This window comes from Paenibacillus sp. FSL K6-1566 (assembly GCF_038050475.1).
Taxonomy (GTDB): domain Bacteria; phylum Bacillota; class Bacilli; order Paenibacillales; family Paenibacillaceae; genus Paenibacillus_AQ; species Paenibacillus_AQ lactis.
This window is the reverse complement of record NZ_JBBOSR010000002.1, coordinates 1-57671: the sequence shown is the minus strand read 5'-3', so window position 1 is coordinate 57671 and position 57671 is coordinate 1. Positions and strand designations below refer to the sequence as shown.

The following is a 57671-nucleotide window of genomic DNA, read 5'->3' as shown; positions in this document are numbered from 1 at the left end:
ATCAAAGACAATTCTAAGACATTTGATCCTGAGGAAGTGGGGAATCGCTTAAATGAAAAGGGGGAAGAGCTTTTTTCTGCCGTTCAATCAGGAAGTAACTTTTATGTATATCTTGCACTTGGCATTTTCCTAATCTTGCTTATCGGTGGTCTCTTCTATAGAAAGCTGCTTTCAGTTGCCTTTCTACTCTTGTTTTTATCCATTATTGGATATCTAATCATCAATTTCTGGCCGCAGATATTTGACGGAGTTATGTCTATTTTGAATTGGTTGTTTGAGGATAAGGGAGGAGCGAACAGTGAAACTTCACTTGGTGTTTGATTTGTCCATTCTAACGCCACTTGCTGAAGCTTTAGAAACACAAGGTTATTCTATTGCTGGTACGGATGTAACGCTTGAGCAGTTTGCAGTTGCTGCATCAGCAGGGCAGGTAGATGCGGAAATTGCAATTGTTGATGGAGGGCTAGGAGTAGTACATAGGCAGGATTGTGTGAACTTCTTGAAGGAAGTGCGCATGCGCGTACCAGATACAAGACTGATTGTTATCTTGCCAGAAGTAGATAGCGAGTGGCAAAGAAGTTTGGGGATGTACGGTATATATGATGTTTATGCCGCCGAACAATTCGGGATAGAGGATGTACAAAGATGGATTCAAACGAAAAAAACATTGGCTGATATTCCTGGCTTTAATCCTGAATTACCTTCTCAAAAGAAAGTTGAGAGGAAAGTTGGGTTCTCTTTAGAGAAGAATAAGGGAAAGGTCCAGACGCTGTTGTCTGACTGGACAAGGGGATTTAAACGGGCTGAAAAAAATACTGTACCGGTAAATGATGAAAGTAAAGAGAGAGAAGCCCGGGAGTTAACAGATCATGTAGAGAGTCCTGTGACTATAGAAGAAAAACAGGAATATGTAAACGTGGATAAGCAGAAGAAAACCGATTCTCAACCGGAGAAACTGCCGATCCATGTATCCCAGCCCTACATCGTTGCAGTTGGGGGACTGGCACGTAGGAGTGGGAATACACACACAGCCCTCCAGATTGCCTATGAGACAGCGAGTAAGGGATTGAAAACGGCTTTTGTTGAATATAGGAATAAGCCCAGACCATCAGACATCGTGAGTTTTGCTACAGATTTTGACGGTTTAAAGTTCAAGCGACACGGTATTGATTTCTTCCCTAATCGTTCACCATTTGATGTAGCTGAAGTTTATACGCTCGAGTATGACTCAGTTATTCTTGACCTTGGCGTATTGGTGGATGAGAACGAAGGAAGATTAAAAATGAATTCGGCTGCGCAAGAATTTTTGCGTTGCCCATATCAACTCATTACGCTCTCAGCTGCACCATGGGATTTGCACTATATCGTCCAACATCTGAACGAACTCTCTGTTCTCTTGAGAAAATCATCATTCATCATTAACTATGCCGATGAAGATATGATCAAGGAATTTAGAGAGATGTTCCCTGCTATAACCTCTATTATGAATCCTCTAAAGGCTAATCCATTTACGGATGCAGGGGAACTTGCTTATTGGCTGGAGCAGCCCAAAACAAAAAGAAAACGATGGTTTGTACAATAAAGTAAGCCTCTACTCTATTTTTGAGTGGAGGCTTTTTTTATTTAAGAATGAGGGGAACATCTAATCCCCGTGATTTTTATTCGGAAAGGAGACACGAAATGCTTAGATGGAAGAAAGAAAAAGAACCACCGCGCTCACCGACAGGCGTTATGGTTGCACTATGGAACCCAGCGGGTACAGATTCTTCACTTCTCTTAGAGAAGCTGTTGAATCTGGTAAAAAAACGGGAAGAAACGGCCGTGGTTGTTGAGTTTCCATGTTTGGGTTTGCCGCGCGTGGCTTACCGCATGGGGGTGTCGGAGCTGGAGCATGCACAGTCGGTAGATCAGTTGCTGATTGACTATGATAGGGGGATGTTACAGGGGATTCACCAGTATTTGCAGCATTTTGATGGGTTTGATGGATTACTGATTCAGCCCAAAAGCAAGCCTGACAGCCCTACGCTAATTAAGCTACAGCAAGAAAAGACGCTGAGTGAATTGCCCGCGTATTTGAAAGTCCATTTGTCTGGATATCACTACATCTTTACGGTCCTACAGGGGCAACTGATTCATCCAATGACCTTCTTCTCGCTAAGAGAAGCAGATCAAGTCGTGCTAAATATGAATGAGCCGGTTGAAATTATTCGTACTTATGCAGCCTACAAAACCCTAAGACAGGACTACGATATAGGGAATGTATGTCTGTTTAGTAGTGAATTTAAAAACGGTGATTTTAAGGAAGAACCTCTTCTGAGCCGTCCAGAACAATTATTTGCATTATGGGAGGGAGAAAAGGATGGCTATCGGATTGATCAATCCGGCAGAGTACGTACAGTACCGTCGGCCTGAAATTAAGGCGACCAATACCCGCAGTAAGACGGATGACGAAAACCTAAAGACTTTGCTGGAGCGGACGCAGCAATACCTTATCACAAACTACAATGATGAGTTTGTCCGGGCAATCATTGATGAGCAAGCACGGAACAGGGTCAAATACCATATCTCAGACTTTATCCGGGATCAGCGAGACTTGAAATTTAGCATGGATATTGGCGAAGTTATTGACTATATCCGTACTGAAATTACGGAGATGGGCGTGTTGCAGCCGGCACTGGATGATCCGGCAATTAGCAGTATTGAGATTAACGGTCCCGCGGAAGTGATCGTAGAGCGCAATGGGTTTCCTGTGCATATGACCGAAATCCGTTTTCGTGATAACGATCATATTTATCAGACCATTGATAAAATGCTTATGCCAATTGGTAAGACACTTACTGCAAATGAGCCTGTTATTGACGCGAATTATCGCGGGTTCCGTATCAATGTAATCATGGATGTGACTAGGGGAGGGGTCAGTACCCACAGCCCGATCATCTCCATTCGCAAATTTCCGCCGGATGTATTTTCGGATGAGGAATGTATTTCTTACGGCAACATTTCAAAGGAAATATCCGAATTTCTTAAGGATGTTCTTCCCTATGGGGTAAACTGCATCATCGCGGGCGGAACGAATAGCGGAAAAACCACGCAACTCATACGCTTTCCTCAGTACTACGATCCATTGACCCGATTTTTCTGTATTGAGGATTCCGAGGAAATGTTGCTCAAAGCTAAGCTTAGCTATCAGGATTATCCCAATATCGCTTCCGTAATTGTAAAGGAACATGAGGATGAGCGAAAAGCTTATCCAATTCCGAAACTTGTAAAAACGAGCCTTCGGCAAAATCCTGATGTCATTTTGATCGGTGAGGTACGGGATGAATTTGCTGCCAGCCAAGCCCTTGTGGCTGCGAACACAGGACATATTGTCCACCTGACGATACATGCCAACGGGACGGAGGAGGCTGCTGTGCGGTTTTTACAACTTTCAGGAAATAATCCTATGACTGCATCACAGATCGTCATGTCCTTTGACTTGATTTTGTTTCAGAAATATGAAGCGAGTACTGGGAAAAGGGTGGTCTTTGAAATTGGTGAATTGATTGGTTTTGAAGGTGATAAGCCGGTTATTCAACCCATATTTCAATATGATCCAGTTCGTCGTCGATTTAATCAGAAGGGAAAGCTGACAAAGCTAAAACGAAAACTGATTGCCGAAGGCGCTCCTGAAGAAACAATATCTCGTTGGTGTGAGGAGGAGTGAGTAATGTCGTTATGGGTCAGTTTCTTTTACTTTTTTGCTTTGTCTCTTGTAACATTGCTACTGGTCATTCCTAATGCCAATGCAGGTAAGGGATTCACACTCTCCAAGTTTCTTGGTTATGAGCAAGTGCGTAAGGAAGCGGAGATGGTTGGGTGGTCACTCACCTTTCGGGAGTTCGCTTTCCTGGTTATGTTTTCCGTTGGTTTGATCGGCTTGATTGCCTTGTTCACAGGAAACTACTTTTTTATTGCCTTGGGAGCCGTATTGTCTTTTACATTGCCAAGAACGATTGTCCTGAAAGTGAAACGAAAAATCAGACAAAACGTCCTGTTCGATCTTCCTTCAAACTTGCGTCTTTTTATCAGCAAGCTAACTGATTTTCCGAACGTCCAGAAAGCATTAGAAAATGCAGTGCTTGATATGGACGGTGTGACTAAGCCGATCTTCGAAAAAGCATCAAATCAATTACGCGTGGGGCTTCCGATTGATCGAGTTTTTGAAGAGATGTTAGTTGAACTGAAGATCAGAAAGATGGAAGACTTCTTGGATAAGCTCAGAATGGCTCAGATGGAAGGATTTCATCCTCAGTCATTGGATAGTTTGAAGGAAACCGTGGATGAGATTGGAGAGGATATCACTCAGATTCAGGAACTGGACATTGAAGCTAAAAGCAAACGAAAACAGCTCTTTACTGTCATCGGTATGGCGTGGATGATGCCAGTCATGATGTCCTTTATGAACAATGGCAATGCAAATGTCTTTTTAAATACTTTGCATGGTCAGATTTATATAGTTTCCTTTGCAGCCGCAACGCTGTTTTCTATAGGAAAAGGCGACGATTACCTGTCGCTTAATCTCGACAAAATTTAAAAGGGGGGATGTCCATTGATTGTATCTAATATCTTACTGTTTCTGTCTGTCATGATTATTAGTGGTCTGGCACTAAAAATTCTCCTGCCCAGCTTCGATATGGAAAAGCGCTATGCGAATCAGGCAGCCTTACTCCAGAAAAACCACAGAGAGTTACGGCAACTGAAAATGGACCCAATCACGGTTATGTTTGCAGAAAGGCTCATGCCGAAGTTACTCAATCTTCGGCTGCCAATTTTTAATGGGAAGCTTCGTCGGATGTACAATCTGCTTGGAAAAGAAAACACCTTTGAGGAAGAGCTTGCTGACAAAGCGGTTAAATCGCTTGCCGGGAGCCTTCCTTTTTTAGTGCTTCCTTTTCTGCTCGATCTTCCAGTTCTGTTTTTAGCCATACCGTTGGCAGTAGCTGTGTTCTTTTTTGCGCAACTTGGTGAAATAACCAAGGCCTATAAGCGCAGGCAGGAAGAGATCACAAGGGATTTGCCGCAGCTCATAAGCAAAATGATGATCGCTCTCGAAACAGGCAAGTCATTCTTGACGACAATTCAGAGGCTGGAGGAAACGAGTGGTCCCCGGATGAAGAAAATGCTGGCACGGCTCAATGCCAACATCCGCATTATGAAACTCACCGATGCCGTAGATTTGTTTGCGGCTGAAACCGATGTACCCGTCATGCGGGACTTTGCTGCTGCGGTAAAGATTGGGGTCAATAGCGGTTATGGAGAAGCCAAGAAGTACTTCGACAGCATTAAGGGAGATCTCCGGAAACTCCGGCTTGCTGCACTAAAGGAAGTCACCCGTAGCCAGCCAGAGAAGATTAAGATGCTATATATTCTGGTGGCTCTTCACGCTTTTGCAGCCGTCATTATTGCTTTTATTGATATTTTTTCACAAATTCAAAACTTATAAAATTCAGGAGGTAATTGGAATGAAAAGATTTTTGAACAAAGTGGTAACTTGGAAAAATGGTGTGGCTGAGAAGTTGGTAGTTCGTACTGAAACAGTTGTACTCAGACTGGCAAGACCTTTACAAAATCAACAGGGGGCTTCAATCGTAGAAATTTTGGGTTATGCCCTGTTAGCTGTACTTGCTATTGTGGTTGTATGGGGCTTGATCAAAGGCTGGCTCCCTACTTTCTGGCAATCCATCACAGGTAAACTTGACAACCTTTCTTAATGATTAATACCAAAAAAGCCACGGGAGGAGAGAGAAGTTCGGTGCTTAAAACATGGCTAGCTCCGCTCAGGAATAACCGTGGAGCTGTAGGTTCCATTCCACTCATGTTTTTCACGCTGGTCGCAGCCATTTTTCTCTATCTTGGTATCGACCTGTACGGTTACATCGTACAGCAGCAGAAATTGACTGTTGCTACAAATGAGTTGCTTGAAGTTATCAAGGCCGAGAATGGTTACGATAGTGCGAATCGCGAGCAGTTCAATAGGCTTATTCAAAAGACTGGTATTGATCCGGCTAGAGTAACTCTCACGGCTACTCCGAAACTTGTGGAAAGAGGAAATACCGTTGAGGTTGAGGCTAGTATGGAATATGAATGCATCGGCCTAAAACCGCTGGGAAAGACGGTAAAGCTCCCGATACGCGTAAAGCAAGATGGTTTAGCTCGTACATTCTTCCGATGACAGGGAAGTGATCTAATATGTTCCGAAATCTGGCGCTGATATTATTCGGCGCCTTTGCTTTGTTTTTTCTCACTGATTTTCTGGTAGTCTACAACGCCCATATCAAAATTGAGAAGGCTGTGGAACAAGCGCTTGATGGAGCGATTATTGCTGGTGTTCAGAAAGCAGAGAACCAGAGAGGACGCTTGGAATTAAGTGAACCTATAGCGAAGGACACGGTTTACAGCATTGTTAAATCAAATTTGAAACTAAATACAGACCTCACTAATGATTACTTTTCTAATAGTAATTTGAAGACGACGGTTTCTTATTTGAATACAACTTCAAAAGCGCCAAGAATTGAAGCTCAGTTTGATACTCGTGTGAAGCTCGTTGCAGGTAAGATTTTCGGATTGGAATCTTACCCATTGACAGTTAAGCGCCATACGCCATATCTTGGAGAATTTAAGTAACAGGGAGTGAAATGTATTTTGAAAAAATTATGGAATAAGGCCACACGACGATTGCTCATCGTATTTGTCGCCTTAATTTTGGCTGGAGTAGCCGTTGCTATTCAGAGCAGCATCGTCAATAAGCAGGTGACAACGGAATTGGTTTATGTGGCAGCAGATAATTTAACTCCGTATAGTCTGGTGGAAGGTAAGCTCGTACAACGCAAGGTTGTGAAGAGTGAAGTTCCAGATGATGCTATCCGGGATTTGAAGGAGTTGGAAGGCGAATCTTGGGTAACAACTGAGGTTGGGATTCCTAAAGGAATACCAGTTTCCAAGTCGATGCTTATCCCGGCTAAGGAAAGCAAATTTGGAGAAAGTCTTGAATTAAAAGACGGAGCGATGTTTGTTGGTGTCAAGACGGACCAGGTTAAGAGTGCCGGGGACATGATTAAGCCGGGAACCATTGTTGATGCTTATGTGTACATCAAGGGGCAAGACCGACAGCCACCCGAGTTGGTCACTCCTTCTGATGATCCTTTGCTTAAAGGTCTACTCATTAAAGATAGACAGAATCAGAACGGTTATGAACCTCAGAGGGAAGGATCGGGGAATCAGAATCCGATCCCAGCCATTGCGGTCGTAGAGACTACTAATCCAGATGTGGCAGCAGCACTGATTAAGTATCAACAAGAAGGAGAGGTTTACTTCACCCCGACTGGTGTGAACGTAGATGTGATTCCCTTAGAAAAAGAAGTAAATGCTGCTCAAAGCCCTGATGAAGTTTACTCATCCCCATCTGGTACGGAGTCCCCTGATCAGTGATTAGGGGACTTATTCTATAACAGGAGGTTAGAGAATGTTTAGAAAGTCACTTATATTTTTGATATCCGTAGCTATGTTTACATCTACACTGCTTGGACAAGGCCCACGTGCATTTGCTGATGATAAAGTTCAGATCAGCATTAAGGCTGATCCTAAGATTGACATTGCACTGGCAGCAGGAAGCACGAATTTAGAATTGTCCAATTTCGAGCAGGATTTAAAGGCTAAATTAGCTGCTAAAGGTGTAGATGCTAATCAGTTACAAGTACAAGCTTTAGAAATGAAGTCTATGACAGCAGAAGATACATTTGATTGGCAAATATATGACCATATTAATTATCCAGAACCGTATGGTAACTCACTTTATCGGCATATTATCGTGAGTAATAAGGATATAAGTTTCTATGGTTATACTGATAAAGCTCATAAAGATTTTATGTTTATGCCAGATTCCTCTGCGGAGAAAAAAACTTTCACGTTCGAGGTTTTAGAGCAAAAAATGGACTGGCATACACTCGAAGGGGCTGGATTCTTATTTAATGCAACCATTAACACTGGATACGTTTCAGGATATGTTATTTTATTCGGTCAAACGGAAATCAAATTATTTGAGCTAAATCAGGTAAATGTAGATCTGCTTCGAAATGGCACTTATAATTCATTAGCCAATGCAGGAAGGCTGGTTTCTACATTTCCAAGACTTGCGGTGACTTCGCATCAAGTCAAAATAGAGGTAACTCCAACTAGTATTAATATGTGGGATAACAATCAAGTGTTAATAAATAACTACACTTTAACAAGTAAGTATGGGAATGGGTTTGGTCCATTTGCAAGCTACACAAGCCATGGTTGCTCTTCTGTATCTTCCTTTACGTTTAAAAATATAAAAATGGAAACGAAAAAGCCAAAGCAATACAGAGAGGTATTATTGCAACCAATCTGGAGGGAAGGGTCAGATCGCTTTATTGTCAATGTTGATAATAATGTGATTTCCGATTTAAACAGTACAACGGCTTCTGGAGAAATTTTAACACGTATGATTAATAACGCTGTTGATTACGTAGCTATAGGCTCTTCAACTAACCAAGAACAGGCCAATGCCTTTATTACACGTAACAATGGTAACGGAGTATTTATTAATGGGAATAACTATGCAACTGCGATCGATCAGCTAGCAAACTATATCTTCACTAAAATCAGATCGAATGGCAGTTCACAATACATGATCCTTGATGAGGATAATCATCTTGAGGTTAATCCATCTTCATTCATGAATAATACCCAAACACCAGAATTTCCAAATGGCCGTTGGAAAATTGAACATGATAGTACGTATTATGAGAACAGTACTGGTCAAGCCCAATGGAGCGGAAGATGGCAAAAGGATTTGCCGCTGAAATTTGATAAACCAGGGCGCTATGAAATCTGGTTTGGCGAAGACCACCCTACACCACAATATCTCTATGTGCATCGTAGACCAGTAGCAGATTTTACACTAAAAGTTACGAAGGGGACTAACAATTACACGATTACCGTTAACAATCAGTCCTATGATCTCGACATGGAGTCCACACCAACAAAGGGGATTGCACAAACGGAGTGGAAATGGCGCGAGACAACAGCCACCATATGGACAGATGGCATGATTCCTGGCAACCTTCCTTTGGGTAAGGACTATTTAGTGCAACTTAGAGTATTGGATTATCAAGGAGCATGGAGCCAACCAATGGTACGTTATGTTTCTACCGGTTCCACTGCATTGAAGCCTATTGCAGATTTTCGAGTTCCAGATCAAGTGACCAAGTATAAAACGCTTGAAATACAAGATCATTCGTATGACCCGGCTGGCAGAAACATTACACAAAGGGTTTGGAGTATTAAGAGAGAGGGTACTGAAATATACTCTGGTTCAACCATGATAAGTAACTTTTTAGCTTACGGTGCAGGGGAGTATACAATCTCATTAAAAGTTTTAAATGATGCCAATTTGTGGTCGGATGTATTTCAGCGTCATATTACAGTGACGGAGGATTTATCGGCACCTAAAATCTCATTTAGTCCTTCTGATGCAACTTGGACAAGCGATCCTGTATCTGTCACTATTCATTATTTTGATGATAGTGGATTGAGCAATAAATACTACAAAGTGACTCAATCTAACCAAACTCCGTCTTCATGGGATACGGCAAAAGATATTGAAAATATTACACTTACCAATGAAGGTCAGTGGTATATTCACGCTAAAGCACAGGATATTGCAGGGAAAGAGACCACGATCTCAGCGGGGCCATACCAACTTCAACTGTCCCCGGATATTCCTGTTTTAAAACTCAATTCTATTGGTGAGAACTGGTCCGAGATCGGATGGTCACTGCCAAACCACTCTTTAGGGGATGGATATCAGTATAAAGTTGAGAATATTACAACAGGACGCTCATGGTTAGTGAACCATCCAACGGATCATATCAGGGAAGAAGGATTGGCTGCTGGATCGATTTATCAATACCGCATAAAGGCGGTGAATCACGTAGGAGAAAGTGAATGGAGTGAACAGTTTGAAGTGCTCACTCTTCCGGCTCCTGTTGATGGTTTGAAGGTATCATTTGTGCCAAATAACAGTGGGACGGTCAATGTCTCTTTTGATGCAGTAGACTCCGCCGAAAGCTATCTGCTCACTATTAAAGAGGGAATGAACCTTGTCTATGAAGAAAAACTTTCTGCCGCTGGAACACACCAAGTAACAGGGCTGGAGGGCGGTAAGCAGTATACGGTAAGTGTGACAGCTAAAAATGCAAGTGGTGCTGGTCAGAGCAGTGTACTTGGCTTTTTATCTCTTCCAGCGGCTCCGGGCGAATTCCAATCCGTTCAGATCAGAGAAACAGAAGTGGAGTTGTCATGGACGGCATCGCCAACCGCAACGCTGTATGAAGTGCTGCGTGATGCAGTAAGTCGATATAGCGGGTCTGAACTATCCTTTACTGACACCGGTCTGAAAAGCGGAACAGAGTATGATTACTCGATTTCAGCTAAGAATGAATCTGGGTTCGGTGATATCGCTTATCTTAATGGGGTTTTGACGCTTCCGGGCAAGACGAAGATTACTGTCGATGAGATTGGTAAAGATGTGGTCAACTTTTCAATTGATACGGTTCGTGGTGCTGAGAAATATGTGGTGCTGGTGAACGGAGTGAAGGAAAAGGAATTGGCTCCTGAAACAAAGCAATTTGAAATCGATTCTCTTAATTCAGGCACTGAATACACATTTGAAGTCTACGCTGAAAACCGGAGCGGTACTGGCGTAGCCAACAGAGTAACAGTCCGCACTTTGCCTGACAAACCGGGTGAATTATTGATTACAGACATTTCCGATACAACGGCGAAGCTTAGTTGGCAGCCAGTAACAGGAGCGGATAAATACAAAGTTACAGTAACGGATGACGTGTATTTTGAGACATCTGGGACTGACATTTCGCTCAGCGACTTACGGGCTGGGGAAACTTATCAGTTGAAAGTGCAGGCTGGAAATGCATCGGGATATGGTGAGGCTGCTGCTAAGACATTATTAACATTGCCAGCCAGCCCCGATGTGCGGATAGACAATGTTCAAGCCACTCAGTTTACCTTGGTTTGGGACGAGATTCTTAGCGCAACGAAGTATGTAGTTCGCAACGAGCAGGGTGAGATTATTGGAGAAACAAAAGAAACCAGTTACACTATCAAAAATCTGAAGCCTGGCTCCACTCATACTGTTTACGTATCCGCCGTGAATGAGACTGGCGAAGGTAAAAAATCCAGCTTCACTCAACGCACTCTTCCGGGTGAATGGGGCATCGATCCGAATGATCCTCAATCCAGTCAACCAATCACTGTTGGAGACCGAGACGAGCATTCTGTAGTGATCGTTATCGATCCGGTTGAGGGAGCGGATCAGTACAAGATTGTTGACGACGCTGGTAACGTCGTAGGCATCATTACTGCCCCTGAGACAGCCAAGGAGATCGGAGGACTGGAGAGTGCCAAAGAATATGACAATTGGTCGATCATCCCGATTAACGACGTCGGAGAAGGTCAAGCAACTCCTGTTCCGCCGTTTGTGACACTGCCGTCGTCAAACTTTGAGGTGTCTGTTGGCAATCCGACTACATCTTCGCTGACAGTCACAGTAGATAGTCAGTTAACGAATGAAATCTTTGTCTATGCAGTGAATGGGAAGGAAGTACATCGTGGTAAAGAGAAGTCATACACCGCGAGCAATTTGTCATCGGATAAGGGCTATACGTTTACTGTCTGGACAGAGAACAGCGCTGGAGATAAAACCAAACCAAAATCAGCAACTGGTAAGACGCTGTCACTTCCATCATATGGTGGAAGCAATTTGTTGCAACCGAAACCTCCTGTAGACGAGCAAGAAGCTGCGCATCCGCATACGGCTGAGCCTCAAACTCATACGGATCAGGCTGGGTTTGAGGACATTGACCGCAGCTTTGCTAAGGAAGAAATTCTTGCACTTTACGCCATGGGTATCGTCAAAGGCGTGTCTGATTCCAAATTTGAACCGGACCGCCAAGTGACTCGTGTGGAGTTTGCATCAATGCTCGTGCGGGCTATGGAGTTACAAGAAGCCTCTGATGCAGCCCTTACCTTTGAGGACGTACAACGGACGGCGTGGTATGTGCCAGAACTATCCGCCGCTGTGCTAAATGGCGTCGCCAAAGGGATCAGCGCGAAGGAGTTCCGACCACTAGATCCCATCACACGGGAGCAAGCGGCAAAGATGATCGCTAATGCGGCATATCAAGGTAATGTACCTGCAGCCCAAGCCAATTATAAAGACGCTGGTCTAATTGCTTGGTGGGCGAAACCGGAGGTAGCTGCTCTGACTACTGAGCGAGTTATCACCGGTTATCCAGATCAGACATTTAAGCCAAAACGTGACATGACACGGGCTGAGTGTGCTGCTTTAATTTATCGGTCCTTGGGACTTATCAACTAATAAAATTATGTAACAAGGCACTTATCAAATGATTCATATAGAATTTGATAAGTGCCTTTTTTTTGTTATGTATGCTTATTAAAGCCTAGGATTGTTGTTACGTGTACAATTTCATTCAATGGTATCCAAATCACCTTATTCGGCGATTTTATTTTTACCCTACTGCGATCCTCTCCCCAGCTTGGTAGTCCCGAAATTTTGGAATTGTCTTTGAGTGTAAGGATAACCTCTTTGTTATCCTTTATTGCCTTAGCTATGTAAGTCAACATTATCTCACCTCCCTGTAACTTAATTCCATACATTTACATAAAATCCTTCTTTTATGTACGCCTTATGGATTGTTTTCTCATTTCATTGAGATAGTCCTGAGGTTTGGAAATAGGTATATAGATTCATTAAAACAGCAGGAAAATGATTCCTTATGGCGAAAATACATACTGAGCGTCAGATAATGTTGATTTTATGGTAGGATATGGTTGCTTATGAGCATACATGAACCGGAGTAGATACTGAAATGAGTGATTTTATGGAAATGCGGAATGCAATGTGTGAAATTTGTTTTTTTCACATAGTTCATAATCGTCAGTATCACATATACTGTTTAATGAGCAACTCCCTTTAAATGTATAATACCATTGAACTTCAACGTAAATAATTTTCGAATAATTTGGAATTCTAATGTAAAATGAAGAAAAAAAGGTGCAGATCGGGGTGATAAAACCGTGCCAAAGCATGTGGTATTTTTATATCACGGCTCTCAAGAAAAAATCGGCCAGCTTTACAAAAGTGGAATTGATGGGTTAATAATGAGACCCGGAACATCTTTGGTTGGGGTTGATACAAATGTCATTACCAAAGCTGACCGAGATTGGCTAGTAAAGGAGTATGGTTTACGCGAATTTGAAGTAGATCAAGAAAAGTTTCATGTGATTATTGAAAAGCTTGGGAGGTTAGGAGCTAAGTTAACCGATTTAGAGTTCTTTGATTCATATTTGGATGAAGAAACTTGTAATGAATTCAAATACGCAATGGAGAACCAGGAATTTGGAGCCTTGTTAAAGATAATTAAAGAGCGTTGGGATGAAGGTAACGATCTTAAAGCGTTGGAATACTATCTGAATGGGTATCGAATTCGGTATACGTTTTTGGCCGAATTGGATGTCAGCGCTGCTAATCCTAACTTAGAGGAAGTTTTAAACATGTACCCTGTGGGGGTTTTATCTGGTGTAGTAAGGGAGGACAGGATTTAATTGTGGCGATCAATTCTTAATTCCTTATTAAATACTGTTCTCTTAATTTTGTTGTACTGGCATGAAAAATCTACGCCTTGGTTTGAAAATAAGTTGAAAGATGCGAGTATTATCTTACTAAGCATAATAATACCAGCAATTATTACTTGGTGTACTAGTCACTTTAAACGCCAACTAGCTCTTACTGTCCAACAAAAGAATAAAGCAACAGGAGAGGACAAGACTCAATATCATCAAGGTGTATCTGGCCAAAAGCAGAGAACTATTGAACTTGAAATTAAACTGAAGCGAACTAAAGGTATGAATTGGTTTATTAATCGGTATTTAAGAAACAAGAGGTTATTATTGAATATTGAGTGTAATCCCCCTGGACTTGAACTTCAGGCTAAGGATGAAGAACTATTAAGCGAGGTAATTCCTAAATCTGATAGGTCAGGATTTAGTATTGATATCACGGAGTACGTTAAATCTGTGGCTGCTTATAAAGCAGATGCTGAACCTTTTAAGGTATATTTCTTCTTTATCAAGGAGACGAAAGACTCTAAAGGCTATTTTAATTCAAATATGAGAATCTATATCAACCCGACGCTAACCATTGGTGAAGCTAAAAAAGCAGCCAAGTGGTTACTTTTTGCACTCTCATGGCAGCCAGATCAACACACAATAGATTACTATCATAACTCTGAAGAGGTTAAATGAGATAGGAGATAATTCGTGTGGATAATCGTAGAACAGGTTTAAGATCGAAGATATGGGCATTGGACCCTAAGTTAACTTTAGAAGGATTGAAGCAACTCTTTAGATTGAATTATACCGAACCGATTAAATACTTACAAAGTGATGATTACAGCAACTATCCGTCTAAAGATAAAACCTTATTTCATAGATGGGAATCGAACGGAGAAATACATACTTTTGACTTGAATGATGAGAAAAATAGCAAAATCAGGTATGTTTTAGCGACAGGGCACATGGAAAAAGCTTCCGAATCAAATGCATATTTTGATGAAGAAAGAAAAGTATTATTGCCTAGAGTTAAGAGAGTTTATCCCTACGAAGCTGGCGTAATTTTTCTTGAGATCGATTCTCGTCTTTATTCAATTGTCTATGGTAGTAACAATGCATTTGATGTTAAAAGTATCTTGATGGGGGCTGGGAATGGAGTTAGAAAAAAAAGTGAATGGGGAAAAATAGACATTAATCCTCAACAGTACAAGTTAGACAGCGATTTTTATTATTGGTTGTTTAATAAACATAAAACAAAGTCCATAATTAATACAGTTTACGGAGATTATGAGATTAGAGATGTGGAAGGCATAGGTAGATTCTCAGATCGACAGCAGCATAATACTAAGGGAAAAGGTCCTAAGAGTACAGATGAATTATCAAATAAGACTGCATTAGGAGTAAATCAATCTATTTATGAGTCTGATTTCAATATTTTTGGGCCAAATATTGATTTATGTGTTTCTTTGGGAGATCAGTGTATCACAGATGGTTCAAGAACAATTATTAGTAATGGAGTAGAAATATTAGATTTTAACTATTTTAAAACTGAATTCTTAATTAAACTGTATGCAGAAATAATTCCTGGTCTTTATCAAGCATATAACATTGAAAAAGCTCAAAAAAAATGGACAACCACTCGCTCAAATCAAGCTAAGAAAGATTGGGCGTTAGAAGTAATAGAAGATTTAGCAAAATATCATTCTATCGTGGCTTCGGAGATTCTGGCACTTTCGTGGTTTGCTCAAAATCCGTAGCTTTTCTTTAAAAAGGTTTTCTCAAATGATTATTTAATATGTTTTGAAGGGGCTGTCCAAAAAGTCAGTGTTGACTGACTACTGGACGCCCCGTTTTCATTGAATTTTAAAAAAATTAGGAACAAAAAATCGCCAAACTTGTAGAATGGAAGTTACCACAACACCAACTCAAGAAAGGGCGATTTTTTTTCGTAATCTAACGACTACTACAGAACAGTATACCATGCAACCCACACTTCCTCTAGGGGATATTGAAGAGAATGTGACGACAAAGCGAAATTTAGCCCCAACATTCAAACCTTACGACAATAAACAGTTCAGATGATTCTGGATCCGGATGGCGAGAAGACTGCGATCTATGCTCGACGTAAAGTCGAGGTAGAGAGCGTATTCGGTCACCTCAAGGGCAATCTGTCATTCCGTCGGTTCTCCTTACGGGGGCTAGACAAGGTTCACACGGAATTTGGGATTGTGGCTTTGGCCCACAATCTACTGAAGGTGGCAGGCATTCGCCTAGCTACCTTCCTGCAGAAACAAGAGACGAAAAAAGATTGGGCAGAAAAACAGGTACGTTGTTTTCCGCCCAACCTTCTTTATTTTAGGACTTATTGGACAGACCCTTATGTAAATCAAAATAATCATTTCATTATTAAACATTTATTATAGTAAACAATCCGCTTAATTCAGTCAGAAGGTCATCACTAATTGACGGAATATTTATAAATATGCGTTCTCTTGCCCTACTTAGAGCAACATAGCTAATTCTGTGTTCCTCATTATTTTTTAAATCCGGCTTTTTAAATACATCCAATTCAGCTGAAGACTTAAAAATAATAAGTACGTTATCGAATTCGTCCCCCTTCGATTTATGAATAGTCCGATGCTTACTATTATCATCGGTAATATTCACACAGAGTGCTAATTGATCATATGTGCAACTCTCGTAAAATGTTCTAGCTGCACCTTGTCCTAACTTTGATATTTCTAGTCTTACCTCATTTTTTATAAATGAATAGAATTCATAGAGAGACTTATGCTTATAATTATCATAATTTTTCAATAGTAAGAAGAGAGACTTTAATGCCTTCTTCCTTCCTTCATCTTTATCACGAATATCCTTAGCAAGACCTTCAAGTTCTTTAATAGCTTTTTTAATGTCTCCTTCTCGACCAAATTCAGCGGATTTTAAACAAGAAAATACCACCTTACTTCTATATTTGTTACTTTTAGATGATTTGTCTACTTCCATAAGTTCTTCAACTAACTTATTGTTCGATATTTCTCCGTATATATCTTTTTTCATTGCGTTGGAGGTTGAATTATCACGTGATAATGAATAGACCTCATCAGTGGCAAGTTCTCTTGCCTTTGTTAATGCGGCCATTCTTTCCCCAATTAAAAGACATGGTTTATCACCCTCAACATTTCTATACTTGTTTTGCTTTATATCTTTTCGAATTAAGTTCAATAGATCAACAATCGAGTTTGTACTTCTTCTATTATCTTTAATCACATATTCCTGTAATCCAGGTAACGAAAAGGAAGAAAATTGTCTAGGATCAGCACCTTGAAAGCCGTAGATAGACTGAGCTTCATCACCAATGATTCCAACTACTGTCTCTTTTGCACCAATTAACTTTAGAATCTCCACTTGGATTGGATTCGTATCTTGAAATTCATCTATAAATAAATAAGGAAATTTTGCTCGTAAAACGCTTATTATAAACGAATACTTTTTAAGAAGTTGATAGCTAAAAAAAAGAACATCATTATGATCGACAATACCTTTTGACCAGTAAAGCTTCTTGTACGATAGTAAATCCGTACCAAGAATTTCCAAACATCTTTTATTTAGATACTTTCTAACTTCCTGATCTCCATTTTTTTCAATTCTATATGCCTGTTTATTATCCCCAGTAATTGTAAGGTTTCCATTCAAATCAAATTGATAAGTTAAGTGTTGTAACCATCGAGTGAGAGAGATAGTATTATCTTTTAGCTTGATCAGTTGATTTACGGAATATGGGTGTTTTAATTGATTAACATTGGGATGATGTTCAATCCATTGTTTAACTTTTTTCCAATGAACTACTGTATCTTCATGCCCATCTATTTCTCTCACATTCAATTCATATTCTTCTTCGAGATATGAAGCGTAAGGTTTCACAACGTGTTTGTATAAAAAACTATGTAGAGTAGAAACTTCAACCTGATTAATACTAGTACCTAATCGATTTAAAATGGTGTCTACTGCAACGTTGGTATAAGTAATACAAGCAATTTTCCGCGTCCTTTTTAACCTTTGGGAATGATGCAAAACGTTCTTAATGTGCTGTACAAGCCAAAAAGTTTTTCCCGCACCAGGGCCTGCAGCTACGCGAAAATGATTCTCTATAGGTATCAAGGAATCGGAGTTTATTTCCATCATTGAATTATCCATGTAATAGCTTCCTCTATATAGGTCGGAACTACAAATTCTTGAAAATCATCTGTTCCTTTTTTACTTAAATTATCTGATAGTACATAAGCTAATTCCAAGGCATTTTCTCCTTTTCCAACAGAATTAAGATAACGAGAGGCAATAAGAGCTCTTGCCTTTTGATCTTTTACCCATATGGTATTTAAGGATATACTTTCCAAGATTCTTTTATTCTCTTCACTCTGTCTAAGTATAAGATCATATTCTGACAACTCCGCATCATTCTTGAATAATCTCATTAATTTCTTTATTTCCTCTTGATTGTGCATAGAACTAGTAACAAGCATTTCAAGTGATGGGTTATGTAGAACTAAATCATATTCAAATGTTTTCCCTTCATTATCATCCTGAGAAAAAATAGCTATATTAGAATGTCTGTCACGTGGGTACAAGTTAAATGAAGGATTTTGTTTATACTCATATACGTCTTTTTGGACACCATATTCATAAGGATAACACTTACTATAACTTGACCCCTTGGTTTTTTTCCTTCTCTCAGGATCTCTATCTGTTATACATGCAATTTTTTTATATATAGCGTAGGGATTGTCAAGATTAAATAAATAAAGAAAGTGTTCAAAATACCTTCCGCCAACATTAATTACTGAAATGTGATTTTCCTCCAATGAAACACCTAGATATCTTGCCAATATCGATATTAGTAGTTGTTCAGCTATTCCTTCTACTAAAATAACTTTCTGTGCAAAAAGCATATCTGATTTGGTTGCATCTAAAAAACGTTGAACATATTTCTTACTTTTTTCATTTTCCTGAAATACCTTTCCTGGATAACCTACACTAGTTTCCCCTACTTCATTATATAAACAGATCAATTCATCTAAAGAAACAGAAGATGTAATGTGAGTTGAGTGCGTGGTAACAAATATTTGTCTAACCTTACCCTCTTTCTTATTTTTCAGTAAAAAATCCAAGAATTGATATTGCATTGCTGGATGTAGGTGAGCCTCCGGTTCTTCAATTGCCAAAATTGGAAAAACCTTAGCATTACTTCCTAAATAATTTCCATCTGCATTCACCTGCATTTTAGATAGTAACAATGACATAAAGATTAAGTTATTGTAGCCTAGTCCATTATGAGTTGCAGGAATTTTGATGCCGGTTTCATACTCGACTATTAATTTCAGAGCTGAAAACAACTCAACATCAGATATGCTTCCTTCAAAATCAGGTTTAGCTTTACTAAATGATGCGCCTGTATCTTTTGCATAAGATAGTATCTGTTCTTTTCCGAGTTGCATTCTCTGTGAAAGATTTAAGAGTAATAACTCAGCGGTATCAGAAAAACTCTGCTTTTTAAGCTTGAGTTCATCTACTTTTTCCTTTTCCGTTCTCGTTAGATCTGATTTTATATCGTAATCCATAAAGAAATCTATTACATCTCTAAGTAGTGTGTTCCTACCTGAAAGCATATCTCTTTCTACATCTCTAATCGCATCTAGGAATTGGAAGTCAAATTTTTCTAATGATTCGCTATCGGCTACGTTTTGATTTAAGACATTTCCTCCCCATATCTTATAAATATAAAGCCTCATGAAGTCCTGTTGAATGATTCTCCAAGCTTTATCAATATTAACTACACTGGAAAGAGCCACTACATACTTTTCAGTTTCTTTCTCAGGAAGAAAGAATTCGTATGTCAATACTGATTCATATGGTTCCTCAAGCTTAGTTAACCAGTTTGCTACTGTCACCAGGTCATCGGAATTAAGATCTTCGTTTTCACTTTGTTTTATTGTTACGCTAATTCTAATTTTAGGAGGGCTAGATTTTAATTCTTCTAATGTTATACTCTTATTAAAATCGTGTATATCCATTCTCTTTTTTCCATTGGGATCTAAAACTATCGATAACGCTTTGATAAGGTTTGTCTTTCCTGCATTGTTATGTCCAATGATGACATTAATGCCATCGTTAAAAGTGATGGATTTGTTTTTAAAATTCCGGTAATTTTCTATATCAATTCTGGATATATACATATTCTCCCCCTCAATTTTACCCAACACAATTCCTATTTTTATGCTCGAGAATTTATAATAACGTGCCTTTATTACTGCAAATTTCCCTTTTACAGCTACCCCATTTTCGCCATTATCTAATTCAAGAAGATCAAAATCCCTTCAAGAGTAATCTGTCCCTTAGATTTTAAGGGATTTGCTAAAAATATTTCTATGAACATGTATGTATATAATTTTATCTTTAGACGATTCTAAAAAGTGAGTCAAAATAGTCATTCGCTTCAGGAGAGTACTCATATAAATGAAAATTTTTGTTGTATAGGTAATGCTTGCTTTATATGACTCATTCATTTGAATGTTCCCTATACACGACGTATTTTATCGTATTTCTCTCCAAATTCCATTATCAAAAACAATCCGCATCCTTCTTACGAGATCAGTTTTCTGTTCATTATCTTCAACAACATAATTATCCCCTTGATGCATTTTACAATGAGGACAGATATGCATGACATACATTGACTGTGTTACCTTACTGTAACGTTCCTCAAGATGAACTCCATATTCTTTTGCAAAAGGGATTAACGATTTGGGTTTATTATAAGCAAGATCGCTAATTATTGGATACCCAGATCTTAACTCATTCTCGATTTCAGGGTTAAACATCAGAAATATGTTCATTATGTTCTTACATTTCCAGCACTGATACTCACTACGGATATCGACCTCCCATTCGAATCGTTCAGGATGTTCATAAGGAATAGTTACTATAAACTCCTGATACTCAGGCTTATTTGACATACCATTATCTTTCATCCAAGAAAAATAACTAGGATTCCTTCGGTATACTTCCTTAATAGTCTTACCTTTATACTTACCAAATGTCATTTCCATTAGTTATCCTCACTTTTCTGACATTAACTAATGTATTATATTTCGACAAAGCAAGCTGGATTTTCCTGCAGTATTCTTATCCATACCATTATTGAATTATATCTGAGTAATTCAAACTATTGATTTAAAAGTTTCTAAGTATAGAATTTTAGTGTTTTTTAATCTATTGGCTGCGAACTAAATAAAAATATATCGACTGATTTGAAGAACGAGGTGTCTATTGACGAAAGACAAGGTTTGTCCTGATCATCAAATAGCTATTACTTAATGAAAAAAAGCGAACAAACGATCTTGCATTTTCTCCCCACAAGGTATACAATGGAATTAATTAAGTAGCGAAGCTGTAAATCAAAATATGGAATAAATTTACAATTCTAATATCCTCTTTTTAGAGGGTATTTTCTTTTAGTGACCAAATGATGATACAATGAGCGAGATGTTAAGTAATGAAAGGATAGGACTACGGTGGCTCGTAAAGAGGATTTGTACAAATTAATTGATCATCTGAATGAGTGAGATCAGAACACTGCATATGATTTCCTTCGATACCTAATTGACCGTTCTGGGAATAAAATGGGTTGGGATGAAATAGCAGATTGGAACCAGATGATGAACCGCTGAGTGACGAAGAACTGAGACAACTAAAAGCTCCGACTGAGTTTGTTTCAGGGGAGGCAGCTAAGCGTGAATTCGGGCTACAGGTTGACTTACCATAAAGAAGCAATCGTCGCACTCCTTGTGAGTGCGTGGATTGAAATGAAATAAATGAACAAGAGAAGATCATTTATATACGAGTAATAGGTTCACGCGGCGACATTTACAAATGACAAATCTTTAGGCTCCATTGGCTTAGGTCCGGTGGAGCTTTTCGCATTTTATAGAGGTGAAGTAAAGGGAGGGTAGAATCAATTGGAAGCAATTGAGTGAAAATGATGCTTGAATTATAATGGAACTTATGTTGTGAACCGGATTTCTAGTATACAAAAGGGGTATGCGTATGCCCCTAAATGTGAAAGGGAGATGATGATTTTGAAAAAGAGAGTATATTTAATATTGATGAGTGTACTTATGGTATTTAGTTTTGCTGTATCCTCTGTATCAGCAGCTAAAGTAAATGTAACCGTGCAGGTTGACGGGAAGACAGTAAAGTTTCCGGACGAAAAGCCTTATTTTGAAAACAATAGAGTGTTGATCCCAATCCGTTTTGTATCTGAGGCATTAGGTGCAAAAGTTGACTATAAAAAGGAGACAACAGGTAGTCGGGTAGAGCGAGTGGTTTACGTTGAACTAAACGGAAAGATGATTCGCATGCCGGTTAATTCCGATATCGTATTGGTTGGAGACACAATCGTTAAATTGGATGTACCAGCCCGGCTTCAAGGTTCCCGGGTGTTTGTACCGCTTCGCTTTGTCAGTGAAGCACTTGGCGCCACAGTTAATTGGAATCAAAGCAATAAGTTGGTTAGCATTAGTACAGGAAAAGAAGTGACCGATCCAGATCCGGTTCCGAGTGATGATAACATGTACAGCACGGACTTTAAGTGGAAGGCTGGATATACAGAGCTAGCAAAAGAGTTGTTTATTGATAATATGAAGGTCGAGAATGGAAAGCTGACTTTTACCCTTCCACAAGGAGCGCAAGGATATGCGGGGAATACTAAATTTGTTCCTGGGAAAACGTATTCCTTTGATATTGGAAAAGGGAAGGGATACATCATGCTTACAAAAATATATTCGGGCAGAGATGAAAAAGAAGGATATATGATAAGTTTAGATAGTAGTGGAAACGAAGATTTGGAGGCATTGTTCAGTAATGTCAACGATGCCATTGTAGTAAATACTGGTGATGGTTCTGCGGCGCCATTGACCGAAGTACAGAAGCTTGCACAGAAATTAGAATAAGCTAAACGATTCAATTTACATTTTGAGTCTGCGATTAAAAGTCGTAGGCTCTTTTTCTTTTCAGTTTTTGGTAGAGGAGAATGTGAATGAAGAAAAAAGTAAGCATTGTAATACTACTAATAAGTATGCTGATATCAACAATAGTCTACGCTGCTGGAATCCCAATGTTACAAAAGCATGTAAATGACGCCTTTGGATTATGGGAATACGGTAAAACCGGAGATAGTTTTGTGGGGTTTGTTCCGGCATTGGGTAGAGATGCAAAAGATAACCTCTGGAAACTTTATCAATGGCAAGCTGTTTTTAATTTTGCAAACGGTCAAAAGAAAACTATAGATAACTACGATGTATTCGCGGTAAAAGAAAAACCGGGAGATCCTGAGTTCTCGGATAAAAACGGCTTTGGCCTAACATACAAAAGTAAGGCTGCTGTAGGTGAACTATTCGATGCTGTATGGTCAGGTAACATGAATGTATCTAAGAAGCAACAACAGTACTTTCGAGATACTTTTACTGTACGCGGAACGGATTATGATTCTGATCATGATTACTACTATGTTTTGGAATGGAATTACAGGTTTCTGCGCACCTCTGGTATCGTCAGCCGAATGGGTGTCCAGTTTGACCGCACCCAAAAGGTTGATGGCAAAGGCCATGCCTATTTCAATGTTACTGCTTGGCCTATCTTGAAAGTCACGAAAGGCGAGGAACTAACAGTAAGCTTCACAACTGCTGGGGTTAATAACAGTCTGCGCCAAGTTGATGTATATGCGTTGCCCAAAGGTGCATTCCCTGACATGACTAAGCGTGTGAAGCTTACATCAATCACCACAACCGATACAGAGTACAGCAATACCGTTAAGATCGCCAGTAAAGAGCTGTCACGTGTACTTGGAAAAGAGGTAGACATTATCGTAGATGATGGCTACGGACGTACTCAGATTGAGAGTGTGACATTGGCAGACGATCTGAATATGGATTATGTTCCAACAAAATTGACGCTAACTGAAGGTGGTCAGCTTTGGGTGAAGTTCCGCTATGATGGTGATGAAGATATTATCTCCGATGACTATGCAAGTGAACGTGGAATGCCAATGACAGCGAAGGTAACGATAGGCGGTGCGGTTTCTACCAACTTTAACCTCTCGTCCATGTACAAGGATTTGCCAGAGCAATTCACTGTAGGGAAAGAGTACAGTTATATGCTTGGCAAGATCGAGATCAGCGATGATCCAGGCACATATTACATCAAAGCAGATGTCACGATAAACAATCCTAATCATCCAGATAGGGCGCTGGAATCACCGAATGAAGCATACTATAATAACGAGATCAAAGGTGGCTGGACAATCAAGCGTAAGGGGGCAGAGAACGATCTGATCGCCCAATCCATTACCGCCAGCCCATCGGCTCTAAGGGTAGGCCAATCATCTACGGTAACAGCAAAAGTGAAGAACGTTGGGGCTACGGATGCTTCCAATGTCCTGATACGCTTCATGGAAGATGGTAAGAAGATCATCTACGAAACCAGAAAGAACATGCCTGCTAATACGCCGATTACTGTAGGCGGCTTCAAGTGGACAGGAAATACGGGTATCCATACCTTAAGCGTTCATGTAGACCCCGAGAAGGAAAAACAAGATAAAGATCGTTCTAATAACGTAGCCGTTACTGGTTGCTCTGTAACCAAGAATGGCGGCGATGCTTATTGTGATACCACGAAGCCGGAGGCAACGTGGGATGTGACATATCCATTGATTACAGGCTATCCAACCAAGACCAGAACGGTGTCTTGGACGGACTCAGAAGGTAAACGACATACTTCTACGGAAAGCTACACGGATTACAGCGACCCGATTTGGGAGAATCGAAAAGTAACCTATAATGAAAAGCTTACCGTTTCGGCTGAACTGAATACAAAGCAGGGAATTCCTACAGCCCCGCCTTGGAAGCCGGAAGAAGAGAAGGAATCAGATCGTGAAAGCCGAGGTTCGTGGGAAATCATTCCTTGGGCTGAGGAAAATGGCTTGAATCCAAATGAGGTTACGCGTGCCGGTTATGGTGTAGAGATCAAAGCAACGACAAAATACACCACAGATTGGGAAACCAAAGTCCCTAAAGGCTTAGAAGGAACGGCTAAACCCATTGGGGGTGAGCTAAAAGGGCCTACTGAGGTTAGGGTCTATATTTGGGACACCAACGGTGATTATGTGACCAGCATTGGTCTAGTTAAGACAGGTGGAGATGATAAAACAGCAACATGGGAGCTTCCAGAAGAGCATTTCAAATCGAAGTTTCTTGACATCTATGAACGAAAATTTTATACGGATGTCAAAGCTCCCGATGGAGAGTATACGTTTAAAATTGTAGCCATGCACGCTGGACAGAATGACTTATCCTCTTGCATCATCAAGAAAATAACCATTTACGGTAGCATGTATGATGATTGGCAGACGAAGCGAGATACATCGGAGTGGTACAAATAAGGGCATTGCATGTATGTAATTTCAGATTTATAATAAAAATAAGAAAGGGACGGCGGTCACCGTCCCCTGCAACAGCCGCTTTTAAGGGCGGTTCGGCATTAAGAAAAGATAATGCTTATTAAGAAATAAGACCGAAACCTTTTCTCAGGAGGGGCGGTCTATTTCTTTTGGTTAAGGATCGCTAAAACAATTGTAACTACCAGCGTCAGTAGCGCGATAATTAGCGAACTGAAACCGATCATAATTGTTAAAGCGTCTTTAACTTCCATGGCATCACCTCCCTTCCGAGAGGTTAGCCGACCGCCCATATAGCCTTTCTGTTGCAGTTTTAATTATATCATAGACGACCTCAAGCAGTCTCTTCGGAGGCTGCTTTTTCTATTAGTAGAGAGTTAGGAGAAAGAACATGAACAATTTTCTGGAGTCGATTCCGCTGATAGCTTTGCTGGGAATGGCAACATACACTGACGTTAGATGGAGAGTCATTCCGGATTGGCTGAGCGGTATAGGGATTGGATATTTTCTTATATTTCGGCCATTCCATAGTGAACAACCTTTTTATTATTACTTGCTAGGTGTTTTGATTGGAGCTGGCTTGCTTTATGTATTTGCTGTCTTAAAACCTGATTCATTTGGCGGTGGAGATATTAAGCTAATGGCAGTGGTAGGTATGGCTCTTGGCTGGCAGCAAGCAATATTATTTTTGATTATCATGCTCACGTTTGCTTGGCTATTTGCTTTAGCTGTTAAGTGGGCTGGGGATATAACAGAAAAAATTCCACTAGCGCCGTTTTTTCTAATAACATATTTGACGCTGAAGATATTTTTATATTGGTGATTTGGATAGGATTAAGCCTCTGCCTTCGGGTAGGGGCTTTTTTTATTTTAATAATGAGTGAAGGGAGGTAGACAATCTTGATGAGCAGAGAAGCCATTTTGGATGCGCTACTATTGGCTACTGCTGAGAACGAAAATATGATGTGGATGTTGGCAGCACTTAGAATGGCAGAACGACCTGTACAGAAGGAGCAGCTAAGGGATGTAACCAACGCCTTGTACAAAAAGATACATCCTGATGTAGAGCAGGAGAAGTTGCCGATTAGATCAAGGCATTTGCTGGATGAAGCGGCAGCGATGTTAGAAGGAGCATCGCTGGTTCAGGTAGCTGAAGTAGCAAAATCCAAGCGATACACATTATCCCCATTAGGGGAAGAACTACTCAACTATAGGCAATATAAGCTGATGCAAGAACGAATCAAACGAAAGGGAGCGGAGCAATGAATATCAGTTTGAAGTATGGTTTTCTGGGGTTAGGGATGGGAGGAACTTCAATTGCTCATGCATGTGCTGGGATGCGGTTATCTGCCAAAAGTGAGCAGCGTCCTTATACGGCCTTATTGATTAACAGTAATGAGATGGATCTTCTCAAACTGCCAGATTATCCGAATATCAAGAAAGTGATCTTATCGGGATATGAGCGCGGTGTAGGGAGGGATATTCAGCTTGGGCAGGAAGCATTCAATGTTCACAAGGAAACTATTGCAGAGACACTGCAGAGCTTCTTTAATGACAGGGATTATATTTTTATTTGCTGTGGTTTAGGTGGCGGCACAGGAACGGGCTCGGTTATTGAAGCTATTCGTTTACTGCACGCAAAGGGCTTTGCAGGCAGATTTGGCCTGCTGCTAACGTTACCACGGCGTAACGAAGGCAGGAGGGTATTGGATAATGCCTTGCAGCGTCTGCAAGTGATTAAGAGAGCGATGCAAGGGTTGGGCGCTATCATTGTAGTGGATAACGAAAAGCTGTTTCAAACTGGCCTGAGTCAAAGTCAGAGTGTAGAGGACTTCATGAAATCGTGTAATCGGCATGTAGCACGTCTGCTTCATGATCTTAACACTGTTACTGCCAGCTACAAGCCATACGGCAGCTATCATTTCGACAGTTCCGAGTGGCTCAATATGCTGAGGACTGGTGGATGTTTGCATATCGCAAAATGCACATTGCCTGCTCAGACGGTTGATCTCGCTTCTCCGGTCACTTACATGGAAGCCCTGAAACAAAGTGTACTAAACGGGGAGCTGTCAGCCGGTTACGATCTACAGGATGCAACCAGTAGCGCGGTCAGTATTGTAGCAGATGGTTCTACGGCTAAACGCTTGTTTACTCATACATTTGTTGAGCAGATTCAATCGTTTCTGCATGACAGTACGCCCATTCTCGATGAGAATCCAGTAGCTACCTATGTAGGAGATCAGCTAGGGCAAGTAACCATCTATACGGTGTTTGCCGGACTCAATTTCCCCGACCGTGTGATGAAGCTGACGGAAGAACTGACCGAACTGGAGCGCAAAGCGGAAGAACGCACTCAAAAAACGGATGCCATTGCAGAAGCACTGGCAGGGATTAAACCTCAAGAGAAAAAGGCAACCGTTGATTTGGAGTCATTGCTTTCAGTGGCTGAGCCAGCTTCAGCCCCGGACCAAGAAGAGGGGGAATTTAATGACCCGTTTGATTTCTTAAACGACTTGAAGTGATACGCTTCAAATAAACTCTTGTGAAGCAGAAGAAGTGAGGTTTTTCTATTTTTTTACTGTTAAGTGATGCACATAAGAAAAGGAGAGTGAAGCAGATGTCATTTTGGGAAGATCAGGCCCAAAATAAAGTTGAAGAGATTGAGGAAATGTACCGCCAAACCGTGGGGCTGTCTTTTAAATTAGGAAAGTCACTGGCAGAATGGCGAACGATGCTACCTGAAAGTACATCTCCCGATCCCAAGGCTTATCCGCCTTGTATTTATAGCACCTTCACGTTAGACGAATATTCGGTATATCAGTTCTCGTATCAGGGGATGTTGCCACTTTACTCTAAGGACAAGCAATACAAAAATCAGGTTAAAAACTATTACACACAGGCAACAATGGAAGCAATAAAAGATTCAGAAATTCCAGTCTTGAAGTCGGCCTTTATTTATATCTGCCATTTTTTTGAGGATTTATTGATTCGTGACCTGGACAATCGTAACCGTAGCGCAATAATAAACGCGATTCGATATGTCGGTTTAATCAAAGATGATTCATGGAAGGAAATAGAAATTATGGAATCTGGATTCTTGGATATTAATCGTAAAAACCATGTTCAAGTCTTTGTTACACCTTCTCAAAATGCTTTGAAAATGATTGAAAATATTCGTAAAAAGTACCGGTCCAGACATGATTTTTCGGGTATGTTTGAACCCGATAAACACCCCCTATGAGTTGAACCCGATATTTTTGGAAAGAAGTTTTTGAAAATGCGTGCTGGACATTGGATTGTACCCGATACGAAATCAAGGCTGGAGCGGAAAGGTGGGAAGAGGCTACCGCGAAACGCAGTTGAGCGATAGACTCTGACCACCCCGTCCTACGCCCCCCGTCCATTAACCCATAAACCGTCCCTGACAAGACGATGTATCTTAGAATGCGGGGCAGTAAATTTCCAGCAGAAAGGAGGTAAACATGCCAAGACAACGTGAATGGACAGACCGAGACCTGAGTATATTGCAGGAACTGTATGAACTACGGGAAATGACGAAGAAGCAGATTTCAGTGAAGCATTTCGATAGTGAGAAGTATGCACATAAGCGGTTGTATGTTATGAAGAAGGAAGGGTTGATCACTACGAATGTGTACGGTAAGAGAACAGCAGGTCGGACAGTAACGGCGGCTTATGTTCGATTAACCGAAGCAGGGATGGACTTGTTAATTGAACGTGGCTTATTGGACGGCAAGAACTATCGAGCAAGGGATTTGGGGCTGTCAATTCAACAGCGGCAGTACATTACGGATGCGAACGAGCTATTCGTGCAGATCCCCGAAGTGCCGTATATGGACTCTCGCCAGATCAAACGCAAATACAATCTCAACCGTGGTAATCTAACGGTCGGTGGATTCAGAAGTGACAAAGGGGATTATATGATCTACATCCTGATGCCCGATGCCAGGGAACAAACGCTAGTCAAGATCATCAACGAGATCAAGAAGCACATGAAACTGCGAGGATTCCTGGTGTATTACAAGAGCGTATCCGTAAAACATGCTTTTGAAACCATGAGTGAGAAGCTAAATTTAGTTACAGGTGGCATTCCGGTTCACTTGCTGCCGTTCAATGAGTGGGGGATTCAAATCACAAGGGAATACATCCTGACAAACACGTTTTTAAGGCTACAGAAATTACTTGAACCGTATGGAGAACTGAAAGAAGTTGGCCATTCCAGCAAATACGGATTTGAATACGGGCTGGTGCAAAAAGAACGGATTGGTCCGTGGAAAGACCCCTATGTCATCGAACTCCTGACGATGAACATGATGACTTTGAAACGATGTTTAACCAACTACTCCATAGGTGTAAGCCAGACAGTAGGACGAAGAGTGTACCTCTGTCAATAGAGTAGACACAAAGAATCGAGAAAATTATGCGGCAGATCGGTACATACGTTCGCACTCATTGGGCGTAGAATACCCAATCGCGGAATGGATTCGTTTTCCATTGTAGAAGCAGGTAATATATTCAAAAATGCGTTTCTTGGCTTGCTTGCGTGTTTTGAACTTCTCCAAGTAGACAAGTTCTTTCTTAAGCACACTGTGGAACGATTCAATACACGCATTATCGTAGCAGTTCCCTTTGCGGCTCATACTGCCTTTCATCTTGTAGGTGCGCAGCCGCGCCTGGTAGTCATGAGAAGCGTACTGGCTGCCGCGATCCGAATGATGCAGAACCTCTTCGCACGGTCGCTGCTGGCTGTGGGCGCGGTCCAGCGCCGTTAACACGAGTTCTTTCGTCATTCGCTCATCCATGTGAAATCCAACGATTTTACGACTGTACAGGTCCATGATGCTTGCCAGGTATAGCCACCCCTCATCGGTCGGGATATACGTAATATCAGCCACCCAGGCCTTGTTTGGAGCGGACGGATTAAACTCGCGGTTCAACACGTTCTCTTGGACAGGCAGGTTGTGCTTCGAGTTGGTTGTGGCCTTGTATTTCTTCACCGTGCGAGAACGTAAACCCAGCTCCTTCATGATCCGAGCGACTGTTTTCTCGGACACTCGTATGCCCTGCTTGTGCAGTTCTTTTGCTACTTTGGGGCTTCCATATAATCGACGGGATTCTAGAAAGATACGACGGATCCGCCGCTCCAGCTTGCGACGTCGCTTTTCACGTTTGCTGGCTTTTCGCTGGGTCCATTTGTAATAGCCGCTTCGGGATACTTCAAAGGCTTCGCACATCTTCGAGACTCGGCACTTGAAGCGATGATCGTGGATGAAGGCATAGATCAGCGCCGGTCTTTGGCGAAGTAGTGCATCGCCTTTTTTAAGATGTCGTTCTCCTCTTCCAGATCACGAAGGCGTTTCTGAAGATCTCTCATTGCTTTATCGTCGGCTTTCAGTTGCCCACTGCCTGGAAAGGCCTGTGCGCCGTCTTTCTTGTATTCCGCCATCCAACGATACAGGGTGTTGTCGCTGATCCCCAGTTCGCGGGCGACCTGCGCCACCGCTTTCCCTTCTTCCTGGATCATCTGAATCGTTTGCAGTTTAAATTCTTTATCGTATTTTTTCGTCATGGTAGCACCTCGAATTTGGATAGATTCATTTTACCCGATTCTCGGTTCTCCATGTCTACTTTTTAGTCTAGCAGCAGAGTCCTTCTTTTTTGTTATGAGGATGAAGTTGAACACTACAAGCAGGAGTTATCAACCGCAGCACATGTGGATATTGTGGGTATTTCAAAGAATTCCCTTTGAATTCATTTGAACGAAGATTTGAAAGGAAACTTATATGCCATGATCAGATTCGTAAGCTTATTGCTCACTCTTGGCGGGTGGGCTTATTTGTATTGGCGCTTACCGGGTTGGCCGTTATTTATTCCTTGGTCACTTAGCATCATCGGTTTAATCATCTATTTATACGGTTGGGTGTTAGAACGGGAGAATAAGCTAATTTACTTCTTCACCAGCCTGCTTTGGATTGGGATAGCGTTGTGTCTCAGACTGAAAGAGGAGATTATAGCGACTCTATCCTTTCCGTTTTCGATAACAGGAACGGTGCACACAGCCTTTATAGCAGCACTCATTTTGTCCTCGTTCCTTACATTTACCAATTACAGACTCGAACACAATTTGAAAAACCGTCGAGGCAATGTGAACAAGCAACAACTTGTTCATGTCAAACCTACGGCGGCTGATCGTTGGAAAAGGTTTAAACGTCTATTTATTTCCTCCAAGACAGAGATTCGGCTGATCTTGGGTGAAGAAATACCTATGAAGGATTGAGGTGAGAGCGTGATTCAATGGGGTGGCAGTGATATGTTCACGCATATGCTTGTTGTTGGCCCTACCCGCTGTGGAAAGACAGCCACTTTACTCAAGCCCATGATTTATCAGTTGCTGCTTCTGAAGAAGAAGGGGGTTCCACTCGGACTTTCTGTTGTGGAGCCTAAAGGTGATGTTGCGGCAATGGTAGCAGAAATGTGTGATGCAATGGATATGCCCTGTGTCCATGTTGATCCCACAATAACTCATAGCGCGCGGTTTCCGGTGATGAAAGGCGACGAGGACGACGTAGCAGAAGCTACGGTTACTGTCCTTAAATCTATGTTCGGGAAACAGGAAGCATTTTTTGCTACAGTGCAGGAGCTTGCCGGACGGAATATTACCAAGCTTTTAAAACGTCTTTACTTGGATGATGTTAACCTGGGCGATGTACTCCGAACGATGCGAGATCAACGAATGCTGGAGGATAAGGTACAGGAACTTCGTTTTAAAGAGGGTGAATCCGATCTGGTTCAGTTTTTCCAATCGGAACTGCTTGGGGCACAGAAGGAAAAATATCAGCAGTTTGTTATCGGGCTTCGCGCCCAGCTTGAGAACTTAACGTCTAACCGGCATTTGGAGCCAATCTTGACTGGACAATCCGATTTCGACATGGACAAGCATTTTGCTTCTGGCGGTGTATTAGCCGTAAATACGGCCATGGGTAAATTGCGGAAAGCCGGGGATGCCTTTGGTCAGTTCGTCGTTATGCATTTGCAGAGCGGAACATTCCGCAGGCCGGGCACAGAGCGCACGCGCGTACCGCATTTTATGATCGTGGATGAGTATTCCCGATATATTAATCCCGATGTGGAGTTGTTCTTATCCATTGCAGCGGAGTATCGAACAGCCGGAATATTTGCTATCCAGTCTTTGGGGCAGCTAGAAGTCGAATCTGGCAAGATCAACGCTAAGGCCATGAAGCAATCCATTATGACGAGTTGCCGAAACAAAATCGCTTTTGGCGGGCTATCTTATCAAGATGCTGTTGAATTTAGTCGGGAATTTGGAAAAAAACAAATCATAATGCGTCAAAGCACATTTAAACAGCAATTATTACTCCCTAACTTTTTGCCGGAGAATTATCGGGACACGGAAAAGGAAGAAGACCGTATTTTTTACACGCAGATGATGGATGGACTACCCAAATTCCATTACGTGGCGAAGCTTCTGGACGATGGCACACCTTTACCGCCGAAAATAGGCAAAGGTTCATTTGTTCCGAGGGACTGGAAAGAGCGGCGGGAATGGGAAGTAAAGCGGCGATGGTGGAGAGGATTTGGTGCCGTAATCAAGAGCGGAGGCGCTAAACTTGAACAGGGCAATGTGGCATTAGATGTGCAGCCTAATCAAGAAACATTTACTTCACGTTTGAAATTTATATCCGACCCTATCCAAGACGAACCACATGTAGACGAAGATGATTTCGATTACACAACGACAAAAACAGAAGAAGATCCATTTGAGTAAGAACCTCAGCGCTAATTGTGCTGAGGTTTTTCAAATATCAAAAAACAAATTTATGGAGGTAATGAACATGAGTGAAGAGTTAAAGAAAGTGCTGATTGAAGGTTATAACGAGGAGAAGCTGGAGCAGAGCAGCTATGATGAAGGCTGGGCGCAGATTTATAGTGCCCGGCAGAATGATCTTGTATTGCAAGCTGAACTAATTGGTCTTGAGCCAAAGCTAAACAAGCTGTGTGGCGTGGTATTAGTCGGTGGAGTCAGAGGATATATCCCACAGGATTTCTCTGGTACGAAGGATGCCCATGAATTTCGGCGGTTACTTGGAGAACCCGTTGCCTTTAAGATCCTGAGCTATGATCGTGAAGGAGATACCTTCATCGCATCCCGTCAAGCAGCCCTGGAACATATGGAAGGTTTGACGTGGAAATGGCTGGAGCAAGATGCGGTAATTACAGCGGTAGTACGTAATGTTACTCCTAAGGTGTTGATGCTGGATATTGGCGGTATTACAACGGAGCTGCCGGTTCAGGAGTATGGTTATGGATGGGTAGATGATCTTCGTGAAGAAGTAAGTGCCGGGGATCACCTCAAAGTGAAGGTTGTAGAACTGGATAAAGAAAATAAAATCGTGAAGGTTAGCAAGAAGGCAACAGAGAAAAGCCCATGGCCGGATTGCGCAAAACGATATGTATCAAAAGGAACCTACAAAGGTAAGGTATCCGGTGTAATGGAATATGGCATCTTTGTTAATCTTGAGCGCGGAGTCGATGCTCTGGTTCCCCATATCCGGTTCGGAAAAGTGAAGCGGGGCGATACAGTCTATATTCGGGTCCGCGGGGTTGACCCTAGGCAAGAACGGATTTATGGACGGATTATTCCAAAAAAGTGAAAGGGGCGATTCTCGCCTCTTTCGCCTCTTTCCTTACTTCGGTTTTAGAAAGGAGCTTTGTATGAAAACATCACCCTTCTCGATTACACATGAATGGACGTTTAAACCTGCTTCATTTCCGGAGGAGCTTGTACCGGGATATGCTCCATTACGAGCTGCTACCGAAGCAGATGGGCTCAGATCGCTTGGTTTAATCGGCTGTATGGGAAGTGTTCAGATGGAGCGTCTATTCCAGTGGAAACGACATCAAGTACGGCGCATGTTAGCTGAGAAGAAGCTGATTCAGCACCTACTTCTCAAGAACAAGAACACGATACCCATCTATACGATTGGCCCGCGAGCTGCGCAATTACTGAACTTGGAATGGTCACATGAGTTCTGGAGAACATGGACTGTGGAACAGATTTTGTCCCATTTAGTGTTTTTTCAGTTTTGCTGTGCCATGCGGGATAAACAAAAAGCGTTTCAAATTCATGCCGCTCCTTATCCCTTTACGGGCAGGGTTGAGATTGGAGCGGAATCCAGAAATGTATTGGTGATCCGTGGAGATACCAGTTACTTGCATGCATCATTACGGCACTCATCGTATCCCATTATTGTAATCTCAGAATCTCTTGAAGCGGTTATGCCGTTGAATGAACTTTTGAAGGAAGCGAAGTTACTACTGGACACTGACCTGAAACAAGATTATCGTTTCTACAGGCAGATCAAGGGAGAATGGGTAATTAAGTAAATGTCTTGGGAAAAATCTCCTTTCCTATTGAAATACGAACATATGTGTGGTAAATTGTTCCTATAAGTAGGAACATACATTCGCATTATGGGAGGGAGTTTTAGACTATGGACAACCAAGAAAACAGACAGGCGGCACTAGAAAAGGCTTTGAAGGAAATTGAGAAGTCTTATGGGAAAGGGGCTGTCATGAAATTAGGGGAGGCGTCCCATGTCCAAGTTGAAACCGTTTCGAGCGGCAATCTTGCTCTTGATATAGCTTTAGGTGTAGGAGGTTTTCCAAGAGGACGAATTATTGAGGTTTATGGTCCAGAATCCTCCGGTAAAACAACAGTGGCGCTTCATGCAATTGCAGAGGTTCAGAAGCTGGGCGGACAAGCTGCCTTCATTGACGCGGAACATGCACTTGATCCTCTTTACGCTAAGAATTTAGGCGTAAACATTGATGAATTACTGTTGTCCCAGCCCGATACCGGTGAACAGGCGCTTGAAATTGCAGATGCCTTGGTACGAACCGGAGCGGTAGAAATTTTGGTTGTTGATTCCGTAGCAGCCCTTGTTCCTAGAGCAGAGATCGAAGGAGAGATGGGGGATTCTCATGTAGGACTTCAAGCCCGGCTCATGTCTCAAGCGATGCGAAAATTATCCGGTTCGCTTAGCAAATCCAAGACGATAGCTATCTTTATTAATCAACTCCGGGAGAAAGTCGGTGTATCCTTTGGAAGTCCGGAAGTAACTCCTGGGGGCCGTGCGTTGAAATTCTATTCATCGATTCGTCTTGATGTACGTCGTATGGAGACAATCAAATTAGGTAATGAGATGGTAGGAAGCCGGACACGTATTAAGGTCGTTAAAAATAAGGTTGCACCGCCGTTTAAGCAGGTTGAGGTTGATATGATGTATGGTGAAGGCATTTCGAAAGAAGCCACCCTTCTTGATCTCGGAGTTGAACTGAATGTGATTGAAAAATCCGGTTCGTGGTTTTCTTATGCCGGTGATCGTTTAGGGCAAGGCAGGGAGAATGCCAAGCAGTTCTTAAAGGAACATCCGGAGATAGCTTCCAAAATCGACAGTGAGATCCGCGGATCTGAGTTAAAGCTGAAACCGGTTATGGAAGAAGCGGAAGATCGGGAATTTGCAGCCGGATAACATGGGAACGTATGATTGCATTTTAAAAATCACAATGCTATAATATTCCTGTAATTATCTTTACCTCTACACTCCCGTTTGCCGGAGAGAAGAGTTGCCTTTATAGGCTATAATTGTTGTACCTCCCCTACAAAGCTTTATAGCTGAGGATTAAAGTAGGATAATGTGATTACCCCCGACATCTCCTATGCTGAGAACAAGGGACGAAGAGTACCGAAAGGCTCTGATAAAGGTTAAACCGCACGCACATGTGTAATTTAATGTACTGATAATGAATTAAAGCCGATTTTTGCATGGATTCGTCCATGCAGAGATCGGCTTTTTTTATTTTCAAAAAAATGAAAGGGTGATCGAAGCATGTTTATGCACTGGTTCAAAAAGGGCAAGCGTCAAGATTCATTAGTTTCACGTCATAACCCGGTTCTTCCCAATGAGAGCGAATGGACGAAGTTGAAGCTAATGTGGGAGAAATCCAGAAATGAGCAAAGCCCTTTAAAGCAACTTATTATTCAGGAAGAAGCAGGAGCTTTTGAGCGAATAAGGGGGATGCTTGAAGAAGCATTATCGCTTCTGGATGATGCCTGTGTCGAAACAGATGGAATGCTCAAAGTGAAGCTCCAGCAAATCTGGAGTGATCTGGATGAGCTTGTGAAGACCTATACGATTGAACAGTAAATATGGTGAATAAACGTTGTTTCTCTTATGGAGGAAGGACGTTTTTTATTTTACCTTTCTGTGCGGGTATAAACAGCACAGACGTCAAATGACGTGTGGAGGTTAAAAAATGGACTTGTCGATTATGGAAAAGGTAGTAGTTCAAGGTGATCTTTCTTCATTGAAACCTGAGGAACGTTTGATCTACTACACGAAAGTTTGTGAGAGCGTTGGACTTAATCCCCTCACCAAGCCGTTTGATTATCTGAAACTGGATGGAAAGTTAGTGCTTTATGCTAAGCGCGATGCTACGGATCAGCTTCGTAAAATTCATAAAATCAGTATCACAATAACCAGCCGTGAACGCATTGGTGATGTTTACTGTGTGACAGCTCGTGGAACGACTCAAGACGGTCGTGCTGATGAATCCATAGGTGCTGTTTCCTTAATGAAAGAGGAGAAGATCTGGGACGAGATGCGTAGATGCAAAGTCCCTACAGGAAATATTCTCCCTTTGACAGCAGATGAACTTGCCAATGCCATTATGAAAGCCGAAACAAAAGCGAAGCGTCGGGTAACTCTGTCACTATCCGGCCTTGGAATGATGGACGAAAGTGAGATTGAAACTATTGAAGGTGCTGAACGGATTGAAGTGGGTGAGCTTGCTCAATCGAATAATCAAGTTCAGAAAAAGTCGTCTTCTGATAGCGCTGCATCCAATCCTGATTCAAAGACTACTGAAAATAAAGGTAAGAAAAATAATTCGGGTGGAAAGCCTTCAAGCTCGAATCCAAAGAACTCGGGAGAAGTATACAAGATGCTGGATATGGCAACAGGAACCTCTCCGGGCGGAGTAACATTCGCCAAGTTGAAAGTAGTCAATGTAGGGACGGGTGAAGAATCCATTGTGCTTGCCAATACAGCTGAAACGCTTGATCAGGTCAATGCGATTTCAAATAACATGCAATTTAAACTTGATTTTGAAATGAGCAATGGATTCAAAATTGTGAAATCGATTCAGTTAGTGGGTGAAGCTGCATGAGTCTGACAACCTTTACGGATGGGAAGGCACTAATCTGTGCGTTCCCATCCAGTAAGCAAAATGGTGTGTATCTCGTGAAAGTGGAGCCTCATTACAACGATTTGATTATTACGCATGACTGCCCTGCATGTCATTTCGGACACAAGCAATGCAAGCATGTTCAAATGGCTGCGGAAGCCTATGAGCGCTGGCAATGGTGGGAGCCTAAAAAACAGATTCACACGGTTACGCGCAAAATTGTTCTTTCGTCGGAGTGGGAGCAGATACAACTTCCTCCCAGCCCAGAAGAGCAATTAAGGGCAGTGATTGATCATGCTTCCTGACATTCTGGACGTTGCAGATCAGAACGGACTAATTATTAATCCTTTCTCTAAATCGAGGGAGGAAGTTCTCTGTAAGTGTCCATTTTGCCTTGAGGATTCAAAACCTGGAAAAAAGCGAAGATACTACCTTTCTCTTAACACCAAAGACCAGGTGTTCAAATGCTGGTTTTGTGGAGAGAGCGGGGGCGTTCTTCGCTTTATTTCTCTTTTAGAGGGAGTTCCAGAAGAGCAGGTCCGGCAAAGATATCGCAAACGAAAAGTGGTGCACCCTGCTGAACGCCTCAGCCGAAATCAACGTATGTTACTGAGGAAACACACGGGAGGAAAAGAGCCTAACTGGAAGTTGATGAGAGAAAGAGATTTTGCCTATTACATGCGCTCTATGGATCTTCTTTGGGAGCAGTGGAATGAGTTTCTGGAAACAGAACGGCAAGGTGCTTATCTCTGGCTGATCATCGGGATAAAGAACTTTAAATATCAAAAGTACATTGAGCGTATCCGACAACGTGAGAAAGAAATTGAAGCTCCCTTATTGGACGATGTGCTCCAAATTTATTCATGCTCAGTACGTCCTAGGTGGACGGAAGATGCGGAAAGATTTGTTTGCAATTTTAAATCTGTAAGTCCTGAACCTGAAAGGGCAGGCATGAAGACGGAGGATAAAAAATGAGCTTGAACCAAGCTGTATTAATTGGAAGACTGACCAAGGACCCTGAGTTACGTTATACCCCTTCTGGAGTGGCGGTGGCACAATTTACTTTAGCTGTAGATCGTCCCTTTACGAATCAAAATGGAGAACGAGAAGCGGACTTCATTCCTATTGTGGTCTGGAAGGCAGTTGCTGAAAATGTAGCCAACTATGTGAAGAAAGGCCACCAGGTTGCCGTTACAGGACGAATTCAGGTTCGTAACTATGAGAACAATGAAGGACGCCGTGTATATGTAACGGAGGTAGTTGGACAGTATGTTCAATTCCTTACTAACACATCTAACGGGACTTCTCAAACCGGCGATCATCAAAATTCGACAAATAATCAAGGGACCAATTCAGCCGGAGATGGATGGAACATCTCTGATAAAGATTTGCCATTCTAATGCTGTACTCTTATTCCCGGCTCTCGCTTTATGAAACTTGCCCTTATCGATTTTACCAAAAGTACATTTTGGGTAAAGACGAGCCAGTTACTAAACCACTAGCTCTTGGCAAGGCTGTTCATAAAGCGATTGAGCTAAAGATCAATGGAGTATCTGAGCATGAAGCCATTATTGAGGCAATCATTGAATCAGATTTCCATCCCGAAGTGACTTATGAAGAGATAGCATCTTTGATGCAACGTGCTCCAGAAGTCAGTGGACAAACGGAAGTTCATTTTGTACTTCCGCTTGGAGGAGGTATTCAACTCCAAGGGTATATCGATCTACTGGAAGAAGAGCGATTTTGGGATTGGAAATCAAATTGGCGACCGTACCGAGCAAATGATACAAGGCAGCTTGCTTTGTACGCTTGGGCGATTATGCAAATGAGAGGACTTCGACAAGTCATGGGGACATTGTACTTTCTACGCTTCAGGAAAGCAGAATCGTTTGTATATAACGAGTCTGATGCCAACGAAGCTAGAGAATGGGCGTATGGATTGGCCGAAGAGATTGAAATGAAGAAGTCTTGTCTGGAATCATTCCCGGATATGGCTTCTTCTTTGTTTCCATCTACGCCGGGCAGCCACTGCAAGCACTGTCCGTTTGTGATGGAGTGTTATCTAAAAAAGGGAGAAAGCTAATTCGGTATAAATGGAATTGTAGAGCCGCACTCTTTGCGAGTGTGCGGAAAGTAAGATATATAATTACTGATCCGTTGATGTTCCCCTTCCGTTTGGTTACAATGAGCTTAACAAAACCGAGCGGAAGGAGGGTCGTCATGAACAAGGAGGAAAAGCAAGTGGAAAACACGGGTAATGTTGTTAAGAAAAGTGCGCCTATACCAAAAGATGTTACTGTATTAGGGCCGGGCTATGAGTGGTGGTTTGAAAATACCGAGGACGATGTTTATGACGAAAAGTACCGGGAATAGATATTGTCGTGGAGATATTTGGGTGGCTAAATTTTCGTACTATGAAGACCCAACCCAATATAAGATGAGACCTGTAGTTATCATTTCAAACGACATGCTGAATGAATCGGATGATGTAATTATTTTAGCCCCGATCACCAGTGCGCGTCCTCGAAATGATTATGATATAGTTATAGATCATTGGAAAGATGCTGGCTTAGATCGTGCTTCGTGTATTCGTGCTTCTAAGCTAACGTCCTTTCATAAATTGTTTTTAAAGGTGAAGATAGGTACATTGCAATCTACTGATTTAGAACGTGTATTGTGTTTATCAAGGTCAATCTTTATTTGACCGCGCAGATTTAAAAGATGAATGATTTCCTTCGGGGATTTGTTCGTCTTTTTTTCTTTTTATTTTATTAGACAGACCCAAAATGAGGAGAGTGTATTAAATGACTACAGCAGTAATTGAAAAATTGACCGAAGAAAAAGCAATTGAATTGGCATTGGAAATCGAGCGTACTGAAGCAGCGTTGAAGCAAATGAAAGTGAATTTGAAGGCTTATGTGGATGATAATGGCCCACTGCAAGCTGGAGATAAAGTGTGGGGATACAGTGTTTCGACTTCTTGGCAGTTTGGAGCTGATGGTTTAAAGGAATTAGCCGTAGCGATTACGGCAGAAGGGAAAAATGCTTGGGAATTCCTGAGTCTTCCGGCCTCTTCGATTAAGAAGCTCGGCTGGGATGAAGCTGCTTTGTCCCAATATGGCACGTTGAAAGAAACGAAGCGTTTTGATTCGAAAAAAGTCTAATTGCATCTCTAGTTCTCAAAGAAATTATGGTTTGAGATAGCAATAAGTAATTACGCCTCTCGCCCGGCGTTAAACGGCGGTGTTTATTTCCGACACCGCCGTAAGGCGGCTCGGGGTAAACGGGAAGGAGTAAAAATGAAAGACTTTATGGTGATGGAATCTCAGTTGAATGCTTTGCCACCTAGAAGACGCAAACAGGCTGAGAAGTTGCTAGAACTGATTCGAAAAGTGATGGAGGGGGAGAAAGATCACTATATCCATACACCAGCCGATGTTTTTCAGGCTGTGGCTACCGATTTAGTTGGATTAGATAAGGAGCACTTTATGATCCTTATCTTAAATACTAAGAACCGAATTTTATCCAAAGAGGTTATTTCTATCGGTACGTTAAATTCTGCAATCGTGCATCCCCGTGAAGTCTTTAAACCTGCAATCATTAAAGGAGCTGCATCCATTATTTGTTTGCATAACCATCCTTCAGGTGATCCTACTCCTAGTTCTGAAGATAAGAAATTGACTGAAAGACTAATACAAGCCGGCGAAATAATTGGCATCGATGTCCTGGATCATGTTGTTATCGGAACGGAAGGATATGTTTCTTTAAAGGAGCAGGGTATGATATGACAGCCAAGGATCGCTTTTTAAATGAGCTTTTGAAGCGGAATGGTAAGGAACGGTGGGTAGCTGCGTTGTTGCTTGCTGCCCCTCCTGAAGTTTTGAGTACAGTTACGTTGAGAACTTTGCGCAAGGAAGGAAAGGTGAGTATGAATGCTTCTAATAGCTAATGAAACTCCGGGAGAAGGTGTTTGGCATAGTGATTGCTATCTGCAGAATTTCTGCTCATGCCAATCCAGTTGACGCAGCCCAGCGAATCGCTAATGTAATTCGCAAGTGTGGCGTGATCGAACTGCAAGCCGTAGGAGATAACGCCATCAGTAAGGCAGTGAAAGCTGTAGCTATTGCACAAGATTCAATTGCGCAGAATGCTGATATGGTGTGTACTCCTCTTTTCATGGAGGCATATTTAAAAGGTGAGAAGGTCACTGGAATGAAGATTGTCGTAGAAAACAGATAATTAAATGCGGTTTTAAGTAAATGGCAGTTACCACTTGGAAAAAATCTTCCGGGCTGGTAGCTGCTTTTATTTTTATTTATAGATTGTTGTATGAAACCGAACATACGATTGTATTTTTGAAGTGTGAATGTTATAATATTCATGTAATTATATTTATCTCTATACTCCCGATTTGGCTGGAGATAAGAGTTCTTTGTTCCTTTGGGACATAGATAGTAGTGTAGTACCTCTCCTGTAATCTTCTATATGAAGTGAGGAAAAATACAGGGAAATTTATTTGATCCGTAACTTCCATTTGCTGAAGACAAGGATTGAAGAGTACCGAAAGGCTCTGATAAAAGATTTACTATTGCGCATTCGCGTGCGTCTTTAGAAATTGTGATACTGTTTTTTAAAAGCCGATTTTTGTATGGATTATTCTATGCGAAAATTGGCTTTTTTTGTTTTTACTAAAAAAATGAGAGGATGAATGAACATGTTCAAGTTATTTAGAAAAGAGAATTGTATTCAAGCCGAGGTCACCTCATTTATACAACAAGAAAAATATCGGCGTAAAAAGGCGGATGAGTTTATTCGGATGCTCTCAGAAGCCATCCCATATGTTGCAGAAGAAGTGTGGGGGATGCGAGATAAAGAGCTTGTCATTGACGACAATATTGTCTTTCAGCTTGAAGATAAACGGTTTTACCTCATAGAAGAAAGAAACGACACAATAGAAGAAGTTGAGATGTTAAAAGGGCAATTATACTGGAGAAGCGTACAGGTAATTATGAACTATGCTAAAGATATGATCGAAGATATACAGGAGCGGGATACAGGAAGAAATCGACTCGTTGCTGAGATGGCTAATTTGACACAACAAATGAAAAATAGCCCCATTATCACTGACATAAATGAAAAAGTATTTCGGGTGTAGGCCATTTAACCAAAATTAAATGTTAAACAAAGACTGGTTCCTTACTTTTAGGAATTGGTCTTTTTTTATTAAAAATGAGGAGGTTTTTCTTATGAGTGCCATTTTAAAGGATATAGTTGCTGTTCCATCTAGTAAAGACAATGCGATTGGATTTTTAACCTGGAATTCTCTATCCAACATGCTGATTACCCCGGATGAGCTGAAACAAAAGCTTATTGATTCTGGAATAGGGGCTGGTTGGATGCCGAAAGACATCCGAATCCCGGATGCCTTTAGAAGAGCCACAAGTGAAAAATTCAAGCGTGAAGTTTCACCTGGAGTCTATGAGAACTACATGTTCCGCGAGGTGGCTTCAACTAACGCCTTCGTACAACGAAATTTAGTTTGCGAAACCAAGGATACGAAAGGTAGAAGATTAAAATATGTTCCTGATGTAGGAGCACTGGTATTAGATCGAAAAACGGAGACAGTAGAGACCAGCTATATTTCATCAATGGCGCAGCAACTAGTTAATAATGCTGCGTTGCAGTTTGAAATTTATCGAAACAATTATGGTTCTACTACACTACGTACGTTGATTACCAGCGTCTTAAAGAGTATGTCACCTACACCGGTTAGACCATCAGGTGGTGTTTACTTCATACCGGCACAGTTTGAGAGCAACTTGGATGCATTGGTCAAATTCGTATCATCTCTTGAAAAAGGAGAAGCGGAGAAGGTTCCTGTAATGAACACCATGGATATGAAAAACATGGTGACACGCAAGCTGTTGGATCATCTCCGTGACACTCTCGCTGCATGCGAAGAAAGCACGGAAAGACAGCTGACCAAAGGCCAGATGAAAGAGTTGCTCGAAAACGCTCGGTCGGTGGCAAACGATTTTGAGCAGTATCGCGAAATTGTCACCGGCGATCTGGCGGAAATGGAACGTCTGGTGTCGGCGCTTCGCATGAAAGTGGGTGAAGCGCTGGTGAATATGGCCGTGTAATTCTCCAGAAAGGAGAAGAAAAGAAATGAATGCCGAAACTGAGCATAGAAAGTTTGTTGAACTGCTTGAAGAGGGAGATGGAAAGCTTGTGATTTCCAAACATGCGCTTCACAGACAAATTGAGCGCGGCATCTCCGAAATAGACATACGAAACGCCGTCTTGAACGGATGGCCGATTGAGAGGCGTCAGGACGGTGCGGATGTTACCATCGTTCTAATGTATTTTATTAAAATCGGAAAAGGGCAATACCGTCCGCTCCATGTCGTATGCGTTTTTAATGTTGTCCATCCAGAATCGTGGACGGTGAAAACGACATACGACCCCCGAAGCGGGGAGTGGAGAGACAACTTCCAAAGAAGAAAATAATTTTTGTAATGCAAAAATTTATCTGAACGGATATAATAAAGGGTAAAGGGGTGTGATCGTCATGTCCAAAGTCGGACGACCCAAGGCTGATCATCCGCGCAACTTTACCCTTCCAGCCGTTCGGGTGAACAGGGAGGAAAACCGTATGTTTAAGCTTAAAGCGGGAATATTTGCGAACGGCAGCTTGGCGAAGTTTTCGCGCATGGCCATGGAAGCGTACCGCGAGAAAATCCCGGAAACGATTGAACTGGCCGGACGAACTGGTCATCTCCGGTACGGAACGGAAGTTTACACTGTGGAGGTCGGGAATGAAATCTACACAGTGACGGTTACGAACATACCGGAATACATTTTTGACGATGGCGAAACGGTGTCAGATTTGATGCTCCGCGCGAGCATCGAAGAAGAAGTGAATGAAATGGTTTTGGAATGCATCCAGAATCGTCGTCCGGTGCCTGAAGCCATCGATCTGCTTGAATGGATCGGGTTGCCAGTCACGGTGTAAAAACAAAAACACTATTAAAAGCCATGAGTTTCCCGTGCGGGATTCGTGGCTTTTATTTTTTCGGAGGTTGAATGTGGAGTTGACGTGGGCATCTTGGACTTCCTGCGATTGACCCACATTATAAAAATAAAGAGCTGATGACTTCTTCATAAGAAGCGTTGGCTCTTTTTATTTTATCTAAAAATGTGGAGGTAGCTAAAAAATGAAAATCAAGGATATCCAGAATGCATTAAATAGTCAATATTCTGAACGAGAAGAAGTGATTGAGGGGCTGATGGTGGCTATGATCGCCCGTCAGCATGCTTTGTTGATCGGGCCGCCCGGAACAGGAAAGAGCGCCCTTGTAAGTGATCTAACTAAGCGGATTACAGGCGCGAATTACTTCCAATGGCTGCTGACACGTTTTAGTACACCAGAGGAGTTATTCGGACCTGTCTCGTTGAAAGAACTGGAACAAGGCGTGTACAAGCGGAATACGACAGGAAAGCTGCCGGAAGCTCACACTTCATTTCTTGATGAAATATTCAAGGCTAACAGTGCAATTTTGAATGCCTTGCTGACTCTCATCAATGAACGAGTGTTCTATAACAATGGTGCACCGGCACAGGTTCCCTTAATGTCCTTAATCGGAAGTTCAAATGAATATCCCGAAGAAGGTGAAGGGCTTGAAGCTCTGTTTGACCGTTTCTTGCTCCGATATGAAGTGGACTATATAGGTGAAGATCAATCCTTTATTTCGATGCTGAAAGGTTCTGCACCATCTACAGCCGATATGAGCATTGATGAACTATTTGAACTCCAGTTCTTCAGTGATACGGTTACTATCCCTGATGAGGTTTTTGAAGCACTGAGCAAGATCAGAAGGGAACTGATGGATGAAGGCATTCGTCCTTCTGATCGCCGATTCAAGCAAGTACTAGCCGTGATTCGTGCTAAAGCTGTATTGGCTGGCAGAGATTATGCAGAACTTGAGGATCTCATGATTCTCAAGCATAGCCTGTGGGAAACGCCGGAGCAGCGTGATAAGGTGGCGAAGATTGTACGTAATCATGCCCAAGATGCTGTGAAGACGCGCGTGGAAGAGATTGAAGCCGAAGCAGCTGACATCTTGAAGAGTCTTGAACAGTCTAACAACTCAACGGATGTGGCTGTGGAAAGTACGAAAAAGCTCAAGAGCTTAGTCATCGAACTTAGAAAGCTACAGAAGGATAATCCGAACCGGACGGAAGTTGCGCAAGCTGTTGCTCTTGTTCAAAAGTCGTTAACTGATATCGCATCCCAAGTGTTGGGGGTGTAGGAGATGAAGGAGCTTAAAGGTTCTGTTTTAAACACAGATTCATATGATCGGAGACGCTTCGGGCAGATTTTAGAGATGTCCAAGAAGCTCAGAGAGGTTAGTAAAGAGGGAAGTAAATTATTTCCCTCTTTCCAACCTTTAATGGGTGACATGTGGGCAGGTCTTTTTAAAATGAAGCCTGAATTGCTGGAAGAGGTTCCTGAAGGGCTAGAAATGAATCATCGGCTTATGGAACGGGTGATGTCAGACGAAAGCTATCAGGAGTTTCGTGAGTTTACTCGACTGGATGATCTAGCTGCTGCTCTTGGAACAACGAAATATAGTAAGACAGTTCTTGAATGGGTTAAGGAACAAGCGCAAAAGGATCAGGACTTGGCGAATGCGCTGCAAAACTTTATGGATGGAAAGCCAGGAGCTTCACAGGAATCGTCAGAGGCCTTATCTTTAGCTTTGAATCAAAACGGCAATGAGCTATCTAAGATGCTTGCCAAAGCTGCACAGGAAGCAATAGAAGCCAAGGAGAATGTGAAATCTCTTTTGGGAGGTATGAAAGCAGGAAGTGGAGACAGTGAACTGAAAAAGGTTCCTTTAAAAGATCAACTGATTCTGTCTGAAAGATTAAGCCATGATAAGAAGATGAAGGACATTGCGAGATGGGCTGGTCGAATGAAAGTGATTGCGAATCGGAAACAGCGCTCGAAGCATAAGGACGCCATCAACCGTAATGGGATTAAGCAGGGAAATGATATAGAACAACTGCTTCCGATGGAACTTGGGAGCTACGCCAGCCCTATGACGAAAATAGATTTCCTACGCCGTTATGTTGAGGGTCAAACGCTTCAGTATGATACAAAGGGGCCTGAACAGCTAGGCAAGGGGCCAATCATCCTGTGCCTAGATCAATCCGGAAGCATGAGTGGACAAGACACCATCTCCAAAGGATTTGCTCTTGCCTTGATGAGTATTGCCCGTAAGCAACGAAGAGACTTTGCATGGATTCCGTTTTCTTCACATGCAGATACTCCGTTGATCTATGAGCGTGGGAAAATAACAGTTCAGGATATGATTCAGTTGGCCACTATTTTTTTGGGTGGGGGAACAAGCTTTGAACCTCCACTTAGGGCAGCAAGTCAAATCATTAAACAGAGCCGCTTTAATAAAGCGGATATTGTGTTTGTGACAGACGGAGAGTCTCATGTGAGTGAGCATTTCCTACAGACATGGAATGAACTGAAGGATAAAAAGGGTTTTTCAGTCTTATCTCTTTTGCTAGGCAGGGAATCTATCCAAGGGGTAGAAGACTTCTCGGATCGGATTGTTACAGCTTCTTCGTTTGAAGATGAATCAGTGCATCAGGTATTTGAAATATGAGATGAGCAGGGCATATTATATCTGTCCTCAGCCTGTTGAAAGTTTTTCAACAGGCTGACCCGACAATAGTCGGGTTTTATTTTTGACCATCAAGCCTTTTGATTAACTCGAATTATTATTTTTGAGTCGACATTGAAACCGCCGCGTGATACCTAATTGAGAATTTTCTATTCGACATAGGACAAGGTGACCATTTACGAGGAAGATCAGCCTTTGATTATGGACGTTGACGGTGGGTAATGATAATGTTTAGTAAGTTAATTTTAATATCGTGATCCCAAGGGGAAGGAGAAGCCAATTATTGAGATAGCTTCTCCTTTGCTATTAACTTGCAGGCTTTTGTTTTTTCCTTCTAGTAATATCTGCTTTCAGTTCTTCAATAACGTCTGAAACTGACAGATTATAGCTCCTGATTGCATAATCGACCGCAAGAATCAATTCCTCGTATGTCCACATAACGACTTTCTTTCTGTACCTTCCAGCAAGATCTTAGAGTACGGCGACAAAACCCTGTTCTAGTTCACCTGCTACGACAATCCCTAGAACATTGACAGTAGTATCCTTACATTTATACACGAATTGTTGAAGCATCTCATATGCTTTTTTGTCTGTGGGTTTTATCGGCTTCTTCTCATAACTCTTGGCTATACCTACAAATACGGCATCGTCCATAGCAAGCATTTTTATAGTAAAGCTGATATCGCCAAATTCTTGGCCATGATGCGGATGTAATTTATGATCAGTAAAAGTTACAAATGGTTTCATGATGCAGCGGACACTTTTTTCATGCTGACAGGCTTGACAAGCATCCACACTATGATACGAACATTTTTCAGTAATCAGACTTAGTACTTCATGCAGTTCTTCACGGCGTTTCGGGGTTATTCTTCGATCCCAGACCGATTTAAACTGTTCGAGTTCTCTTACTTTGAACATAACTTTGGATGCGATTCTGGAAGAATAGTGAACAACATTGTTTTGAAGATAGAAAGACTCTTCTTCATGCGAGAAGGCGACATCTGGAAAATACTTACTAATGATCTTCTCGGTAAGTTCGACTAATTGATCATAGCCCCATCGTACCAGGAATCAATTCTAACCTTATGATCCATAAGGCAACGAACATTATCTTGCTGGAGCTCAGTGTAACAGAATGAGCATACGACCTTCGGAGCTTGTCCCTTCTTCACAGAAATCGTTAACAAATCGGTGTTTCCGCAGTGATTGCAGTTGATATCCGTATAGTGGTCGCAACTTTCGCAATAAGGATAAAACCGGGCAATAGTGTGCTTCTTCAATGAAGTTACAATTTTATGGACATTTAAGTCATGCAATTTGAAACTTTCAATTTTCTTGACCTTACAGGTAACAACTGCCTTTATGACCTCTAAGATTACTTTTCTCTCGTCATTTGTAGTAGTGAAAGTAACAAGATCGGGATCTACATCGAGACCAAACGACTCGAATTTTTCATCGATCTCACCATTGTCATGTACGGAGTTAATGTAATTCATGATTTGTTCAATTCGCCAGATTCCCCAACGTCTCATCTCAGAGGCTTTAAGCTGACGAGTAAGGTAGATCTTCCCTTTGTCATTATTGACCCCAAGTGTTGAGAAGAAGTCGCCATCCTCATCGATGGCTTCTTGGTAAACTGAACTTGGCGAATCGTACCCGTCAAATTCAGTCAGTTGCCCTACTTTATTGCCCAGATCGCTATCAACTAAAGTAATTTTGCTTGGCTTACCCGAAGCAGGATCAGGGTTGTTCAAAGTGGTTCGTTTCATGAATTCTTTGCTAAACTCACTGTCAACAATATTTTTTGTGATGTTCACTGGTGACACAAAGCAGTTAAAGGCTACTTGAATTGTTCTGGATATTATTCCAACTAGGGACTCAGTGGGAATACTGATACTTACAAAGCGTTGGTCGAAGTTGATCCATAAGAACCCGAATTTCAGTTCGTAAATAAATTCAGACTGTTCGGTTTCAGGACTTATATAGTTATATCTCTCTTGATATTGTAATGCGATTTCTAAGGTTTCATGGTTGACAACAGTTTGGTCGATTGCGATTAGACCAAAAACATTATCCTTGGGATATATGACGGGTTTGAGCAACTCATTCATTTTGGTTACGCCAGCATCATTCTTATGACCGGATATAAACGATGCCGAGTTCACTTGGGGGTCATGTGGACGTAACATAAATAGCCGGAAATTTGGTCTACGGCTATATCTGTTTTCTTCAAAACAGGTTTCAATGTCTGATTCAGTTATTTCTGGAGAGATAGCGATGATTTCCACAAGCTTTTGTTTGTCTAATCGCTCAAAAGCAGCTTTCAAATCATGCTTGACTTCACGCTTGACAACTGTGCGATAACGATTGATTAAATCTTTTTCATCTACCTTTGAATATAGCAGATGACGAATTACTCCGTTTTGCACATGAAGTAATTTGTCAGCATGTTTTTCTGACATAGAGACCCCCCTAAAACAAACTCGAAATATTAGGACTATTGTAGCATATTTCTTTATGTGCAGAGAGTGGTGTTGGATTAGGGTGGATAAGCCCGATATTTATATTTTATTTTATTGTTGAAAAAAGATCCTGATTGGTATATGACAGGGGCACATTTTCTACGGTCATCTCTAGTATTTGGTTCTTTAGAAGGATATCGACAAGCGTTAGCAGAATTATGTAAGAGCCCTGTGTATAAGGGGTATGTATGAATAGCAAAAAGGAGGCCTCGTACTTGTCCTATCAATCGGAAGCCCAACTGGAGAAAAATTTAATCGAGCAACTTGTTCGTCAAGGCTACGAACGAGTAACCATAAATGATTACGATTCACTTCTCGAAAACTTTAAACAGCAACTGAATAGGTTCAACGCGAAGAAGTTGAACGGTCAGCAACTGACCGATGCTGAGTTCAGCCGCTTTTTGACTCAGGTTGACAGTAAGAGTATTTTTGATTCTGCAAAAATTCTCAGGGATAAGCAAGTGTTCCAACGCGATGATGGAACCGAGATTTACCTTGAGTTGATGAATACTCGAGAGTGGTGTAAAAACTTCTTTCAAGTCACCAATCAGACAACTGTCGAAGGAACTTATAAAAACCGGTATGATGTAACAATCCTCATTAACGGACTACCCGTGGTTCAGATCGAGCTAAAGCGCCGCGGCTTAGATTTTAAAGAGGCGTTCAATCAGATCCAGAGGTATCGAAAGCACTCGTTCCGAGGGTTATATCGTTACCTGCAGATGTTTGTAGTCAGTAATGGGGTCGACACGAAGTATTTTGCTAACTCAGATGGTGACATCTTGTTTTCGCATACCTTTTTCTGGTCGGATGCAGGGAATAATCGGATCACCACCTTGGGTGATTTTGCAGCCAGCTTTTTAGAGAGATGTCACATGGCGAAGATGGTCGCCAGATATATGGTTTTGAATGAAACCGAGAAAATGTTAATGGTTATGAGACCGTATCAGGTCTATGCAGTCGAAGCACTTATTAAGCGTGCTTTGGAAACCAAGAACAACGGTTATATCTGGCACACCACCGGTAGCGGAAAGACATTGACTTCATTTAAAGCGAGCCAAATCCTTGCGAATGAACCGCACATAAAGAAGGTATTTTTCCTCGTTGACCGCAAGGATTTGGATAGTCAGACTTTAGCGGAATTTAACAAGTTTGAACCAGACTCGGTGGACATGACTGATGATACCGAAAAACTGGTGGAACAAATTTCGGACTTAACGAAGCCGTTGATTATTACTACAATTCAAAAGATGGCGAACGCTATAAAAAATCCGCGATATGAGCAGATTATGAAGCCGTATCAACAGGAGCGGGTTGTCTTTATTATTGATGAGTGTCATCGCAGTCAGTTTGGTAAGATGAAAAGACTTGTTGACAACCATTTCAAAGAGGCGCAGTATTTTGGCTTCACAGGAACTCCGTTGTTTGAGGAGAATAAAAGCCAAGATGGTCGGGTAACTGCCGATATTTTTGAAAAGTGCCTACATACGTATCTGATAAAAGATGCGATTCATGATGGTAATGTCCTAGGGTTTTCGGTTGATTATATTCAAACTGTTAACGTGAAAATTGACGAGAAGGATAAGACTAAGGTGAAAGGTATCCTTACTGATGAGGTTTGGATGCATGATGATCGTATCAAAATGGTTGCGGAAAATATTGTAACTCATCATGATCGGAAGTCCAGAAGCAAGGGGTATACCGGGTTATTTACTGTGGACAGCATTCCTATGCTGGTTAAGTATTACGATACCTTTAAATCAATGTCTCATAACTTGAAGATTGCCGGTATCTTTACTTATGGACAGAATGAAGATAGTGAAGGTGACGGACAAGACGAGCATTCTCGGGATAGTCTTGAACGTATCATTAGGGACTACAATGCCATGTTCGGCACCAATTTCTCTACCGATAAATACCAGGCATATTTTGCTGATGTCTCTAGACGAGTGAAGACCGCCCAAATCGACATTCTCTTGGTAGTCAACATTTTTTTGACAGGATTCGACAGTAAGACCTTGAACATCCTTTATATGGATCGCTTTTTGAAATATCACAATTTGATTCAAGCTTTCTCCCGCACCAACCGAACCGAGAAAGCGACTAAGCCTTACGGAAATATTGTTTGCTTCCGCAATTTGAAGGAAGACACAGACGAAGCGATAAAATTGTTCTCGAAGACGGACAATGTTGACGATGTCCTTATGAAGAGTTACGAAGAGTACCTTCAAATGTTTAGGGTAGCACTATCAAAAGTAAAAGCCCTTGCCTTAACGCCAGCGGCAGTGGACGCGCTGGAGCAGGAGGAGGAAAAGCAGGAGTTTGTAGTTAGCTTCCGTGATCTTACTAAGTACTTGACTCACCTCCAAACTTTCACCGAGTTTGAATTCGATCCAGCTCGGTTAGGTATTCATGAGCAGGAGTACCAGGATTACAAGAGCAAGTACCTCCGTATTTATGATGAAGTTAAGCGCGGCGGGGGTAAGGAATCGATTTTGGCTAATGTTGACTTCCTGATCGAACTGATGCACACAGATCGGATCAATGTCAGTTACATCATGAACCTGATAAGGAGTATCGACTTTGATAATCAGGAGCAACGAGACAAGTCAGTAAAAGATATCGTTGATGAGATTGATCGGGCAGATAATGAGCAGCTCCGTCTCAAGGCGAATTTACTGAAGGAGTTCTTGCGTAAAGTCGTTCCAACATTAACGAATGCTGATTCAGTGGACGATAACTACAATACATTCGAACAAGAAGAACGTATGAAGGAAATTGAGGCATTCGCAGGTGAAGTGGGGTTATCGCCGGAAGAGATCCAAAGCTTTGTGCAGGAATATGAATACGGTGGATTAGTAAATCAGCAAGAGATTAGTGATGCAGTTAAATTACCGTTCTTACAAAAAAGAGCGATGATCCAACGGATAATTGAGTTCATCACCGAGCATACAAAACGCTTCTCGTAGTGCTATTTATAAAAATAGCGGAAAGAGGATTGCCTCATCTGCTATTTTTTATTATGATGGAGACGTTGATTCGAATGCTATTTGCAAAAATAGCAAAGGGGAGGGTTGATTTGAATTTAGAACAATGTGCATCGGTGGTGCAAGGGGCATTTCTTTCCCGTATTCAGATATCACCATCGCCGGAAGCAGTAAAGCTTTCGGTTTACACGATGAAAGAAATGAATGAGTGGTTAAGTCCTGATCCCACATCAACAGAGAATCAGCAAGATGTTCATGTTGCACAGGAACGTTTAGGGTCTTTACCGCTTGCTAAAGAAGGATTAGTCCTAATCAGCTTGACCGGGCAACGTGCAGTTGCTTTGCAACGTGAGCATATCGGGAAAATCATTCCCTCTAACTTTGCCATTATTGAGCCTACAAGCGAACTGCATCCTGACTATCTGGAGTGGTTTATAAATGAACATCCAGATTGTCGCAAACAGTTGAAGATCGCTACGCAAGGTTCCAGTATCACAGCTTTGTCGATTCAAATGCTTAGAGCTTTGGAAATTATTTTGCCACCTATGGACGATCAAGTGAAGATTGGTAGCGTCCACAGATTATTACATCGAAAAAATCGTCTACTTCAGGAGAGAATCGTATGGGAACAGCAGTATATCAAACAAATAATAATGGGGTATCTAAAGGAGGAGGTAAACAGATGACAACGACTGAATTGCAGCGTTATCAACAAGGCGAATTACATAAGAAGCTTTGGGATATGGCGAATGATCTTCGAGGTCAACTTGAAGCTTATGAGTTCAAAAACTATATTCTCGGGTTGATCTTTTATCGTTACTTATCAGAGAAAACGGAGACTCGGGTCAAAAATCTGCTTGAAGAAGACAATATTTCTTATCGGGAAGCGTGGAAAAATCAAACTTACCGTGACGCCTTAAAAGATCAACTCATTCAGGAAATAGGTTACGTTATCGAGCCCGATTACCTTTTTTCGAGCATGATTGAAGAGATTCGTAAAGGCGAGCAAGGTAAGTTTGACATTGAAATGTTACAGAAAGCAATTAACAAAGTGACCGAATCAACTCTTGGAGCGGCGAGTCAGGAAGACTTCCAAAATCTTTTCGATGATATGGATTTGAGTTCCTCAAAATTGGGTCGTGATGTTAAGTCTCGTTCCAAGCTGATCGCAAAGGTCATGGTTAATATCAATGATATTCCTTTCATGCATAATGATGCGGACATAGATGTTTTGGGAGACGCATATGAGTATTTGATTGGGCAATTTGCAGCCAATGCGGGTAAAAAAGCTGGTGAGTTCTATACTCCACCGCAAGTTTCAAAAATTATTGCTAAGATAGTGACATTGGGGAAGAAGGATTTGAGAAATGTCTATGACCCGACTTGTGGTTCGGGGTCATTGCTCTTGAGGGTTGCCAAAGAAGCGAATGTACGGAAGTTTTACGGGCAAGAGAAAACCTCAACTACCTATAATTTGGCTCGTATGAACATGCTTTTGCATGGTGTGTCTTATCACAACTTCGACATCCAGAATGCTGATAGTTTAGAAGAGCCACGACATCTTGGTATGCGCTTCGAAGCTGTAGTAGCGAATCCCCCCTACTCTGCTAAATGGAGTGCGGATGAGAAGTTTTTGCAAGACGAGCGTTTCAGTGCTTATGGTAAGCTGGCTCCCAAGTCCAAAGCTGATTTCGCCTTTGTTCAACATATGATTCACCACCTTGACGATAATGGAACAATGGCAGTTGTCCTTCCTCATGGGGTATTGTTCCGCGGCGCGGCTGAAGGGGTTATTCGCAAATACTTGATTGAAGAGAAGAATTACTTGGATGCGGTGATCGGTTTGCCTGCCAATATCTTCTTCGGGACAACGATTCCAACATGCATTTTGGTGTTCAAAAAATGCCGAGAAGCGAATGATAATATTCTGTTCATTGATGCTTCCAACGATTTTGAGAAAGGGAAGAACCAGAACCGCTTGCGTGACGAAGATGTTGAGAAGATTGTAGAAACCTATAAGACACGTCAGACCATTGAAAAGTACTCCAATGCAGTATCGCTAGCGGATATTCGACAAAACAATTATAACCTCAATATCCCACGTTATGTAGATACCTTCGAAAAAGAAGAGCCAGTTGATCTGGATTTGATTCAGGCTCGTCTAAAAGAAATCGACGCCGAGATTACTAAAATCGATATTGAGCTTGAAAAGTACCTCAGGGAATTGGGGGAATAGAGGATGGCTTGTGTTCCAAAGTTAAGATTTAAAGGGTTTGAAGATGAATGGGATAATGCTACACTTGGAGATCTAGGGACGGTTTTAATGTGTAGACGGATATTTGAACACCAAACAAGTAGTACTGGAGAGGTTCCATTTTATAAAATAGGGACGTTTGGTAGAACTCCGGACGCTTTTATTTCTAGAAAGTTATTTTCTGAGTACAAAGAAAAGTATCCTTATCCCAAAAAAGGGGATATTCTGATATCGGCAGCTGGAACAATCGGAAGAATTGTTGAATATAAGGGTGAGGATGCCTATTACCAAGATTCAAATATTGTTTGGTTAAACGTTACAAGTGATAGATTATTAAACAAATATCTCTATTATTACTACCAGACGATTGTTTGGAGTAAATTGGAAGGCGGAACTGTTAAGAGGTTGTATAACAAAGATTTGTTGGATACAAAAATACATTTACCAAGCATCGAAGAACAACAAAAAATCGCTTCTTTCTTCTCCCTCCTCGATCAAAAGATCGAGAAGCAACAGGAGAAGATCGAGCAGTTGGAGTTGTTCAAGAAAGGTATGCTCCAGAAGATTTTCTCGCAGGAAATTCGGTTCAAAGATGAGAATGGACAGGATTTTCCTGAATGGGACAGTGAATTGTTCGAGCAAGTTGCCACAAACAATTCTAATAAGATCATTCCACAAAGTAAGACGAACGTGCCATGTATTGAACTGGAGAATATTGTCGGTAATAGGGGGCGAATCAACGGTTTTTACTTATCACAGGAGCAACAAAGTACTAAAAATGAGTTTGCTAAAGGCTCCGTTTTATTTGGGAAATTACGACCGTACCTTAAGAAGTATTGGTTTGCAACATTTGATGGTATTTGCTCATCAGAAATTTGGGTTTTGACATCAAAAAGTCCTAGAATTACTAATGAATTTTTGTATTTCATAATTCAAAGTGATACTTTTCAACAGGCAGCGAATATATCGTCAGGTTCCAAGATGCCGAGAACTGAGTGGGATTCCATCAGAAGTCTTGAGATCCCTCTGCCTTCGATTGAGGAACAGAAGAAGATTGCTTCGTTTCTGTTTACCTTAGAAGAAAAAATCTCCAAGGAAGAATCGAAATTCGAATCCCTCATACAGTTGAAAAATGGTTTGTTGCAGCAGATGTTCGTTTGATATCAGGAAACGGTATTGGTGGAAGTCAAACGTTTTTAAAGATCGATCTCAATAGGGGTCGATCTTTTTTAACTATACTACGACTCACAACACTCCAGTCACAAACCCCAATTACTTACAGGAAATTTGCTTCTCTTGTATAATGGTCTTAATTTGATCATCGGGGGTTGTTATTGATGAATCAACAGTATAATCGAGAAGCCGAACTGAAAGAACGCTTCAACCGATTCATCGCGGACAAAATAACCGGCAGTAACGACGATTACTATTCCAGGCTATCAGTTGAGGATTTCGAGGACATCAAGACCGCTCTGAAGGACATACATAACATCCTTACATATAAGACAACGATCCGTTTCATCGAATGGCTGAGCGACCGATTCCCTTATGTTAAGGAGAATTATCAGGTTTACTTGGATCAGGTGCTTAACACCAAGCCAAGCAATAATGGTTATGATCTAATGGTCATCGGAGATATAAAGATCGTAGCCGAGATCAAATGTAATAAACCGATCAATAACGGCTACGTATTTGGTTCCAACCAGAAAAGGGGTATCATTGATGATATTAAGGGGTTGCTTACAGGCAAAACCAAAATGAAGTCGCTTGATCCGACCGAAGCTTATAAATTTTTGGTGATCTATGACTTTGGCGACCATACTTTATCCGCCGCGCAGCACTTAATCAAGAATTTATCGGCTGAAATGAAGGATAGGGTAACGATTTACGAGGAAGGTCAGCCTTTGAAGTTGGATAAGGTTTATATCGTATTTATCAAATAGCACGTAAATGCCCTAATGAGGTAACTCTTTTCGAAGGTAATTGAGTTGGTAATCACAACGCTTCCTCAAATTTGCTTTTCCTTGGGGTATATCCAAAAAGCTTTGATCGGAGTTTATTTTTCTTCAGAAATTATTATACTTCATTAAGTCCTTCTTTAGTGATTAAAGTCCTTCTACTATAAGGAGGTGGGAGTTTTATGCAGACAAACGATGCAGTCTTTGCGAAAGAGTTTAGGGATATGATGAATGGTCGTAGAAGCATGGCACATTCCTTTAAGATTACGGATTTACCATTACCTCGATTGGATACCATGATTAACGGCATTCCTAAGGGTCGTATGGCTTTCATTAAAGGGGTAACGGAGATGTTTTTTGACCGTTTGAATGAGCAAGAAGTTCAGTTAGTCGGTCGGACGACTCTGAAGAAGCGTCAAGTTCTTTCGGATGGGTCATTTCGTCGGGATAGTTCGGGTAATTATGTTTACGATCAAATCCCGGTTAGTCATGATTGTGTAGCGGTGGTGAGTAAGATTTCGATTGGTTTGAGAAGGTTTGTGGATGGTAGGGAGCATAAGCCATCTGAGGGGTTTAAGTACGTGGATTACATTGATACCGGTTTCGGACGTAAGTACATCTATATTCTCCCGAGAAAACATGTTTACCGTCTAAACATGTGTGCTTTGATTTTGACTCCGAACAAGCGTAGGGTCTATTTCAAGGGTTGTAAGTTAGCCTTGCAAAATGGTAACTA

58 protein-coding genes (1 of these 58 running past the window's edge) are annotated in these 57671 nt (G+C 41.5%); 51 read left to right on the top strand and 7 right to left on the bottom strand.

Features of this window, described 5'->3' with window-relative positions:
* From NST08_RS29805 to NST08_RS29995, 15 genes are all read left to right on the top strand, one after another.
* Positions 1-321: the 3' portion of a hypothetical protein gene (locus NST08_RS29805; protein ID WP_144879454.1), read on the top strand. 105 nt of this gene lie to the left of the window's left edge; only the last 321 of its 426 coding nucleotides appear in the window; its start codon lies off the left edge, out of view; it ends in the stop codon at positions 319-321.
* Complete coding sequence (locus NST08_RS29800) at positions 299-1582, top strand: hypothetical protein (protein ID WP_144879456.1); 1284 nt, start codon at positions 299-301, stop codon at positions 1580-1582. Before NST08_RS29805 ends, NST08_RS29800 begins: the two co-directional genes overlap by 23 nt.
* A 98-nt stretch (positions 1583-1680) precedes the next feature.
* Complete coding sequence (locus tag NST08_RS29795; protein ID WP_341342700.1) at positions 1681-2412, top strand: hypothetical protein; 732 nt, start codon at positions 1681-1683, stop codon at positions 2410-2412.
* Positions 2360-3706: an ATPase, T2SS/T4P/T4SS family gene (locus tag NST08_RS29790; RefSeq protein ID WP_341342699.1), complete on the top strand. Its 1347-nt coding sequence runs from the start codon at positions 2360-2362 to the stop codon at positions 3704-3706. Before NST08_RS29795 ends, NST08_RS29790 begins: the two co-directional genes overlap by 53 nt.
* A 3-nt stretch (positions 3707-3709) precedes the next feature.
* Positions 3710-4576 (top strand): type II secretion system F family protein, encoded by an 867-nt coding sequence (locus NST08_RS29785; RefSeq protein WP_341342698.1) that lies wholly within the window; start codon positions 3710-3712, stop codon positions 4574-4576.
* 15 nt (positions 4577-4591) lie between these two features.
* Complete coding sequence (locus NST08_RS29780; protein WP_341342697.1) at positions 4592-5485, top strand: hypothetical protein; 894 nt, start codon at positions 4592-4594, stop codon at positions 5483-5485.
* A 19-nt stretch (positions 5486-5504) separates the two neighbouring features.
* Entirely contained in the window at positions 5505-5753 is a 249-nt protein-coding gene (locus NST08_RS29775; protein WP_009225524.1) for a hypothetical protein, read from the top strand.
* Positions 5754-5794: 41 nt separating this feature from the next.
* Positions 5795-6214 carry a DUF4320 family protein gene (locus NST08_RS29770; RefSeq protein ID WP_068779934.1) on the top strand — a complete coding sequence of 140 codons (420 nt, stop codon included), beginning with the start codon at positions 5795-5797 and terminating at the stop codon, positions 6212-6214.
* Positions 6215-6231: 17 nt separating this feature from the next.
* A complete protein-coding gene (locus NST08_RS29765; protein WP_036714857.1) occupies positions 6232-6666 on the top strand; it encodes a hypothetical protein in 435 nt (144 codons plus the stop codon).
* Between the two features lie 18 nt (positions 6667-6684).
* Positions 6685-7470 carry a Flp pilus assembly protein CpaB gene (gene cpaB, locus NST08_RS29760; RefSeq protein WP_341342696.1) on the top strand — a complete coding sequence of 262 codons (786 nt, stop codon included), beginning with the start codon at positions 6685-6687 and terminating at the stop codon, positions 7468-7470.
* A 34-nt stretch (positions 7471-7504) separates the two neighbouring features.
* Positions 7505-12463, top strand: a complete 4959-nt coding sequence (locus NST08_RS29755; RefSeq protein WP_341342695.1) for a fibronectin type III domain-containing protein — start codon at positions 7505-7507, stop codon at positions 12461-12463.
* Positions 12464-13185: 722 nt separating this feature from the next.
* The gene (locus tag NST08_RS29750; protein ID WP_341342694.1) at positions 13186-13713 is read left to right on the top strand and encodes a hypothetical protein; all 528 of its coding nucleotides are present in this window, start codon (positions 13186-13188) and stop codon (positions 13711-13713) included.
* Positions 13714-14412, top strand: a complete 699-nt coding sequence (locus tag NST08_RS29745) for a hypothetical protein (RefSeq protein ID WP_341342693.1) — start codon at positions 13714-13716, stop codon at positions 14410-14412.
* A gap of 17 nt (positions 14413-14429) precedes the next feature.
* Complete coding sequence (locus NST08_RS29740) at positions 14430-15476, top strand: hypothetical protein (RefSeq protein WP_341342692.1); 1047 nt, start codon at positions 14430-14432, stop codon at positions 15474-15476.
* Between the two features lie 321 nt (positions 15477-15797).
* Complete coding sequence (locus NST08_RS29995) at positions 15798-16142, top strand: transposase (protein WP_445933653.1); 345 nt, start codon at positions 15798-15800, stop codon at positions 16140-16142.
* On the opposite strand, the gene NST08_RS29730 is transcribed toward NST08_RS29995, so the two are convergent.
* The 3 genes from NST08_RS29730 to NST08_RS29720 form a co-directional block, all read right to left on the bottom strand.
* Positions 16126-17916, bottom strand: a complete 1791-nt coding sequence (locus tag NST08_RS29730) for an ATP-dependent helicase (protein ID WP_341342691.1) — start codon at positions 17914-17916, stop codon at positions 16126-16128. The two genes, NST08_RS29995 and NST08_RS29730, sit on opposite strands and share 17 nt — an antisense overlap.
* Positions 17901-19952, bottom strand: coding sequence for an ATP-dependent nuclease (locus tag NST08_RS29725; protein WP_341342690.1), 2052 nt, complete (start codon positions 19950-19952; stop codon positions 17901-17903). The genes NST08_RS29730 and NST08_RS29725 overlap by 16 nt, the downstream gene beginning before the upstream one ends.
* 357 nt (positions 19953-20309) lie before the next feature.
* Positions 20310-20825, bottom strand: coding sequence for an exodeoxyribonuclease X C-terminal domain-containing protein (locus NST08_RS29720; RefSeq protein ID WP_341342689.1), 516 nt, complete (start codon positions 20823-20825; stop codon positions 20310-20312).
* Between the two features lie 1023 nt (positions 20826-21848).
* On the opposite strand from NST08_RS29720, the gene NST08_RS29715 reads away from it, so the two are divergent.
* Positions 21849-22727 (top strand): copper amine oxidase N-terminal domain-containing protein, encoded by an 879-nt coding sequence (locus tag NST08_RS29715; protein ID WP_249413061.1) that lies wholly within the window; start codon positions 21849-21851, stop codon positions 22725-22727.
* A gap of 86 nt (positions 22728-22813) precedes the next feature.
* Complete coding sequence (locus NST08_RS29710) at positions 22814-25213, top strand: CARDB domain-containing protein (RefSeq protein WP_341342688.1); 2400 nt, start codon at positions 22814-22816, stop codon at positions 25211-25213.
* A 158-nt stretch (positions 25214-25371) separates the two neighbouring features.
* Here the strand turns inward: NST08_RS29710 and NST08_RS29705 are convergent, their stop codons facing one another.
* Positions 25372-25482: a putative holin-like toxin gene (locus NST08_RS29705; RefSeq protein WP_197070091.1), complete on the bottom strand. Its 111-nt coding sequence runs from the start codon at positions 25480-25482 to the stop codon at positions 25372-25374.
* Between the two features lie 137 nt (positions 25483-25619).
* On the opposite strand from NST08_RS29705, the gene NST08_RS29700 reads away from it, so the two are divergent.
* From NST08_RS29700 to NST08_RS29680, 5 genes are all read left to right on the top strand, one after another.
* The gene (locus NST08_RS29700) at positions 25620-26051 is read left to right on the top strand and encodes a prepilin peptidase (protein WP_052147455.1); all 432 of its coding nucleotides are present in this window, start codon (positions 25620-25622) and stop codon (positions 26049-26051) included.
* Positions 26052-26128: 77 nt separating this feature from the next.
* Positions 26129-26494, top strand: a complete 366-nt coding sequence (locus NST08_RS29695) for a hypothetical protein (RefSeq protein ID WP_036715581.1) — start codon at positions 26129-26131, stop codon at positions 26492-26494.
* Positions 26491-27750, top strand: a complete 1260-nt coding sequence (locus NST08_RS29690) for a plasmid replication protein (RefSeq protein WP_316010428.1) — start codon at positions 26491-26493, stop codon at positions 27748-27750. Before NST08_RS29695 ends, NST08_RS29690 begins: the two co-directional genes overlap by 4 nt.
* A gap of 95 nt (positions 27751-27845) precedes the next feature.
* Positions 27846-28469 carry a hypothetical protein gene (locus tag NST08_RS29685; protein WP_270406093.1) on the top strand — a complete coding sequence of 208 codons (624 nt, stop codon included), beginning with the start codon at positions 27846-27848 and terminating at the stop codon, positions 28467-28469.
* A gap of 241 nt (positions 28470-28710) precedes the next feature.
* The gene (locus NST08_RS29680; RefSeq protein ID WP_341342687.1) at positions 28711-29640 is read left to right on the top strand and encodes a hypothetical protein; all 930 of its coding nucleotides are present in this window, start codon (positions 28711-28713) and stop codon (positions 29638-29640) included.
* 24 nt (positions 29641-29664) lie between these two features.
* Here NST08_RS29680 and NST08_RS29675 read toward each other — a convergent pair.
* A protein-coding gene (locus NST08_RS29675; protein ID WP_248931314.1) for an IS3 family transposase occupies positions 29665-30815 on the bottom strand; the annotation gives its coding sequence in 2 pieces (ribosomal slippage) (positions 29665-30560 and positions 30560-30815; 1152 coding nt in all).
* A 219-nt stretch (positions 30816-31034) separates the two neighbouring features.
* Here NST08_RS29675 and NST08_RS29670 point away from each other — a divergent pair.
* The 23 genes from NST08_RS29670 (at position 31035) to NST08_RS29560 (ending at position 47196) form a co-directional block, all read left to right on the top strand.
* Positions 31035-31523 carry a hypothetical protein gene (locus NST08_RS29670; RefSeq protein ID WP_316010425.1) on the top strand — a complete coding sequence of 163 codons (489 nt, stop codon included), beginning with the start codon at positions 31035-31037 and terminating at the stop codon, positions 31521-31523.
* Between the two features lie 9 nt (positions 31524-31532).
* Positions 31533-33032 (top strand): type IV secretory system conjugative DNA transfer family protein, encoded by a 1500-nt coding sequence (locus tag NST08_RS29665; RefSeq protein WP_144872907.1) that lies wholly within the window; start codon positions 31533-31535, stop codon positions 33030-33032.
* 67 nt (positions 33033-33099) lie between these two features.
* Positions 33100-33918, top strand: coding sequence for a S1 RNA-binding domain-containing protein (locus tag NST08_RS29660; RefSeq protein WP_301626967.1), 819 nt, complete (start codon positions 33100-33102; stop codon positions 33916-33918).
* Positions 33919-33979: 61 nt separating this feature from the next.
* The gene (locus tag NST08_RS29655; RefSeq protein WP_341342686.1) at positions 33980-34651 is read left to right on the top strand and encodes a hypothetical protein; all 672 of its coding nucleotides are present in this window, start codon (positions 33980-33982) and stop codon (positions 34649-34651) included.
* Between the two features lie 107 nt (positions 34652-34758).
* A complete protein-coding gene (recA, locus tag NST08_RS29650) occupies positions 34759-35799 on the top strand; it encodes a recombinase RecA (RefSeq protein ID WP_341342685.1) in 1041 nt (346 codons plus the stop codon).
* A 357-nt stretch (positions 35800-36156) separates the two neighbouring features.
* Complete coding sequence (locus NST08_RS29645; protein WP_341342684.1) at positions 36157-36474, top strand: hypothetical protein; 318 nt, start codon at positions 36157-36159, stop codon at positions 36472-36474.
* Positions 36475-36583: 109 nt separating this feature from the next.
* On the top strand, positions 36584-37495 hold the full coding sequence (locus NST08_RS29640; protein WP_212940298.1) for a hypothetical protein: 912 nt from the start codon (positions 36584-36586) through the stop codon (positions 37493-37495).
* Entirely contained in the window at positions 37492-37818 is a 327-nt protein-coding gene (locus NST08_RS29635; RefSeq protein WP_341342683.1) for a hypothetical protein, read from the top strand. The genes NST08_RS29640 and NST08_RS29635 overlap by 4 nt, the downstream gene beginning before the upstream one ends.
* Entirely contained in the window at positions 37808-38488 is a 681-nt protein-coding gene (locus NST08_RS29630; RefSeq protein ID WP_341342682.1) for a hypothetical protein, read from the top strand. The genes NST08_RS29635 and NST08_RS29630 overlap by 11 nt, the downstream gene beginning before the upstream one ends.
* Complete coding sequence (gene ssb / locus NST08_RS29625; RefSeq protein WP_341342681.1) at positions 38485-38913, top strand: single-stranded DNA-binding protein; 429 nt, start codon at positions 38485-38487, stop codon at positions 38911-38913. Before NST08_RS29630 ends, ssb begins: the two co-directional genes overlap by 4 nt.
* Positions 38913-39596: a RecB family exonuclease gene (locus tag NST08_RS29620; protein ID WP_341342680.1), complete on the top strand. Its 684-nt coding sequence runs from the start codon at positions 38913-38915 to the stop codon at positions 39594-39596. The genes ssb and NST08_RS29620 overlap by 1 nt, the downstream gene beginning before the upstream one ends.
* A gap of 137 nt (positions 39597-39733) precedes the next feature.
* A complete protein-coding gene (locus NST08_RS29615) occupies positions 39734-39886 on the top strand; it encodes a hypothetical protein (protein WP_341342679.1) in 153 nt (50 codons plus the stop codon).
* Entirely contained in the window at positions 39828-40217 is a 390-nt protein-coding gene (locus NST08_RS29610) for a type II toxin-antitoxin system PemK/MazF family toxin (protein ID WP_341342678.1), read from the top strand. The genes NST08_RS29615 and NST08_RS29610 overlap by 59 nt, the downstream gene beginning before the upstream one ends.
* A 100-nt stretch (positions 40218-40317) precedes the next feature.
* Positions 40318-40677, top strand: a complete 360-nt coding sequence (locus NST08_RS29605) for a hypothetical protein (RefSeq protein ID WP_341342677.1) — start codon at positions 40318-40320, stop codon at positions 40675-40677.
* Between the two features lie 135 nt (positions 40678-40812).
* Positions 40813-41301 carry a JAB domain-containing protein gene (locus NST08_RS29600; RefSeq protein ID WP_341342676.1) on the top strand — a complete coding sequence of 163 codons (489 nt, stop codon included), beginning with the start codon at positions 40813-40815 and terminating at the stop codon, positions 41299-41301.
* Positions 41298-41462 (top strand): hypothetical protein, encoded by a 165-nt coding sequence (locus NST08_RS29595; protein ID WP_186333000.1) that lies wholly within the window; start codon positions 41298-41300, stop codon positions 41460-41462. The genes NST08_RS29600 and NST08_RS29595 overlap by 4 nt, the downstream gene beginning before the upstream one ends.
* A gap of 29 nt (positions 41463-41491) precedes the next feature.
* Positions 41492-41752 carry a stage V sporulation protein S gene (locus NST08_RS29590; RefSeq protein WP_341342675.1) on the top strand — a complete coding sequence of 87 codons (261 nt, stop codon included), beginning with the start codon at positions 41492-41494 and terminating at the stop codon, positions 41750-41752.
* Between the two features lie 475 nt (positions 41753-42227).
* The gene (locus NST08_RS29585) at positions 42228-42668 is read left to right on the top strand and encodes a hypothetical protein (RefSeq protein ID WP_341342674.1); all 441 of its coding nucleotides are present in this window, start codon (positions 42228-42230) and stop codon (positions 42666-42668) included.
* Positions 42669-42759: 91 nt separating this feature from the next.
* Positions 42760-43656, top strand: coding sequence for a DUF6744 family protein (locus tag NST08_RS29580; RefSeq protein ID WP_341342673.1), 897 nt, complete (start codon positions 42760-42762; stop codon positions 43654-43656).
* Positions 43657-43681: 25 nt separating this feature from the next.
* Positions 43682-44023 carry a DUF4258 domain-containing protein gene (locus NST08_RS29575; RefSeq protein ID WP_341342672.1) on the top strand — a complete coding sequence of 114 codons (342 nt, stop codon included), beginning with the start codon at positions 43682-43684 and terminating at the stop codon, positions 44021-44023.
* A gap of 145 nt (positions 44024-44168) precedes the next feature.
* Positions 44169-44528: a hypothetical protein gene (locus tag NST08_RS29570; protein ID WP_120460073.1), complete on the top strand. Its 360-nt coding sequence runs from the start codon at positions 44169-44171 to the stop codon at positions 44526-44528.
* 202 nt (positions 44529-44730) lie between these two features.
* Entirely contained in the window at positions 44731-45825 is a 1095-nt protein-coding gene (locus NST08_RS29565) for an AAA family ATPase (protein WP_341342671.1), read from the top strand.
* A gap of 3 nt (positions 45826-45828) precedes the next feature.
* Positions 45829-47196 (top strand): vWA domain-containing protein, encoded by a 1368-nt coding sequence (locus NST08_RS29560; protein ID WP_341342670.1) that lies wholly within the window; start codon positions 45829-45831, stop codon positions 47194-47196.
* A gap of 489 nt (positions 47197-47685) precedes the next feature.
* Here the strand turns inward: NST08_RS29560 and NST08_RS29555 are convergent, their stop codons facing one another.
* A complete protein-coding gene (locus NST08_RS29555) occupies positions 47686-48132 on the bottom strand; it encodes a hypothetical protein (protein ID WP_341342669.1) in 447 nt (148 codons plus the stop codon).
* Between the two features lie 122 nt (positions 48133-48254).
* Complete coding sequence (locus tag NST08_RS29550) at positions 48255-49676, bottom strand: hypothetical protein (protein WP_341342668.1); 1422 nt, start codon at positions 49674-49676, stop codon at positions 48255-48257.
* Positions 49677-49924: 248 nt separating this feature from the next.
* Here NST08_RS29550 and NST08_RS29545 point away from each other — a divergent pair, with 248 nt between their 5' ends.
* From NST08_RS29545 to NST08_RS29520, 6 genes are all read left to right on the top strand, one after another.
* Complete coding sequence (locus NST08_RS29545; protein ID WP_445933652.1) at positions 49925-52705, top strand: type I restriction endonuclease subunit R; 2781 nt, start codon at positions 49925-49927, stop codon at positions 52703-52705.
* A 110-nt stretch (positions 52706-52815) separates the two neighbouring features.
* Positions 52816-53409, top strand: coding sequence for a hypothetical protein (locus NST08_RS29540; protein WP_341342666.1), 594 nt, complete (start codon positions 52816-52818; stop codon positions 53407-53409).
* On the top strand, positions 53406-54959 hold the full coding sequence (locus NST08_RS29535) for a type I restriction-modification system subunit M (RefSeq protein WP_341342704.1): 1554 nt from the start codon (positions 53406-53408) through the stop codon (positions 54957-54959). The genes NST08_RS29540 and NST08_RS29535 overlap by 4 nt, the downstream gene beginning before the upstream one ends.
* Positions 54960-54962: 3 nt before the next feature.
* On the top strand, positions 54963-56138 hold the full coding sequence (locus NST08_RS29530) for a restriction endonuclease subunit S (protein WP_341342665.1): 1176 nt from the start codon (positions 54963-54965) through the stop codon (positions 56136-56138).
* A gap of 176 nt (positions 56139-56314) precedes the next feature.
* On the top strand, positions 56315-56920 hold the full coding sequence (locus tag NST08_RS29525; RefSeq protein WP_340928641.1) for a hypothetical protein: 606 nt from the start codon (positions 56315-56317) through the stop codon (positions 56918-56920).
* 197 nt (positions 56921-57117) lie between these two features.
* The coding region (locus tag NST08_RS29520) for a hypothetical protein (protein ID WP_341342664.1) at positions 57118-57671 on the top strand (554 nt) is incomplete at its 3' end.

Excerpts from the sequence above, each read along its gene's own strand:
- NST08_RS29630 (WP_341342682.1), top strand. The coding sequence starts at position 37,808 with ATGCTTCCTGACATTCTGGACGTTGCAGATCAGAACGGACTAATTATT.
- NST08_RS29710 (WP_341342688.1), top strand. The coding sequence starts at position 22,814 with ATGAAGAAAAAAGTAAGCATTGTAATACTACTAATAAGTATGCTGATA.
- NST08_RS29995 (WP_445933653.1), top strand. The coding sequence starts at position 15,798 with ATGATTCTGGATCCGGATGGCGAGAAGACTGCGATCTATGCTCGACGT.
- NST08_RS29615 (WP_341342679.1), top strand. The coding sequence starts at position 39,734 with ATGAACAAGGAGGAAAAGCAAGTGGAAAACACGGGTAATGTTGTTAAG.
- NST08_RS29580 (WP_341342673.1), top strand. The coding sequence starts at position 42,760 with ATGAGTGCCATTTTAAAGGATATAGTTGCTGTTCCATCTAGTAAAGAC.
- NST08_RS29535 (WP_341342704.1), top strand. The coding sequence starts at position 53,406 with ATGACAACGACTGAATTGCAGCGTTATCAACAAGGCGAATTACATAAG.
- NST08_RS29570 (WP_120460073.1), top strand. The coding sequence starts at position 44,169 with ATGTTTAAGCTTAAAGCGGGAATATTTGCGAACGGCAGCTTGGCGAAG.
- NST08_RS29680 (WP_341342687.1), top strand. The coding sequence starts at position 28,711 with ATGCCAAGACAACGTGAATGGACAGACCGAGACCTGAGTATATTGCAG.
- NST08_RS29730 (WP_341342691.1), bottom strand. The coding sequence starts at position 17,916 with ATGGATAATTCAATGATGGAAATAAACTCCGATTCCTTGATACCTATA.
- NST08_RS29565 (WP_341342671.1), top strand. The coding sequence starts at position 44,731 with ATGAAAATCAAGGATATCCAGAATGCATTAAATAGTCAATATTCTGAA.
- NST08_RS29755 (WP_341342695.1), top strand. The coding sequence starts at position 7,505 with ATGTTTAGAAAGTCACTTATATTTTTGATATCCGTAGCTATGTTTACA.
- NST08_RS29525 (WP_340928641.1), top strand. The coding sequence starts at position 56,315 with ATGAATCAACAGTATAATCGAGAAGCCGAACTGAAAGAACGCTTCAAC.
- NST08_RS29575 (WP_341342672.1), top strand. The coding sequence starts at position 43,682 with ATGAATGCCGAAACTGAGCATAGAAAGTTTGTTGAACTGCTTGAAGAG.
- NST08_RS29620 (WP_341342680.1), top strand. The coding sequence starts at position 38,913 with ATGCTGTACTCTTATTCCCGGCTCTCGCTTTATGAAACTTGCCCTTAT.
- NST08_RS29785 (WP_341342698.1), top strand. The coding sequence starts at position 3,710 with ATGTCGTTATGGGTCAGTTTCTTTTACTTTTTTGCTTTGTCTCTTGTA.
- NST08_RS29655 (WP_341342686.1), top strand. The coding sequence starts at position 33,980 with ATGAAAACATCACCCTTCTCGATTACACATGAATGGACGTTTAAACCT.
- NST08_RS29775 (WP_009225524.1), top strand. The coding sequence starts at position 5,505 with ATGAAAAGATTTTTGAACAAAGTGGTAACTTGGAAAAATGGTGTGGCT.
- NST08_RS29585 (WP_341342674.1), top strand. The coding sequence starts at position 42,228 with ATGTTCAAGTTATTTAGAAAAGAGAATTGTATTCAAGCCGAGGTCACC.
- NST08_RS29635 (WP_341342683.1), top strand. The coding sequence starts at position 37,492 with ATGAGTCTGACAACCTTTACGGATGGGAAGGCACTAATCTGTGCGTTC.
- NST08_RS29790 (WP_341342699.1), top strand. The coding sequence starts at position 2,360 with ATGGCTATCGGATTGATCAATCCGGCAGAGTACGTACAGTACCGTCGG.
- NST08_RS29690 (WP_316010428.1), top strand. The coding sequence starts at position 26,491 with ATGAATATCAGTTTGAAGTATGGTTTTCTGGGGTTAGGGATGGGAGGA.
- NST08_RS29610 (WP_341342678.1), top strand. The coding sequence starts at position 39,828 with ATGAGTGGTGGTTTGAAAATACCGAGGACGATGTTTATGACGAAAAGT.
- NST08_RS29595 (WP_186333000.1), top strand. The coding sequence starts at position 41,298 with ATGACAGCCAAGGATCGCTTTTTAAATGAGCTTTTGAAGCGGAATGGT.
- NST08_RS29795 (WP_341342700.1), top strand. The coding sequence starts at position 1,681 with ATGCTTAGATGGAAGAAAGAAAAAGAACCACCGCGCTCACCGACAGGC.
- NST08_RS29700 (WP_052147455.1), top strand. The coding sequence starts at position 25,620 with ATGAACAATTTTCTGGAGTCGATTCCGCTGATAGCTTTGCTGGGAATG.
- NST08_RS29560 (WP_341342670.1), top strand. The coding sequence starts at position 45,829 with ATGAAGGAGCTTAAAGGTTCTGTTTTAAACACAGATTCATATGATCGG.
- NST08_RS29725 (WP_341342690.1), bottom strand. The coding sequence starts at position 19,952 with ATGTATATATCCAGAATTGATATAGAAAATTACCGGAATTTTAAAAAC.
- NST08_RS29555 (WP_341342669.1), bottom strand. The coding sequence starts at position 48,132 with ATGTTCAAAGTAAGAGAACTCGAACAGTTTAAATCGGTCTGGGATCGA.
- NST08_RS29545 (WP_445933652.1), top strand. The coding sequence starts at position 49,925 with ATGAATAGCAAAAAGGAGGCCTCGTACTTGTCCTATCAATCGGAAGCC.
- NST08_RS29605 (WP_341342677.1), top strand. The coding sequence starts at position 40,318 with ATGACTACAGCAGTAATTGAAAAATTGACCGAAGAAAAAGCAATTGAA.
- NST08_RS29645 (WP_341342684.1), top strand. The coding sequence starts at position 36,157 with ATGTTTATGCACTGGTTCAAAAAGGGCAAGCGTCAAGATTCATTAGTT.
- NST08_RS29640 (WP_212940298.1), top strand. The coding sequence starts at position 36,584 with ATGGACTTGTCGATTATGGAAAAGGTAGTAGTTCAAGGTGATCTTTCT.
- NST08_RS29530 (WP_341342665.1), top strand. The coding sequence starts at position 54,963 with ATGGCTTGTGTTCCAAAGTTAAGATTTAAAGGGTTTGAAGATGAATGG.
- NST08_RS29715 (WP_249413061.1), top strand. The coding sequence starts at position 21,849 with ATGATTTTGAAAAAGAGAGTATATTTAATATTGATGAGTGTACTTATG.
- recA (WP_341342685.1), top strand. The coding sequence starts at position 34,759 with ATGGACAACCAAGAAAACAGACAGGCGGCACTAGAAAAGGCTTTGAAG.
- NST08_RS29685 (WP_270406093.1), top strand. The coding sequence starts at position 27,846 with ATGTCATTTTGGGAAGATCAGGCCCAAAATAAAGTTGAAGAGATTGAG.
- NST08_RS29600 (WP_341342676.1), top strand. The coding sequence starts at position 40,813 with ATGAAAGACTTTATGGTGATGGAATCTCAGTTGAATGCTTTGCCACCT.
- NST08_RS29705 (WP_197070091.1), bottom strand. The coding sequence starts at position 25,482 with ATGGAAGTTAAAGACGCTTTAACAATTATGATCGGTTTCAGTTCGCTA.
- NST08_RS29660 (WP_301626967.1), top strand. The coding sequence starts at position 33,100 with ATGAGTGAAGAGTTAAAGAAAGTGCTGATTGAAGGTTATAACGAGGAG.
- ssb (WP_341342681.1), top strand. The coding sequence starts at position 38,485 with ATGAGCTTGAACCAAGCTGTATTAATTGGAAGACTGACCAAGGACCCT.
- NST08_RS29550 (WP_341342668.1), bottom strand. The coding sequence starts at position 49,676 with ATGTCAGAAAAACATGCTGACAAATTACTTCATGTGCAAAACGGAGTA.
- NST08_RS29720 (WP_341342689.1), bottom strand. The coding sequence starts at position 20,825 with ATGGAAATGACATTTGGTAAGTATAAAGGTAAGACTATTAAGGAAGTA.
- NST08_RS29670 (WP_316010425.1), top strand. The coding sequence starts at position 31,035 with ATGATCAGATTCGTAAGCTTATTGCTCACTCTTGGCGGGTGGGCTTAT.
- NST08_RS29765 (WP_036714857.1), top strand. The coding sequence starts at position 6,232 with ATGTTCCGAAATCTGGCGCTGATATTATTCGGCGCCTTTGCTTTGTTT.